The following is a 57,671-nucleotide window of genomic DNA, read 5'->3' on the forward strand; positions in this document are numbered from 1 at the left end:
GAGAGATTACATATTGGTAAAACCACCTCGCCGCTCTGCATAACTGTCCCGTAGGGACTATACGAGACTTAGCACAAAGCGTTTTTCGTAGCTTTTCTGGTTTCAGTACAGCACTTTGATTCTTTTAGGATAAGAGGTTCTGAAAAGCCGGATCAATATTTTCAAACTTAAACGCAAAACCTTTTTCTAATAGTCGTTTCGGAATCACATTTCTGCTTTTTAAAACCAGTTCTGTTTCTGTCCGAATGATAAAAGATCCGATTTTCAGAAAGAATTGATTGAGTGGGATTCCAAAAGGTATACCAACTGCTTTTCGAAGTTTTTGCATAAAGTCACTATTTGAAATAGGGTTTGGCGAAACGATATTTACTTTTCCTGCCATCTCTTTTTTTATTATAAACTCGATTGCACGTGCAAAATCATCTTCGTGAATCCAGCTGACCCATTGATTTCCTTTTCCTTGTTTTCCTCCAAAACCTATTTTAGCCAAAGTCTTTAACGGAAGGAGAGCACCGCCGTTTTTTCCCAAAACGATTGATGTTCGTAATGCCGTTTTCAGGGTATTTGGAGTTTCTGTTTTAAAAAAAGCTTTTTCCCACGAGAGAGCCACATTTATAGAGAAGTCATTTCCGATTTCCCCCTCGACTTCGTCCATTTGTTTGTCTAAAGAAAAACGGTAAATGGTGGAAGTTGACGAATTGAGCCAATGTTTTGGTGGGTTTTTACAATTCAAAACGGCTTTGTTTAAAATTTTTGTGCTTTCAAGACGAGACAATAAAATTGCTTTTTTATTTTTTGAAGTATAGCGACAATCAACAGATTTACCTGCCAGATTAATTAATACCGTGGCATTTTCCAGTTCACTTTCCCAGCCTGAAAAAGTTTTGGCATTCCAGTTTACATATTTTATTCCATCGATGATTTGTGACTTCCCTCGAGTCAGAATAACAATTTCTTCAAATTTGTTTTTGAAATGATGTATTAAAACCTGTCCCAGAAATCCTGTTCCGGCTGCGATGATGAGTTTGCTCATTATTGTTTTTTTTGGCACGAATTGCCCGAATGGTAATCCGTGCAATCTGTGACGATTTTTTTAAATCAGTTTAAAATGAAGAATAAAGCAATAATTCGATAGAGAATCCAGGTGTAAGATAAGTAAATTGGAAGTTTCAAAATTTTGATTCTTCTGAAATGTTCCAAATATAGGATCAAAACGGTGACTCCGAACCAGCCTAAAACGATAGTTTCAGTAAGTGGTATAAATTTGCTTAGAAGCAGGACAGGACTTAAAATTAAGGAACCCATTAATGAAACGGTCATTAGATTTCCGGCATAATTCATAATGGTTTGTCTGTCAAATTGGAATAAAAACAAACTTTGGAAAACAATTTGGCCCAATGTAATAATGATTTCTCTTGAAATACTGGTTTTCGGTAAACCCGGAATCAGATTAGCATAACCAAAAAGGATAGAGCTTGTTATCGTTAAGGCAAATCCGATAAACAGAAATCGATATTTATAATTAAAATCCGGAGTACATTGTAATTTGTTCTCTTCGACTGCATTTCCAGGGATAATTACTTTTCGATTGTAGGAAACAAAAGAATACATTTTTTTGAGGATAAAGTGAATCGGTTTTAGAGTTGAAATTTTTTCAATAAGCGGAAATGAAAAACCGACAACTTTAATTAAACTGTCAATTCCATAAGTTACGGTTTTTGTTTTGTTATCAATCAAAGCGATTTCGTTTGGAGCGCGTTTTAAATCAACAAAATTTTGTTCTTCCTCAGATAGCTGACAGTATGATTTTCTTCCGTTTTGATCTAACATGCCACTTTTTACAAAGCCAGTGGTATACAAACTGCATAGCGGACAATCTTCATCGTAAAGTAGGGTTTGGTTTTCCAGCGTTTTCATAGTTATCGTTTGTTTTAAACTTTCAGAAAAAAATGAAAGTTTTGATTAAATTTTTTTATTTCATGATTTTAAGGACAAGACGTCCCAACCAGTTTTCATTAAATTCGGTCATTTTATCCATCATATTATCTGCTTTTAATACAAAATCATACAATTTAGAAGTTTGATCTACAAAGTGTTTTTCTTCAGCAGTATCATTTGCTCCAATTGTAGAAACTTCTTTCAATATTTTAAGAGCAGGTTTAATTTCTCTTTTACTTCTTTCTCTGGCAATTTTTACGGCCAGTTCGTCTAGATCCTTTTCAGCAGTAAAAAATTCCCTTCTTTCTCCGGCTTTGAATTCTTTGTAGACAATTCCCCAATCCATTAAAGCTCTTAGGTTCATGCTGGCGTTTCCGCGTGAAATTTGTAATTCCTCCATGATATCCTCCATAGAAACAGCTTCGTTCGAAACCATTAACAGCGCATGAATCTGTGCCATGGTTTTATTAATACCCCACTGAGAACCTAATGCTCCCCAGGTTTGTACGAACTTATTTTTTGCTTCTTTGAATTCCATGAAACAAATGTAAGTAAAAGTTTTTAAACTTTCAAAAATAAATGAAAGTTTGTTTGATGAGGTTTTTCTAAGAATTATCTTATGTCTTGTTTTTTGTGTCTTATGACAGATAATTCTCATTTTATAACATTTTTTCGATTCGATCTTCATATCTAAAATAGCTTTGATATAGAAATTTAATGAAAGAAAATTATCTGAGTAACTATTTAATTATTAAATAGTTGTGATTAAAAAAAGTGGAGCAGAACCCACTTTAAAAAACGGACTGTTTCGCACAGTTAAAAGCGAAGGCGGATCTGAAAAGCCTCATGAGTAGGACAAAAACTATTATTATGCAAGCAATACCTCAAAAAGTAAAAAATGTAAATGTGTATCCTTATGTAGAATGGCATGGAGGAGGAGTTGGACCAGTTATTCTTCCTGTTGTTGAAAAAGCTACCGGTACCTTTGCAGTTGGGACACTTATTAAATCAGTGTTTTATAATCTTGATTTGAACACACTGTCCGAAAAACAAAAATTAGGTGTACACCAAAGATATATAGCAACTGGAGAATATGAAGACGGTACTCCTTTTACTACTCCGTGGATGTATTGTACAAATGCGGGTACACAGCCTGAGTTTGGAAGAACTATTACGCTTGGTAAACCAGAATCTGAAACAATTAATGCCGAAACTTTGCCTCCGTATATCACACTGGGAGAACTTACTGATATTACAGTTTCTCAGTTATTTCCGGCACCGGCAATAGGACAGAGAGTATTAATTGAAAATGGAACCGGAAATGTTATCGCTACCAGAACAGGAACACCTCATGAAATGGGAAGCGAAGTAAATACCGGAAATCGTTTAGGCAAATTAACGGCTGGAGCGAAGAATATTATTATCACCGGAAAAAATAATGAAGGCAGAACAGTGACTTTAGGTAATTTGACTTGCTTGAGTCCAAATGAACCAGCACTTTTCCTGCATCAGTTTGGTTATAGTAATTAAGGAATCAGAAAGTTTCTTCGGTAGAAATTTCTTCCTGAAAAAGGATAAATCCTCAAACAAAACAAATAATAACTAAAAAACAACAACTATGGGAATAATCATGCCTTATGGTGTCGCAGTTAGAGAAGCTCTTGCCTCTAATGACCTGGCTAAGATGGAAGCTGTTGCCAAGCAAGCAAAGCAAACAATAAGAGATCATGGAGATCTGACTGTAGCTTTATTAGACTTATTGGACGCAATAGATTCTCTAAAGAACAAGAAGTAAGCTGACTTGTACAGAAAAACAAGGGGGTATCTGAAAAACCTAAAGAGTAGGAGTAATCAAAAGATAAAATATTATGGCAACAGTACTTTACGGAGTAGGAATCAGGGAGGCGATTGCCTCAAATGATTTAGAAAAAATGGTTGCGGTAGCTGAACAAGCTAAGAAAACCATAAGAGAACAAAAAGATTTGCATGTAGCATTAGTAGAATTGCTTGATGCAATTGATGCCTTGAAAAAGAAAAGGTAATCTAAAAAAGACGGTTTATCAAGTTTTACTTTTTAAACCGTCTTTTAAATAATTGTCAAACCACAAACAAAACTAATACCGATTGTATATTCAATATAGTCCAATTGCATGGTACTATTTTCATATTACATCGGTATTATATCAGAAAGCATTGAACTAAAATATAAGTAAAATTGATATAAGATGGATACTATTAAGACTTCAACAAGATACAGAGTAAGGGATGATTATGCAACGGCTACTCCAGTGCATGTCGTATGGGAAATTACGCTGGCTTGCAATTTGAAATGCTCACATTGCGGATCGAGAGCCGGAAAAGTAAGACCGGGTGAATTAACTACAGAACAATGTTTTGGGGTTATTGATAGTCTTAAACGTCTTGGTACCAGAGAAATTTCGATTATTGGGGGGGAAGCTTTTTTAAGAAAAGACTGGATTGAGATTATCGAAAGAATACATCAAAGCGGGATCGAATGCTCTATGCAGTCCGGTGCCTATAATTTAAACGAAGAAAGAATCATTGCTGCAAAAAAAGCGGGAATAAATAATATAGGTGTTTCTATCGATGGAATGCCGGATACTCACAATAAAATAAGAGGAAGAAGAGATTCTTTTGAACATGCCGTTAATTGTCTGGGATTACTTAAAAAGCACAATATAACTTCTAGCGTAAATACAGTAATTACAAAAAGAAGTAAAAATGAGATGAATGAGCTTTTGGATGTTTTGATTGAAAATAATGTAAAAAACTGGCAGATACAACTTGCCGTTGCTATGGGGAATGCCGTAGACAATGCGGATGAACTGATCGTTCAGCCTTATGAATTAATTGATTTTTACGATGAGCTTATTGTGATCTACAGAAAAGCCTTAGCTCATAATATCCTAATACAGGCGGGGAATAACATTGGTTATTTTGGACCGTATGAACACATTTGGAGACAGGGCAATGAGAAATATTATACCGGATGTTCGGCAGGGCATACCGGAATAGGGATTGAAGCAGATGGTAAAATTAAAGGCTGTCCTTCCTTACCAACGAGTGCCTATACAGGAGGAAATGTAAAAGATATGGCACTGGAGGATATTTGGAAATACAGTGAAGAGATGGTTTTTTCCAGATATAGAAATAAAGAAGAATTATGGGGCGGTTGTAAAGGCTGTTATTATGAATCTTCTTGTCTGGCGGGCTGTACCTGGACAAGTCATGTATTGTTCGGTAAGAGAGGGAATAATCCTTTTTGCCATCATCGTGCTTTAGAATTAAAAAAGAAAGGTCTTAAGGAACGAGTAAGAAAAATACAGGAAGCACCAGGCGACTCTTTCGATATGGGACTTTTTGAAATTATCGTCGAAGATGAAAACGGAGTAATAGTAGAAATACAATCACCTCATACTGAAACTCCTGTTCCTGTTGTTGATGTGACAGCAAGAGTTCCAAGAATACCTAAAGCCTTAAAGTTATGTAATGGCTGCGATAATTATGTCTATGAAGAAGAAGAGGTTTGCAGTTTTTGTAACAGCAACGTGAAAGAGGTAAATGATGAATATGCCGCTAAAATGGAGAAAGCAAAACGCTCACTGGAAAAACTAGAATTCTTAATGATGAAATAGTATGGAGCAATTAAGAAGTATTCAATCAGAAATTGATCAGTATTTGCATCATATTGAAGAAGGTTTAAGTCTGTCGGAAATTACAATTAAGTACGGACTCAACTCTTATCGATACGGATCTTCCAGTTTCTTAGAGGCTCTTTTTGACCCGGTTCCAATGACACCACAAACGGTATTTTATGATTTGGGTTCCGGTTATGGAAATATCATTTTATATGGTGCCGTAAAACATCCGGATGTTCAGTTTAAAGGAATCGAAATTCTTGAAGAGCGAAATAAAGTTTGTGTTGCTTTAATAGAAAAAGAAGGACTTGCGAATGCCAGGGCAATTTCGGGAGATATTTTAAAAGCAGATATCTCAGATGGAAATGTTTTTTATCTGTACAATCCTCTTTACGATTTTCAATATGCTGAATTATTAGAGAAACTCTATCACATCTCTCTCCGTAAAAACATTATTGTAATTGCCGAGTCCAGCTGCATCTTTTTCGATGAAGCCGATTGGTTAGAGCAATATCACTTTAAAGATATTGATGTGCTTCGGAAAATTAAATATTACCGCTCTAAATCTGTTCATTAAAAACCACCAACAAACAATAGAAATCAAAATCATTAATTAACCTAAAATCAAAACAGTTATGGCAAGTTTAAGTTCAATTATTCTTCCGGTTCTTGAAGGAATGGAAGAATCACATTTAAAAGATCAGTTATTAAAATTCCTTCCAAATCAGGAGGAAGCATTTTCAAAAATTGAGAAAAGTTTCAATCAGCTGACTTCTAAAGTTCAGGACAAAGAACGTTTACAGCGTTTCTTTCACAGCTGGAGCCAAACCAATAACAGTGCAATGACAGTATCCGGAATCAGCAATCGTATGACCATGCTGGTTCATAAAAATCAACCTATTGCAGATGAAAAAGCACTATTGCAATCGATCACCAGCTTAAACCGTATCGTTGATGAAGATCTGGCAGTGGTAGGCAGAATTTTGCATTCGCAGCTGTTTTATACTATGGCCACTACAATCTGTACAGATGATGACTGGCTTTCCCGACGTTACCTGAATCAAAGCGCCTGTGATTTTAAAGCATGGAAAGATCAAAACTCATTACGAAATAAAGACATCATGATTGCTTTACTGACGACTTTGATACATGAAATTTATACGCATGGAGAAGTAGAACTGATCTTGCCAAAATTCCAGTCCTGGTTGATTAATGATTACGGTTACACAGAAGAAGAGTGCGACAAAACATTAGCATGGATCAGTGTTCACTGTGGACCAACAGAGAAAAATCACTTCTTTTTTGCTGTTAGTTCAATTTTTCACTACGCCAAGGCAATGAATATCGATCTTGAATCGTATGATCTTGAAACAATTGTCAAGGACTATTTAGCAAAAAAATCGGCCGTGATGGTGGATCTTTTGGAAGTAGAAGAATTGAGTTTTTAAATCGGCGTATCTAATAATCTATTACAAAAAAATAAACTTCAATCTTATATGTCAAAAATTAAACTACAGCAAAACCAAGCTGATCAACAGGAAAAATGGAATCAGTTGTTTTTTGAATACTTTCAGAATATCAACATATTAGGCAGAGATGCTTTTGCTAATTCGTCTGTCGTCCTGTCTCCGGAGTATAACAAACCGATGGATCGCCTGTGTGCTGTTTTAAACAAAGCTTGTACAGCAATTGTTTTGAATTACTTTGAAGACAGCAGAATCCGGAACTATTATCAACTGGAGAATGACCTTGAAGCTTTATTGAAAAAGTGTAGTAGCCAAAGCTATAATCAGGGTTTTTATCGCCCTGATTTTTTATATGATAGTAATGACCAGCCCAAAATCTGTGAAATAGGAGCACGTTATCCGTTAAATGGATGGATGATCAGTTATTATTTACACCTGATAAACAATCAGACCAATGAATATAAAGATCAAATAGCTGCAGGAGGTACAGATTTAAAAAATCTTATCGACGATCTGTCTCATCAGTTTGCTCCCCATAAAAAAGTAGCTCTTATTCATGATGATGAAAAAGGCAGCGATATTTTTAATGCACAAAGAGAGTTGGCCAAATTAAATATTGAATTAATTTCTGCAAAACCTCAGGAGCTCGTGATTGTAAAGGATTCAATAGAAGCCAACGGAGTACCGGTTTCACAATTTATACTCGAAATGGATCGGGAAGAATTAAAAAAAATTAGCCCCGATGTATTGGACAAGTTAATTGAAGAGAATTGCTATTTCAATGACATTCGAACTTTAATCCTTATTCATGATAAAAGAGTTTTGGCTGTCATGTATGATGCCGCGATTATGCTGGACTACCTGAGTAAGGAAGAGTACCATTTTTTGAAAGAGTACCTTATCCCAAGCTTCGTTATTACCGATCCTGTTGAATGCGATGAATTTACAAATACAGAACAAAATCTGATTTTAAAACTAAACAGCGGCGGAAGGGGAATTGGAGCCTATGTGAAAAGTGATTGCACTGATGAAAATTGGAATACTATAGTGAGAGAAAACTGGAAGAGCTATCTGATTCAGCATTTTGTAGATCAAAAAGAGTTTGACGATGCTGAAAACAACCGTCAGATTTATTTAGTGGGAATGCTGCTGTGCAAAGATGATAAAAGTTATGGATCCGGTATGTTTCGGGGATCAGATGAATCTGTTGTGAATGTGCATCAGGGAAGAGCTTTGATTTATCCAATAGCACAGTAGTCAAAATATGAAACATACCGTTGTGATACCTCTTTATAATAAGGAAGCTTACATCTATGATACCATTCGTTCTCTGGCTTTTCAGGAAAAAAAAGTGTCAGAGCTTATTATTGTCGATGATTGTAGTTCAGATCTGAGTTTGGTATATCTAAAAGACGCGCTCTCTTTTTTTTCCCCTCAATTTTTGCAGACGGATGTTCAGATCATCGAGCTGGAAGAGAATAAAGGTCCAAGTAACGCCAGAAATATTGGAATTGAGTTGGCAACCGGAGATTTGATCAGTTTTCTGGATGCAGACGATTGTTATTTACCAACTTGTTTACAAGATAGTAGTTCTATGATGGAGGAGGAGAATCTCGATGTGCTGATACTTGGTATTCTGCTCATCCCGTCAAATCATTACTTACCGAAAACTAAATCATTTGAAAAAGAAATGATTCCCTTTTCAGAGGAACTATTTTTAATTCCGGATCCATTGCACACGATTAGTTCTCCCGATTTTATTATGGGTTTTGGCAGTAATGTTGTGATCCGAAAAAAACATCTTGAAGATATTTTTTATGAGACTGATGTTTCAATAAGCGAAGGCATTGACTTATGGTATCGGGTACTAAAAACATTACCTCAGCCTTCCAGAGTTGGATTACTGAATAAAGCCTGCATCGAAGTACGGGAAGTAGAAGGAAGTTTGTCCAGAATCAGCCCCACAGATTGGAAAGCAATTGAAATCCCGATCATCATAAAGCGGTATAGAAAAAGCTCCAATCGATACGATCAGCAGTTAATGGGAATGTATTCGCAGCGATGGCTGGAACACGCCATGGAGCGATTGCCGTCCTGGCAGCAAAAAGGCTTGTTTATTTTCAATCATTTCAAATTATTGGTCAAGAACAGTTATTATTTAAAAAGAAGAAACTCTTAAAAACGACTCCTTATGTATCCCGTTTGTATCCCTCCAAAAATAGACCATTCTGAATTACAGGATTACTTTGAATTGGCCAAACAAAATCCGTTGTATATTGAATTTTACAAAGGAAATGATTTTGCTGCCGGAGCACCTGTACTGAGTAAAAAAGAGTTAATGCCAATTTTAGAGACAAAGTTTAAACTTGAGGAAGAAAAAACAGGCGTTTATCTCGTACGCTCAGGCGGGAGCACTCAAAAGCCGTTGGTTTTTCCGGTTGATATTCAGGAGAATCATAATCAGCGTCTTGCATTGGCAGGCGAACTCACCCGAAATAATTTTTTTACTTCCAAAACAATTGCCCTGAACATTTTTGGTTATTCCGATATGTATCGTACGGCAGCTATTATGGATGATATTCTTGAAAAATGTCAGGCAACAACTTTGGCATTAAGTGCCCATGCAAGTTATGCCGATATGGAGCAGGCAGCCCGTCATTTCAAACCTGATTTTATATTCGGAACTCCTTCAAAACTAATCTGCTTTGCTCATTTTTTACAAAAGAACAACAGAAAAATAGAAATTGGGAAGTTGTTTTATGCGGGAGAGTTTTTACGACCTAATACACAAAAATTTTTACAGCAGGTACTAGGTTTTCAGGAAGTGTATTCCATGTATGGTTCCGCCGAAACCGGAATTTGGGCCTGGTCACATTGTACTAAAACGCCATCCTTGTTTTCCGTTATAAAAGGTATTATTGTTGAAATTATAAATCCCGATGAGGAAGGATACGGTACAATAGCGGTTACTAATACATTCCGTAAAAGGTTTCCGGTTTTTCGATATGCCATCGGAGATATAGGCCGATGGGTAGAACTGGATGGAAAATCTTTTTTGGAATTAAAATCCAGAGAGGCAAAATCTTTTATAGTTTGTGAACAGCATTACGACTTAGACAAATTTCTGTCGCTTACAAATGAGGCAACCGCTTTTCAGATTCAATTGTCAACAAATAAAAATTTTAAGGATGTTGTAAAGATGCTAATCGTACAAAATGTTTCTGAAGATAAAAGAGAGGCTTTTGTTGAGGAAAAAGATGCGGCATTGAAAAAACTGTTGAACTATGAAGACGGTTTTATGGATGTTGAGGTTTTGCTGGTTACGGCGGCAGATCTGTACATAGATCCCAATACGACTAAGACACCAGTATTACTGGATCGTAGATAATGCTTTTGTGCAAGTTTGTAATTTTTATTCCCTCTTTAAAAGAATTCTGTTCCATTGATTATTCGCTTTATGGATAAAAAAACCAGTCTCATGACATTTTTTTATCTAGGGTTTCTTATGCATTGTAATTTTAATCGGGAAAATTAAAAATGCTGGTTTCGTAAAGTTATTCTAAAGGAAATCAGAATGATAAGATTATCCATTGAGAATCAAAATAATACCAAACAATCCGAATTAGTAACCCCAAAAGCAAACTACCATGAAAGATTTAACCTCTTCCTCGAAAAATTGCGTGGATCCGATACCAGATTCAAGATATCCGGTTTTGGAGACTTTTACAGGGCCTCAGCCCAGACTTCCACAATTTTGGAAATGTACTTGTGTACTTCACCCTTTTAGTCCCCTGCAGAGTAATAGTACTACTGCTGACAAAGAGAGCCCTTTTTTTGAAATTTGTACCGCGACGGTTTATTATGCCGAAGGACTTGGATTAAACGCTTTGTTGGTAGGTGCTTCCGGCAGAAGATGGTGGTACAGAATAACGCCAACTCAAACAGAAGTATCGACCGACGGAATCCGCTATACACCGATCAATGTAGGTTGGCGAATTCCAACTACAAACTGGTTTGGAAATGAAAGCAGTAGAGCAAAATGTTCCGGAACCAGTTATCTGAACTGGATGAAAGCACAAAAAGTAGATTGGTGGAAAATTCCGGTAGGTAACAGCAGTCCTGCACCTGCTACCTGGATGTGGTTTGATCATAAAACCAATTTTCCGGTGCGTCTTATGTTTGGACAAGGACCTGTTGCACGCCCGGGTTTAGGAGATGTTAATCAGCTGGCCTTATTTCAAATGTTCTCGTTTACTTATTTCTCTACTTTTGAGAAATTATCAAGCAATCCTTTAAACACACCTTTGGTACTTCCGGTTGTAGAAGGTTTTTCATTTGGAAACCCTGATAACTATGAGCTGTTTACATGGAATACTAATTTTGGGATGACTGTTTTCATGACACCGGTCAATGAAGCATTCAATCCTCTTCCTACAAGGGTTTTATACAATTGGAGAGACAATTCGCAATACAGCGTTTCATCAGACAGGAGTCAGAGTACCCTGATGAAATATACCTACAATCCCACAAATCCATTTACTGCGCAACAAGCGCTTCTTACCGGACCAACTCCTACCGGAATGATTCCGCCGCCTAATAGTGGTGCAGGATTTTTAATTAATTATGTAGGAGACAGAATAACAAATGCGATTGGTTTTGGAAATTTTCCATTCCCGCAACAACCGCCAAACTGGGTTCAGATTCCGGCGGTACAAGGAAAAATTCATGCCACTATTGTGAGGAATCCTGCGCTTTGTCCGGGTAATACAGCCACGGTTGTTGGTGTATTTTTTCCGCCTTCAGGAAATAATTATCCAGATTCTACTTATTTATGGACCTGGTATAGCCCTTTCGATCGAACCGGAAGACGCAGCCGACCAATAACCTTTATGCAATCGCAGTCAGGTGTAGGTTTAGGAACGAGTCTTGCTTTGGCAGATTATTTTGATTATGAAGAATTTACAACGCCAATTCCGGCTTGCAATTTCGCGGTTCCACCAGTTGATTTTACCGTTCAGGCAAAACCGAATCCAAGTACTCCTGATAATCCTAATCCTTCTTATCCATGGTTGGATACAGGTGTTCGATTGAATCCTAGTAGAGTTGCTACCATAAAATATAAAGATGGGCTATGGACGGCGAATCCAAATATCAATAACGGTCATTTGTACAATTCTGCCGGAAACCCAACTTTTATCAGTGCTAAACCCGGTTACGCACTTCCAGGGGCAAACGAGGGAGCATTGGTAGGTAAAATAGGAGATACTGTTTTCTTAATCGGATTGGGAGCAAACACGCCAGCGGGATTAGTTGGAAAATTAGAATTATGCATCAATGACGATTTAAAAGGTATTTACGGAGCAGGTCTGACAGATAATATAGGACAGGTAAACGTGCAGATAAGTGTTAGTTCTCCAAGAAAGGAAAAACTGGAACCCGTAATAGAAAGCGGGACAGAACCCACTCTGGAAAACGAGCCGGTATCTGAATAAGGAGAAACTTGATCCAATGATAAAAAGTGGAGCAGAACCCACTATAAAAAACGAGGCGGTATCTGAAAAGCCCCACGAGTAAGAAAAATTTAAATTAAAAGATTATGGCAGATTTATTAGCAGGTGCCTATTTAGCAAAAGGCACAATCGGGAATGTAGGAACACCAGGTGCTCCAATTGCATCATTTAGTTTAGTTGTTGTACCATCACAACATTCTGTTTCAGGTACAGTAGTCATTACACAGGCCATCCCTGGTCCTGATAGTCACATCGTTGTTCATGTTAAAGGAAGAATATATGCAACCGGATTCGGTAAAATTACTCAGGTAGTTAGCCTAAGCGGACAATATGTTCAATCTGTTCCTCCTCCTGCAATTGGTTCTTTCTTGGCTAATTTTGAGGCACACTTAGCAATCGATAGTTCATGGAACGGAACAGGAGGATTCTCTTATTGGAATCACCACATAGAGAATGTGCCGGTAAAGTCTGCAAAGACCCCGAAAAAAGAACTGGCATAGAAACTAAATTCTCCCCAAACAATTCAATACAAGAATACTGAATTAAGAAAAAATCTTATTTCATTAAAATCTAAAGACCGCCTGCTTCGGGCGGTTTTTTGTTAAAAGAGGTTCTGATAATTAAAAACTTCAGACGATTCAAAAAAACAAACAAAAGAAACACCCATTAACTACACCAAATCATGAAAAAAATAAATATAAAAACAGCAGCTACCGTTATCGCGGTTTTTGCCATCCTAATCCTTGGATGCAAAAAAAATGATATACTGGCAAAGGTTGATTCCGATTACGAATACCTGCCACAAGATGTACAGGATTCATGCAGTGTTTCAGAAGATGAATTCAAGACCTGGTTTAAAACAAAGAAAATTACCGAAAATGGACTTGTTGAACCTGCAAACAGTGTTGATTTTCCACATAGAAATAATTGCGATTTTTATAAATGGTCTGAACAAATGTTTTTATGGATCACCTCTCCAGTTTCCGACGGAGACTATAAAAGTGGTGGCACTGTAATAGAATCTCCCGTTTTCTATAATGTTTCTGCAGAAGATCCCGTTACCAAAAAACGTGTTTTAACACCACATAAACCAAATACTTTATTGAGTGCTGTGAGTAATATTAGCCAAACAGGACCAAACAGACTTCCAATTATAATTGATAAAAAAGGAAGAGCATTTGAAGTAGAACCTCAAAGTAAAAATGAAGCTGTTAAAGATGCGTCAAATAAATCTGTGATAGTAGGCGGGGTTATTGCTAATGCCAATGGGGTGCATTCTTTTATAGATACAAAAGGAAAAGCTATTTCTAAGCCTAAAGCGATAATAGATACTAAAGGTCATCGTGAAAACATTGTGCAGGAGTTTATAACAAAAGATAATAAAACTTTGTTCCTGGATTCAAAGGGAGATGTAATTGATACAGAACAAGGACAGGCAGGTTCTAACGGAGCGTTAGTTGCGGTAAATAAATCACTGGTGTATTACATCACAATGGTAAACGATGTTTATGCTTATTTTCTGACGGGTGTACAAAACAAGAAATTAAATGGTAATCAGTTCCCTACTACAGCCAGTGCAAGAGATAGTATTCTTGCCTATGCAAAGAGCAGCGGTTTTGCCGCTCCACCGGATCCGGATGCTTTGGCAATAGAATTAAAGACATCATGGGTGGAAGTAAAGGATTTACCAAATCCGGAGAGTTATGTTACAATCAAAGCTAAGATTCCTGTATACGACAAATCAGACCCTAAGTTGTGGAAGCTAACAAATAAAACAACAACAGCAACACTGGCGTTGGTTGGAATGCACATTGTAGGAAGTGTTGCAGGACATCCCGAAATGATCTGGGCAACTTTTGAACACCAAAAAAATGCACCAAACGAAGCGTATTCTTATAGAGATGTTAATGGTAAAATCAAGCAAGTAAAAGCTGATGGAGGAAAAGATTGGCTCTTTAATGTTAATGCCGACGATACCACAAAAAATACGCAGAAGATGACTGTTGAAAACAATACAATTAAAATTACTGACCCAGCGATAGACAAGCCTAATATAAAAAGAGTTATGGCCTGGGGAGTTGCTTCTGATACTGTTCCAAATCAAGAGAATAGAACTCCTGCAGATTCGAATAGTGAAGTTATTGCTATTAACAACAGTATACGTAAAATGTTGGTTGGTAATGATATTAGAAAGAATTATTTACTAATCGGTGCGACCTGGACTTTTGGTGGTGCAGGGCCCAATGGTAATTCATATCCTTACGGTGGAAATAACGGAGATGCAATTGGAACAGGGCGATTAGCGAATAGTACTATGGAGACCTTTTTTCAGTCTCCAAGCTCCAATTCTGTTCCGGATGGAAATTACAAATCAGTTACGTCCTGCTTTTTTTGTCACAGTGGCGGAAATAGTGTAAAACCAGATAGTCTGAGTCATGTGTTTACTCATATAATACCATTGTCTACAAAGACGAGAGATTTACTTAAAAGAAAAATAAATTAATTCAACAAAAGCCGGGACTAAATTTTAGTTACCGGCTTTTAATTTTGTAAAAGGAATGATGAAGATAAGTAAATTTATCTTTGGTATTTGTAGTCAGATCGAATCAAAAAAAACAAAGCATTTCTACCCCGGTTTTAAATATATCCAATAAGCTTAAAGTAATCCTGCTCTTTTCAATAAACTTCCGGTTTGGGTTTCTGACTACCGAACAGTTCGCAAAAAAAATATATAAGTTTTAGAGACTTTTACAATTACAGCGTTAAGAAAAATCTTATGACTGATTTATTTGTTTTCGTGTCATCATATAGGGATCTCGTGACATTTTCCGATATTAAATTGAATGGCTCGTTTAGTTTTGAACAGATAAAGATATAAAAGCCATAGATTTAGTATGCTGACCCCAAACAGTATAAAACATCCCTTTTTGAAAATTAGTTCGACATTATTTTTTTAGTTGGTTTTTAAATGTTTTTCTGTTTTACAGTTCTTTTTCTCGGCTTGTCTTTATTTAAATATGATAAAGTATTATTTAAAGCGTACAAACTATGAAAGAATTTGAGATTGAAAAAAACATTAATTTATCGGATGAAATTTTTTTAAGGCAGATTGATGCTATCATGCAAGAAAAAAAACGGACCCATCTTTTGGTGTCTCTCAATTAGCCGATCAGTTAAAGATCAGTAAAGCACAGCTTAATCGTAAAGTGCAAAATCAAATGAGTTTCCCGCCAGGGAAACTCATTTTGTATTATAGAATGCAGCTGGCCAAAGATATTTTAGAAACTAATAAATATTCTATTGAAGAAACAGCTCTTTATTGCGGTTTTAGCGGAGTGACTTCTTTCAGTCGTAAATTCAAACAAGAGTTTGGAATTTCCCCCTCAGCATATCGTAATGATAGTCTGATTACAGGATTTAAACCGGAAGATTGGAAAATTCCTTTAAGCAATGCGTGTTTCAACAAACTGATTCAGTTAAAAGAAGAATACAAATGGCTGGCGAAATTGCTGATCATCGTTATCGATAATCTTGATAACGAGGCATTCTGTATAGAGATGCTGTCAGCGAAACTTTTTATGAGTCAGTCAAATCTTAACCGTAAGGTGAAATCATTATTTGGATTTCCGGCTATACATCTGTTACGAGATATACGCCTTCAATTTGCTGCTGAGGTATTAGTGGTACAAAAGAAATCAGTTACTGAGGCAGCCTCTCTTGCCGGCTTTTTTGATATCGCTCATTTTTCCCGTGTTTTCAAACAGAATTTTAATTATCCCCCAAGTAAGTATAATACAGATAACAGTTTATTTCCATTTGTTAATTTATTAAGAAAAGTGCTATGATTCAAATTGATAAAAAGTAGCTTATTCTGTACAAATAAAAGCAAGAACAAACAGATAATTTTGACTTATTAGAATTAAGGATTGTACAATCCGAATCTAAAAAACTCATTGAGGGATACTGCAGATCGCGAAAATGAGAAAATCAATAGTAAGGCAAAAATGTAATTCGTCTCAACAATGTAAATGAGATTTTTATCTCAAAGAAAAAAGAAAAATACAGCTTGATTGATACGGATTTTGTGTTTACGTTATTGATAAAAGTATATCATTTATAGGAGTAAAATCCACAATTTTTCTGAGGCAGGCAATGAAAAAGAAATGCCTCATCAAGTAATGTTTAATTTAAAAAAGGAAAATCATGGCAGATGTATTAATTAAAAACGAAGCAGGAACCGGGCCTTTAGCAACAGGAAGAACAAATGACCCAATAAACGCTGATCACTTACATGTAACTGATATCGACCCTGTAGTTCGAATTGTATTAGGAAATGAGTACGTAGTAGGTTTAGACAATGGTACTAATATGGTAGGTCGTATGTGTACAGCATTAGCAGGAACTAATGCAACATTTACAAAATAAGTAAAGGTCCCGTTTGCGGGTCATTAGGTTTGCTTCTAAAAAATAGGGTATCACTTTTACGAACCATGAAATTTTACTATTAGAGTTTCAAAAAGTACAAACTATTTTACAGAAGCATTAATAAGGAGTGGAGCAGATTCCACTTTAAAAAACGAACTGTTTGCATTCAGAAAATAATGTAAGGCGTTACCCGAAAAGCCTCATGAGTAGGGCCAAACAAACAAATTTATTATGGCAACTTTTAACACGACAGTTAGTATTAGTCCTGAAGACGTAAAAATTTTAAAAGCAGAAGGATATTCTTTATACGGATTCAAATCTGTAGCAGCGTCAGGGGATGGTTCTCCAACCGTATGGTTTCATTTACCGGCTGAAAAATTATTGACTTCAACCAAAATTACCTGGCAAGAACAGTTTCAGGCCTACAATTCAACAAGTACGGTTGCACCTCAGGTTGTAATTGAAGCGAGTAATACCATCGATACAGATTTGGGTGAAAAGATAACAATTGAAAAAGGATCCGGTAATATCGAAGCAACTTCAGACGGTTATCCGGGAACAGTATCTTTTTTGAACGAAGATACACAGCGTTTTACAGTGGGGATTAATCAGTTAGTAAACGGGAAATCAAACATTTTGTGTGCTTTTCCAATTTTAGGAGCAGGGTCTGCAAGAGTGATCACACCTATTACTAAAATTGCTCTTATTTTTTCTACAGAGAAGATAGAAACAGCAACCGTAATTACAAAAGCAATGTCTGCCGGAGCTTTTATTGACCTTACTGGTACAGACTCACGTGTGGTTAATTATAACATAGATGAAGGCTGGAGTGCAAAAGGAGGTAATTGGCTGAAAAACTTTAATGCTTATACAGATTTGAAAAAGCTGTTAATTGAAAATACCAGCGCCAGAGAAAAAGCGTTAAGCGAAAGAAGTAAGTAACAATATAGGGTAGTGTTGTTTGAATTACTCTTCATCTGCATTTGGATGAGGAGTAATTCTTTTGTTTCAATTTAAACTTAAAGAAAATAGAATGGCCAATAGACTAATAATTAACTTCTCTCAGGAAACCGTTGAGGTATTAAATAAAGGAAACTATAGTTTATGCTGTTTTCTGGCCTCAAGGTCCAGAAATGCTTCACAGTTCAGGCCTCTGTGTTGGAGTGTGACTAAAAATTTTCTGAGATCGGTCCTTATAGAATGGGAATACAATCTGAGTGGTTATATATCGACAAGTGAGATTACAGAAAATCAAACAATATATATTCCGCAGCCACAATCTGAGAGACCCGCATCTAGTTCAACTTCAAGAAGAAGTATAGGAGGAACAAATTACAAAATAGAGTTAAAACAACGATTGCTGATTCAGGATTTTGGAGGACTTTCAGTAGATACCAATAATGATAATCTAACCGTATTAATTCAGAACGAATCCGGTACAGAGTATGCGACTGGAATTTGTGTTCACAATACTAACGATAATCGGTACTATGGCAGCTGTACTTTTAGAATTTTCGGAAGGCAAAATATTGAGGTTACTCCTGACAATAAAGCCTTCTTAATGTTTAGTGACAACAATCCTCAAAACAATACGGTAATGCTTATTTCGGAAAGTCCGGGAATATTGGTTGATTTTGATTTGATGAATGATTCCAGAATAGTCACATTTGATGTAGATCAGGGCTGGAGTTCCAATGACGAAGTATGGGGAACAAAATATCCTGCGGGTACAAACCTGCAAACCTTGTTAGTTTCTTAAAGCAGTAAAAAAAATCATTTGCAGGTATCGTTTCAAACTTTGACTATTACGACAAGTTTAGAAAAGTATACCCCACATTCTATAATGTTTCGATAAAGCAGTCTTAATTTTTTGTAGAAGAAAATATCCCTGCCAAATATGAAGTATTCCGGTGTAATCTGCTGATTATTACATGTAATGAGCCAGTTGTTACACTGTGAAAGTTAATTCTATAACATAGCTTTATTTTTGAAAAAAAAAGTTATGAAACAACGCTACTTACTATTTTTATTTTCAGTTTTATTCCCAATCTTCTTAGTTTCTCAGCCCAGTCATAATAAAAAAGTAGTTGGATATTATGCACAATGGGCTATTTATGGCAGAGATTTCAATGTCTCTAAGATAGATGGAAGTAAATTGACACATTTAAATTATTCTTTTTACGGTACAAGTTATGATCCCGCCCATCCGGAGAATACAAAATTACAATGTTTGGATACCTATGCTGATTTTGAGCATATGGAAGGAGGAATTCCGTGGGATGCTCCCGTAAAAGGAAACTTTTATGGCTTAATGAAGTTAAAAGAAAAGTACCCTCATTTAAAAGTACTAATATCTGTTGGTGGCTGGACAAAAGGTCAGGATCTTTCTCCAATTGCTGCAAGTCCTGTGGCAAGAGCTGCTTTGGCTGCCGATATGGTAAAATTCATCACTACTTATCCGTTTATTGACGGATTTGATATCGACTGGGAATATCCTCTTTCAGGTGGTACAGATGGTACTGAGATTCTTAATGGTGCCCCGGTTCCTCCTCAAAAATACCATCCTGACGACAACAAAAATTTAGTTTATTTATTAAAGGCAATGCGTCAGGCGATGCCCAATAAATTAATTACAATCGCGGCTGGGAACAATGTTCGAAATGTATCCAAACAATATCTTGGACCAAATAACAGAGCTCAATACGGAATGACAGAAGATATTTCGACCTATTGCGATTATATCACTTATTTTGGTTATGATTTTGGAGGAAACTGGTATGATAAAACCTGCTACAATGCTCCATTGTATGCAAGTGGAAACACCAACGATCCGCTTTATGGTGCAGCGCAGTCGGAATCATTAGACGAATTAACGAGTCAATATTTGAATGTAGTTGGTTTTCCCTCTGGTAAATTAATCATGGGATTACCTTTTTACGGAAAAAAGTTTGATCATGTTGCTAATGACGGAACTAATCCTAATTTGCCCGGATTATTCGTTGCCGCACCAAGAGATGTCGTTTCCGCCTGTAAAAATGCACAGCCTCCCCTAGGAACCTGGGATACAGGTGCTCCATGTGAAAATTCAGGAAGTATTGAAATTTGCGATTTGGTAGGGAATGCGGCAACCAATCCGCATCCTTATCTTGATCCTAATACCATGATGGTTACGCCTACTGCAGCAGCTGCAGGCTGGGTGAGATATTTTGATAACACCACCAAAGTTCCTTATTTATACAACTCGAAACTAAAACAGTTTATCTCTTACGAAGATAAGCAGTCGATCGATCTTAAAGCCAAATATATAGCGTCTAAAAACCTTGCAGGAGGTATGGTTTGGGAATTGTCTCAGGATACCAGAGGAGCTGTTCCTAATGCATTACTGAGTCAGATAAATGATTCGTTTAATGTTGCTGTTGAAGGAACTCTGACCCTTAGTGGAGCTGTAAAAATGGGTGCAAATTTGGTTTCGGATATCACCGTTCAGCTAAAAGATGAGAATGACGCTGTTATTCAAACCGTTAAATCTTCCGATGGAAATTTTACTTTTAACAAAGTAGTTTCAGGAGCCAATTATTCAGTTACCGCTTTAAAAGTTTCCTATACTTTTACGCCGGTAAAATTAACAAAGGTTAATGCAAACCAAACAGGTATCGTGATACAAGGTACACAACCTCTTTATGCCATTACAGGAACCGTGCTAAATGGTACTACAGCAGTTTCCGGAGTAACCGTTACCGCAGCTTCAGCAACAGCTAATGTTACTGCGGTTTCAGATTCAAAAGGAGCTTATAGCATAAGCGGTTTAACAGCAGGAGCAGACTACACCATTACTGCTGCCAAAACCGGAATGACATTTTCACCCGCTTCTACTTTATACAGTGTGTTAAGTGAAAATAAAGTTTTAGATTTTAATCAAAATGCCACTCCAACTAATAAAATAAGCGGAACGGTTAAAAATGGTGCTATGCCAATCGCTGGTGCAAAAATTGAACTAAATCTTCCATGGACAGATAGTACACATCCTTATGCTACTTTTGTTGCTACAACAGATACCTCTGGGAAATATAGTTTTGACAATGCAATATTTTCGGGCTATACAACCATTTCAAGTTTAAAAATGAATGCCTGGGATAACAACTCTGTTGTTTATTATCCTACAGATTTGGCCAATTTACCAATTCCGGTTTTATCAAAAGAATATAACTTTAACTCAAGCGGTGTTACTCCGGAAGTGACAATCACGAGTCCGTCTGCGGCAAACCTTGCAATAGTTCCGGGAACAGCTATCCAGCTTAAAGCAAATGCCAGTATGACTTTTGAGGATGGAAAGACTACATTATCATCGGTTGTATTTAATGTAAATGGTATAAATATTACAGGAACGCCAACAACAGGTACCGAGTATGCGGCAACGTGGACTCCGGCAACAGCAGATTTTAATAAAAACTATACGCTAAAAGCTACGGCTACAGCCTCTAATAATGCTACAGCCGAAAATAGTTTTCCATTTTATTTGCAATGTTCAGGTACAGCATGTCCAAATGTATTACCCGAAATTGTGTGGACTGCCCCAGTGTCAACCACAATTAATCAGGCATCAGGTTTTCAACCCGTTTCAATAAGTGTTAATGTTACAGATAGAGATGGCACAATTTCAAGTGTTGCAGTAAATGTAAACGGAACTTATTTTCCTATGATAAAAGGTTCCGGAGACACTTACAGCTATACTTTTACTCCTAATAGCTATAAAGAATATCCAATAATTGTAAAAGCAACTGATAATAAAGGCGGTGAGAGTTTATTGAATCAATCGATCACTATTGTTAACTCAAAGTTTAATCCGTTGCCGGCTAAAGTTATTGTTGGCTATGCACATGGATGGGAAAGTGGGAGTGCACCATTTTTGTATTTTAAAGAAATTGCAGACAAGAAATACAATGTTGTTGTTTATTCATTTATAGAGACGGTGAATAGAGATGGTTATACTCCAGTGTTAGTAGTAAATGAACCTCGATTTTTTACAAAAGGAGTCTTTGATCCGCAATTGTTAAAAAATGATATCAAGACCTTAAGAGATAAAGGTATTCCGGTAATTGTGTCAATTGGTGGACAGAATGGCCATGTTGTATTAAGCACCGTTGACCAGAAAAATATTTTTGTAAATGGAATAAAAGCGATTGTTGATCAATATAATTTTGATGGAGTTGATATTGATTTTGAAGGCAGCTCTATGAATTTTGGAGCGGGAGCGTTAAAAGATTTTTCTTATTCGGCGATTTCGGCCTACCCAAAACTTAAGAATGTAATTGATGCTTTCAAGGAATTAAAGACCTATTATGGAACAGGTTTTATTTTAACTGCTGCTCCGGAAACCTATTATGTACAAGTTGGATATTCGGTATATGGGGATGGAGCCGGATCTTTTTTACCGGTAATTCATAATTTGCGTAATGAGCTGGATCTTTTGATGGTGCAGTTGTATAACACCGGATCTGTAAATGCTTTAGATAACATAGCATATTCTCAAGCCTCTTCGGATTTTTTAGTAGCCATGTCAGATATGTTGATGAAAGGATTCAATGTAGCCTCTACAGGATTTTATTTCCCACCCTTGCCGGCTTCTAAAATAGTTATTGCAATTCCGGCCTGTCCGGGAGCGGCACCGGCAGGAGGATATCTAACACCTGACAAAGGGATTAATGCTTTTAATTACTTACGATTTGGCACTACATATTCCGGAAGAAAATATACAATGAAATCTTCTTTGCAACCACAAATGAGAGGAGTGATGACCTGGTCTATCAATTGGGATGCCGCTTGTGGAAGTGGTTATGAGTTTTCTAACGCATATGACAACTACTTTAGTAAATCTCTGTCAGTTGATCAATTTGGCGAAAAAGAGGAGACCAATTTTATAGCTTATTTTAAAGATAATGCATTGTCTGTAGTTGTCCATAATGAAGCAATTGATATTGATCATGTTGAGGTATATAATGCTCTTGGGCAATCTGTAGTAAAGTACAAAAACACCCAAAACAATAGAAATTTATGGCTAGAAGATGGAAGTTTCCTGACGAAGCAGTTATTTATTGTAGTCATAACCGATAATCTGGGACGAAGAAAATCGTATAAGCTGGTTAATTTTTAAGACTAAATAATATCCAATTTCCTGAAAAATGAAGTTGACTAATAAAGTTAAATTCGTTAGGTCATCTAATTCTTTATGCCGATCACAAATGAACTGTTTGGAGATCCTAATAAATACAAATAAATAATGATGAAATTTTATAAAATACCACTTCTTTTATTGTTTTTTTTGTTTAACCTAAATAACGCATATTCTCAAGTAAGTTATGAGTTTTGTATGACAGGTAAGTATGGAAACACGATTGTTTTGGATTTTAAAGTTCATAATAACACGAATGCTTCCATACCGGACTATAGTTTTGTTTTCAATTGGAAAGGAGTCTCTAATGTTATCATGTGGTCCGGAATGGATGTCATTCAAAACGGAGATAACGGTATAGTTGAGCTTAAAAAAACGACTTGGGGAGATGTTCTGCCGGTAGGAACTACAACTTATAGTGTCACGATGGATTATGTGCCGGGAATGTTTCCGCCGGGTCAAGGTACATTAAATGGTACTCCCATAAAAGGAATTACGTGTTATACGCCTCCAGCGACCGAGAATTTTAAGTGCGAAAAAAATTTTAGCAGTATCTGCGCCATAAAACCTGCGGGACCTAATGGTAATGAAATAAAAATCGGTGAAGGTTCTGTCTGGGCGTGGGGTCAACGGGTAGATGTTTATATTCCCGAAAACAGAAAAGGTTGGGCTATTGGTATGGCTGTTTCTCACAGTTTGTTTACAAACCTGATGGGATTTGAGGCCATGAGTGTCAATGAGTATTTTGCAACAACGATTCAGGAAATAAACGCAGGCTGCGAAGGGAGTAAACTTATTGCTCCAGGTTGGGTTACAAAAAAATACCCTAATCAGGATTTAATTAACGGTGGAGTCAATTGTTATGATACCACGGGGAAGGTTGCAGCAGGATACTTTCAGCAAGAGATGGGAGGAAGCTGGATGGAGATGTTTATGAACTATCCTTGTTTTATCCCTCAGGTTCCTAAGAATAATTTTATAAGCGATCCGGCCATAGGAGCAAGTTTTGAGTTTCAATCTATTATAAAAACGTATCATGATTATAGAAATATTGCTTTTTGGCAATATGTTAAATGCTGGAATCCTATAGGTTTCATAAAAGACTCGAAAGATCCTTATGCAGCCGTTAAAATTTTAGCTTTGGCTTATAATCAGGGAATGAACAGTGGCGCTTTTGAACCTGTTTTTGTTAAAAATCGCGCGAACGCTGTCGCTGCAACAAATTTGATGGATTATATTTCTCCGGCTTCACCTTCCGGACTGGACCGGCTTTATGCAGAACAAATTAACAGGCTGACAAAAGTATTAGACGATAGGGTAGCAGATATCAGTTGGACTGATGCTGCTATTTGGGGCGTAACCGATAAATCGGCTCATACATTTAGAGGATTTTATGACTCACAAATTGAATGGAGTGACGTAGACGAGTATATAAAAAAAATTACGCCTTTTTATGCTGCTTTCGGAGTAACAGAAGCAAATTTCAGAGCCGCAGTCAAACCTGTTTTTGATCGTATCAATGGAGGTAATTCTATATCTTTCAGATACCAGATGCACGATGTAATAGAGGCAATAGTGGTTTTTTTGCCAGCCTTTGATCCTAAAAAAGGATTGTCTGAAACATATGGTAACGAATCAAACGGATGTTATGCTCCGACAGCCAGAATGGAAGGATTTAACGGAGGCTGCGGAAAAGATTTAGGATTAACAGTTTATTTCTCAGGGACACCTCCTTATAAATTTACATACAAGAGAACAGATGTATCTCCGGAAATTGTTTATCCCGAAATAACCACTTCACAAAATCCGTATTCGATAAATTCGGCATCTCTATCAGAAGGAACATATGCTATTGTTGCAATCAGTGATGCTAATTCTGCCGGAGAAGTTGTGTGCGAACCTATAGAAATAAAAAATGTTGGAGTTGCAATCTCAGCAAAATTAGTTAAAGACGGAGGAGGAACATGTACGGGAACAGGAGCAGGGGTCAAGGTTGAAATAAGCGGCACGGGATCCGGTCCTTTTATAATAGAATATGAAATAAACGGAGTGGTCCAATCTCCCGTAACAATAAATAATACAGGCTTGTATCCTTTAATAGTTGCTTCGGCCAAGGAAGGAACTTATCGATTGACTAAAATTTCTACAGGCGGATGTACTTCGGTGCTTGACGATACAATTGTTATTGATAAAGAAATTCCGGCATCAGCCAGTGCTAAATTAACGAGATATGGAGGAGTTTCTTGTTCTGGGTTAGGTTCAGGGATTCAAGTAAACATAACAAGTACAAAATCAGGACCATTTACAATAGAATATGAAATTAACGGAACCGTTCAATCTCCTGTAACGATAAGCAGTACAGGTTTACACACCTTAATAATGGCTCCGGCAAATGTTGGAACGTATCGATTAACAAAAATTTCAGTTGAAGGTTGTGATTTTTTACTCGATGATACTTTAATTATTTATGGTGGAGTGCCTCCTAAAGCCAGCGCCGAGCTAATTAAATACGGAGGGAATGCTTGTTTAGGAGAGAATTCAGGAGTACAGGTAGAAATTATGAGCCCCGATTCTGGCCCTTTTGTAATAGAGTACGAAATTAACGGAATACCGCAATCTCCTGTAACTATAAATGATGCGGGTTTACATACTTTAGTAACAGCTCCGTCTAAGGCCGGAATCTATCGAATTACAAAAATTTCAACCGGAGGATGCAGCTTTTCATTAGATAATACTCTTGTGATTGATAATGAAGAACCATTTACTGCAAACACTAAATTAGTCAAGTATGGGGGAGATTTTTGTTTAGGAGAGAATTCAGGAATTCAGGCAGAAATTACGAGTAAAGATCAGGGACCATTTACAATAGATTATGAATTAAATGGGATAGCTCAATCTCCCATAACAATAAACAATACAGGTTTGCATACCTTAATAGAGTCTCCGGCTAAGGAAGGAACTTATCGATTGACTAAAATTTCAACAAGAAGTTGCAGTCTTTTAATGGACGATGTTCTAATTATTGAGGAGAATACAATACCGGCAGAGGTTGTAATTGAAGGGAATTTAATGATTTGTAAAGGGGACAGTACTGTTTTGAAGGTGAGCATTCCTTCAAATCATACAATTAAGTCCTATCAATGGGAAGTCGATGGCAATGCTATCTCCGGAGCAAGTACGAATACTTATGTTGCAACTCAGGAAGGAAATTATACCGTTAATGTTGTTACCAGTAAGGAATGTTATTTACTTTCGTCTGTGGCAAAAGTGGTTTTTTTAAACAAAGAAGATTGTGAGTTACAAAAACCTGAATTAACCGAATTGGATTATCCTAAGTTTTTTACACCTAATAGTGATGGATATAATGATACCTGGCATGTAAATAATCTGGAGAATTTCAATAAATTAGAGATCGATATTTTTGACAGATATGGTAAGTTCATCATTCATTTGACTAAAGATACTCCGGGATGGGATGGCACTTATAGAAACAGTCCTGTTTTTGCTTCAGATTATTGGTTTGTTCTAACGTATGAAGAGATAAATAACCCGGGGATTACAAAACAGATTAGAAGTCATTTTTCTTTAAAAAGGTAGTTTGAAATTTTTTTTGGAAGCAAAAAAAGGGCTCTCATCGTTTATCCTCTTTTGAATAATTAGAAACTCCATTTATATTAATTTCATTTCCTAAAAAACGAGGCTCGCGATTTCTTATAACGTCAAAAAAAGACTTAAAAATAGAACCGTATTCTCTAAAAGTCACATATTGATATCCCAGATATTCTCCTTTGTTGGCAGAAAATCCAATTGATTTTACTCCAAGTTTTTGTCCAATGTAAATGGCCCTGTTTAAGTGATATTCCTGAGAAATTAAAGTTGCTTTTTTAATTTTAAAAATATATGAGGCCCTGTACATAGTGGAGTAAGTGTCAAAGCCGGCGTAATCAATAAATATTTTAGTAGTGTCAACTCCGTGATTGAAACAATAGGTTTTCATAACAGTAAGTTCATCATATTCATCTCTGCCATTGTCGCCTGAAAGCAGAATTTTATCTATTTTATGTGTTTTATACAATGGAATTCCGGCATCCAGTCTGTCTTTTAAATATTTACTTGGCTGATCACCGTTGATTCCGGCTCCAAAAATAATTCCCACTTCATTTTTTGGAAGATTATTTACAGTGTGATAAATCAAATTACTAGTTGAGGATTTGACATACCAATTAATAGAAATGATTGCAATAACCCCAATGATGAAAAGGTAAATTAGTTTTTTGAGAAGTTTTTTCAATTTGAATTTCGAAGATAAAGGTTAAAAGTAATGGTGAAGATAAGTAAAATTATTTATGGTATTGTAGTGAGATCGAATCAAAAAAACCGAAGTATTTCTACCTCGGTTTTAAATATATCTAATACGTTAAGAAGTCTGAAAATCTTAAAGTAATCCTGCTCTTTTCAATAGAGCTTCCGGTTTTGGTTCCTGACCTCTGAAACGTTTGTATAAAGTCATCGGATGCTCAGTTCCTCCTTTTGAGAGAACATTGTCTCTGAATTTTGCAGCGACTTCGTAATTGAAGATCCCGTTTTCCTGAAAATATTCAAAAGCATCAGCATCCAGTACTTCTGCCCATTTATAACTGTAATATCCTGAAGAATAACCGCCCTGGAAAATATGAGAAAAGGCAGTACTCATTGCATTCTCTTTTACGTCTGGGTATAATTGAGTGTTCGCAAATTGCTCTGTTTCAAAAGTTTTTAGATCCGTAATACCTGTTGGATCCTGTCCGTGCCAGGCCATATCCAAAAGTCCAAAACTCAATTGACGCAAAGTGGCAAGACCTTCCTGAAAACTGGCACTTTCTTTAATTTTTTGAACATATTCGATCGGAATAATTTCATTCGTTTCGTAGTGATTGGCAAATAAAGCCAAAGCTTCAGGCTCGTAACACCAGTTTTCCATAATCTGACTTGGTAATTCTACAAAATCCCAAAATACAGAAGTTCCGGACAAGCTAGGGTAAGTGGTGTTGGCAAGCATCCCGTGTAAACCGTGACCAAATTCGTGAAACAAAGTAGTAACTTCATTAAACGTCAATAACGAAGGTTTGGTTTCTGTTGGTTTTGTAAAGTTGCAAACGTTCGAAATATGAGGTCTTTCGTTTGTGCCATCTTTTATATATTGCGATTTGAAAGAGGTCATCCAGGCTCCGTTTCGTTTTCCTCTTCTAGGGAAAAAATCCGCATAGAAAATAGCAACTAAATTGTTCTCTGCATCTTTTACCTCGTATGTCATCACTTCTTCGTGATATTTGTCGATATCAAAAACTTCCGTAAAAGTTAATCCATAAAGTTTTTTGGCAACTGTAAAAGCTCCGTCTAAAACTTTTTCCAATTGAAAATAAGGTTTCAGTTTTTCGTCATCTAAGTTGAAAAGCTGCTGTTTTAATTTTTCAGAATAATAAGCACCATCCCATTTTTCCAATTGTTCAATTCCGTCCAAATCTTTGGCAAAAGCGGTTAATTCAGCAAACTCTTTTTGGGCTGCAGGTTTTGCTTTGGCCAGCAAATCATTAAGGAAAGAAAAAACTTTTTCCGGACTCTCGGCCATTCTTTCCTCTAAAACAAAATGAGAATGAGTTTTGTACCCTAATAAATTGGCTCTTTTAAAACGTAATTTGGCAATTGCCAGTACGTTCTCCTGATTGTCAAATTCGTTATTTTGAAAAGCTTTTGCGCCAAAGGCAATTGCCATTTTTTTGCGTAATTCACGATTATCGGCGTACGTTACAAACGGAATATAACTTGGATAATCCAAAGTGAAAATCCAGCCCTCTTTTTCCTGACTTTTAGCTAATAATCTCGCGGCTTCGATAGTGCCTTCCGGTAAACCTGCTAAATCTTTTTCATCAGTTAAATGCAACTCAAAAGCATTGGTTTCGGCCAAAACATTTTCGCCAAACTGCAGGCTTAATTTCGACAATTCTTTATCGATTTCACGTAAGTCTTCTTTTTTATCCTCAGGTAAATTGGCTCCGTTTCTAGAGAAGCTTTTGTATTTTTTATCCAAAAGCGTAGTTTGCTCCGGATTTAAATTCAGCTTTTCCTTTTGTTCGTAAACGGCTTTGATCTTGGCAAATAATGCTGCATTTAAGGTAATGTCATTTCCGAACTCCGAAAGTAAAGGAGAAACTTCCTGTGCAATTTTTTGCATCTCATCAGTGGTTTCTGCCGAATTCAGATTGAAGAAAATACTGGAAAGACGATCCAGAACATCGCCTGTAAAATCCATTGCTACAACCGTATTTTCAAAAGTGGGTTCGTCCGGATTGTTTACGATGGCATCAATTTCGGCTTTAGCCAAAGCAATTGCTTCGTTGAAAGCAGGAACATAATCTTCGATTTTGATCTGCGAAAAAGGTGCTGTATTGTGTTTGGTATTGAAATGTTGTGTTAAGATGCTCATAGTATTTTTGTGTTACGCAAAGTTTCGCTAAGAAAACACAGAGCTTCGCAAAGTTTTTTAATTATTCTTTGCGAAGCTTTGTGTTTGTTTTTGTGAATCTCTGTGGAATTAATTTTTACTTCTTTAATCCTTCAGCCGCTTTATTAACTGCCGCTTTTAATTCTTCTTTATACGAAATAATAGTATCAAGTACTTTTTTATCGTGACTTCCAATGATTTGTGCGGCTAAGATTCCGGCATTTTTAGCACCGTTTAATGCTACTGTTGCAACAGGAACTCCTCCTGGCATTTGAAGGATCGATAGTACCGAATCCCAACCATCAATAGAATTGCTTGATTTTACCGGAACTCCAATTACCGGAAGTGGCGACATTGAGGCAACCATTCCTGGCAAGTGTGCAGCTCCTCCGGCTCCGGCAATAATTACCGAAATTCCGCGAGTGTGTGCATTTTTACTGAAATCGAATAGTTTTTCCGGCGTTCGGTGTGCCGAAACGATGTCTACTTCAACTTCAACATTAAATTGTTTTAATATGTCGATAGCATCCTGCATGACCGGCATGTCAGAGATACTTCCCATTATGATGGCTACTTTACTCATGTTTTTTTGTTTCAGGTTTTTCTGTTTCAGGTTTCAGACTGTTGACTGTGAATGAAAACTGCAACTATTCACTAATCACTCTAATCGTATTCTTAACGTCTTCGGCAATTCTTCTCGCCTCAGACATGTCTTCATTTACGATGGTAACATGCCCCATTTTTCGGAAAGGGCGTGTTTGTTTTTTACCGTAAATATGTGGGGTAACACCGTTCCATCCCATAATGGTTTCGATATTTTCATAAACAACATCTCCCGAAAATCCTTCGGCACCTACTAAATTAACCATAATTCCGGCAACTTTACTGTCGGTATTTCCCAAAGGAAGATCCAAAATTGCACGCAAATGATTTTCGAATTGCGAAGTATAACTGGCTTCAATCGAGTAATGTCCTGAATTGTGCGGACGCGGAGCTACTTCATTTACTAAAATATCATCGTCATTAGTCTGAAACATTTCAACTGCCAAAAGACCAACATGATTAAATTTTTCTGAAACATTTAAGGCAATCGCTCTCGCTTTTTCGGCTACTTTCTCATCAATTCTGGCAGGACAGATTACATATTCTACCTGGTTGGCTTCCGGATGAAATTCCATTTCAACAACCGGATACGTTTTTATTTCTCCTGATGGATTTCTACAGACAATAACAGCCAATTCGTTTTTAAACGGAATCATAGTTTCTGCAATGCATTCTACATTTGGTAAACTGTCCAGATCTGAAACCTGACGAATTACTTTTACGCCGTTTCCGTCGTAACCAAACTCAGTGCATTTCCAGACAAATGGTAGTTTTATATCTTGAATTTTAGCTTTTAGACCTTCTAAATTTTCAAAGCGCTCAAATGGTGCTGTTGGGATATGGTGATCGGAGTAAAATTGTTTTTGAATTCCTTTGTTTTGAATTCCTTTTAAGGTTTTAGGCGAAGGATAGATTTTCAAGCCTTCATTCTCTAATTGTGTCAGGGCTTCAAGGTTAACCAGTTCGATTTCAAAAGTCAGAATATCTACTTGTTTTCCAAAATTATAAACCGTTTCATAATCCATTAAATCCCCCTGAAAGAATTTATTGCAAGCAAATTTACTTGGAGCTTCGTCGCTTGGGTCTAGAACATAAGTTTGGATGTCAAATTTTCGGGTGTCAAACAAAAGCATTTTACCTAATTGTCCGCCGCCTAATATTCCTAATTTAAAATCAGAAGAAAAATAATTCATTGTAGTTGTGTTTTTGCAAAGATACTTTTTAATCTTTTTTTAGCCAAAAAATCGTTTTGCACTATTTTTTTCGCCACGAATTCACGAATTTTTACTTTTTCTAACTTGGAAATATAATTCGTGGTAAAAATACTATTTCTCTATTTTCTTTAAAACTTCTTTGGCAACGGCTTTGTAAGCAGCAGAATGATCGCCATAATCCTTATTCAGAATAACTTGCAGTTCAGGGTGTATCCAGTCATAATGGTTGCCTAATAGGTATAAAGTTCTGATTGAATAGGCCTTGGTCGCTACTTTTACATCATTGATAAGCCAGTCAAATGACGCTTCAATACAATCCTGCAGATTAGTTTCGGAAAGAGAAATGCCGTTTTCGAATTTGCTATAGTGAGCTTTTACGAGTAACTGAACAACTTTTGCGATAGGACGGATGGCACTTTCGTCTTTTAAAACTTTCAAATTCGAACAGAAAAAATCAAGATACGGTTGCAGCCAGATCAATTCTTCGTAAGAAACAAATTCCATAATCCAGCAGGCTTTATGATTGTTTTTGTCTGATGGAGAAAAACAAATTGAAACAAGTTCTTTAAATAAGGATGGGTTTTCTAAAACTTCGTTTGCAACATTAAGGCGGTTTTCCCGATAAGCTTTTACGTAGTCTAATTTCGTTTGTAATTCAGAAGACATTTTGATGAGTTTAGGACAGGTCTAAAATAAGTAATTTAACGTTATGGTTTTAAAATCTGCTGATTTAATAAAATCAGACCTGTTTTTAAGAAAAGATTTCTAAATAGTAAGTGATATTTAACATTCTTAAAAAAATAGGTATGCAGTTTGTTTTGATACCCGCAGTTTATTTCTAATTCTGTATCTTTGCGCATTATTTTAAATGTAAAAATAATGATACAACTTCACGATAAACAATTTGTTCCGTTTATTTCGGCTAAAGAAATTGATTTCGCTTTAAGTAAAATAGTAGCACAGGTAGAAGATGATTTTGGAGACGATACCCCAATTTTTATTGGTGTATTAAATGGGGCTTTCATGGTAGTTGCCGATTTTTTGAAGAGATACAAAGGCCTTTGTGAGGTTTCATTTATCAAAATGGCTTCTTATGAAGGAATTGAAAGTACCAATACGGTAAAAGAGTTAATAGGAATCAATCAGGATTTATCAGGAAGAACGGTTATTCTTATTGAAGATATTATTGATACGGGAAATACAATTGAAGAGTTGAAAAAACTGTTTAAAGCGCAAAATGTAAAGCATTTTAAAATTGCTACATTGTTTTTTAAGCCGGAAGCTTATAAAAAAGATATCAAAATAGATTATATCGGAATCAGAATTCCGAATAAATTTATTGTAGGTTATGGACTGGATTATGATGGTTTGGGAAGAAATTTGCCCGAAGTTTATAAATTGGCAGAATAAATTTAAACACGCACACAACTATATATTCATTTAAAACTTCTTGTAAAATAGAAGTCACAACACTTACTCATATTATGATTAACATTGTTTTATTTGGAAAGCCAGGGGCAGGTAAAGGAACTCAGGCAGAATTTTTAAAAGAAAAGTACAAATTAACACACCTTTCGACAGGAGATATTTTTCGTTTTAACTTAAAAAATGACACAGATTTAGGAAAACAAGCGAGAGTTTTTATGGACAACGGAGAGTTAGTTCCGTGCGAAGTAACTACCGCAATGTTAATTGATGAGGTAAAAAAACATCCTGATACAGCAGGGTTTTTGTTCGATGGTTATCCTAGAACTTTAGATCAGGCAGAAGCTTTAGATCAATTTTTACCAACGATTGGATCAAGTGTAACGGCGACTGTTGCATTAGAAGCAGATGATGAAATTCTAGTGGCTCGTTTGTTAGAAAGAGGAAAAACAAGTGGAAGAGCTGACGATCAGGACGAAGAGAAAATCAGAGTAAGATACCAGGAGTACAATGAAAAAACAGCTCCGCTAATTGGATATTATAAAGAACAAAATAAGTTTCATGCCGTGAACGGTATCGGAACTATCGAAGAAATTACAGAGCGATTAACGTCAGTTATAGATAATTTGTAGAAGCTTTTTTCGGCTGTCGTTTCATCCCGACTGCGATCGGGACTTTTAAGAACTATTTTTCTTGTCATAAAACGTGCATCTTTAGGTTGCTGTTTTCTGGGAAGAAAAATTAGTTTTTTAAGACAGGATTCTTTTGAATGATTGGGAGACGAAGTTTTAAGATGACAGAATTATCTTGATGAAGACAATTTTATAACGAATAAACCAAAAATTGGAAATACTAATAATATTTTTTCTAATACTATTGAATGGTGTTTTTTCCATGTCAGAAATTGCATTGATTTCGGCCCGGAAAAACAGACTTGAAACTGCCGCAAAAAAAGGAAACAATAGTGCTAAAATAGCACTTGATCTGGCCAATTCTCCAAACAAGTTTTTATCCACCGTGCAAATCGGAATCACTTTAATCGGTATTTTGACCGGTATTTACAGTGGTGATAAGATAACAATGGATGTTGAAGTTTTTGTTAGCGGATTTACATTTTTAAAACCCTATGCACATTCTGTTGCAGTAGGGATTGTTGTCGTGGTTTTGACATTTTTCTCTTTGGTTTTAGGAGAATTATTGCCAAAGCGAATTGGTTTAAATTATCCGGAGTCGATTGCCAAAATGGTAGCGCTGCCTATGAAAACCATCTCGATAATTACAGCGCCCTTTATTTGGCTGCTTACTTCTTCGACAGATTTTTTACTGAATGTATTTCAGATTAAACCAACTGCCGACGGTAAGGTAACAGAAGAAGAAATTAAAGCAATTATCAAAGAAGGAACTGAGGGTGGAGAAGTACAGGAAATCGAACAAGATATTGTAGAACGTGTTTTTCACATTGGGGATCGAAAAGTAAATTCGTTGATGACACACCGTAAGTCAGTTGATATGCTGCCTTTCAATGCCGATAAAACGAAGATTAAGGAATTGGTTTTACAGGATTTGCATACTGTTTATCCGGTGTACAGAGACAATTATGATGATATTGTGGGGGTTGTAACCCTAAAGAATATCTTTGCAAACATAGAAAGTGAACATTTTGATTTGGCGGGAATCATGATTGATGCGCCTTACCTGATGGAGCAGACAACGGCATACAAGGGATTGGAGAATTTCAAAAAAACAGGAATTCATTATGCTTTAGTTTCTGATGAGTATGGTGTTTTTCAGGGAATTATTACCCTAAATGACATTCTGGAAGCTTTAGTAGGAGATGCATCTGATTTTTATAAAGATGAATTCCAGTTAATTGAAAGAGAAGACGGTTCGTGGCTCGTTGACGGACATTATTCGTTACACGATTTTTTAACTTATTTTGAGTTAGACGAATTGACAAACGATTATGAAGTAAACACGGTAAGCGGAATGATTATGACAGAGCTTTCACATATTCCAAAAGAAGGCGAAAAATTAATCTGGCAAAAATTTGTGCTGGAAGTAATCGATATGGATGGCGTAAAGATTGATAAAGTGTTGGTAAAAGCACTTAAAGAGTAGAAAGAATTTGTTTTAAGTTTCAAGTTTCAAGTTTCAGGTTGCGCAACGCATAACCTGAAACTTGAAACCTGAAACCTGAAACTACACATAAACAAGTAAAAATGACAGAAGGAAATTTTGTAGATTATGTTAAGATTTATGTTTCTTCCGGTAAAGGAGGGAAAGGATCTACGCATTTACATAGAGAGAAATTTATTGAAAAAGGAGGCCCTGACGGAGGTGATGGTGGTCGTGGAGGACACGTGTATTTGGTGGGGAATAAAGGACTTTGGACATTATTTCATCTAAAATTTGCACGACATATTAAAGCGGGTCACGGTGGAGATGGAGGAGGAGACCGTAGTACAGGTGCTGACGGAGAAGATAAATTTATTGAAGTGCCTTTAGGAACTGTTGTAAAAGACAAAGAAACAGGAGAAACCTTATTCGAAATTACCGAAGATGGTGAAAAAAGAATTCTTTCAAAAGGAGGAAAAGGAGGTTTAGGAAACTGGCACTTTAGAAGTTCAACCAATCAAACACCTCGTTATGCTCAACCGGGTTTACCGGGAGTAGAAATGGATGTGATTTTAGAGCTTAAAGTATTAGCCGATGTTGGTTTAGTAGGTTTTCCAAATGCAGGAAAATCAACCCTGTTGTCTGTTTTAACTTCTGCAAAACCAAAAATTGCCGATTATCCTTTTACAACCTTAAAGCCAAACTTAGGAATTGTGGCTTACAGAGATTATCAATCTTTTGTAATTGCCGATATTCCCGGAATTATTGAAGGAGCTGCAGAAGGGAAAGGTTTAGGTCATTACTTTTTGCGTCATATCGAACGTAATTCAACATTATTGTTTCTAGTTCCGGTTGATACACCGGATATTAAAGCAGAGTACGATATTTTGGTCAATGAATTAACCAAGTACAATCCTGAAATGTTAGACAAAGAGCGTCTTTTAGTAATCTCTAAATGTGATATGCTGGATGACGAACTGAAAGCTGAATTGAAGATCGAATTAGACGTCGCTTTCAAAGACGTTCCATATATGTTTATCTCATCAGTTGCCCAGCAAGGGATAACGGATTTAAAAGATAAGCTTTGGAAAATGCTTAACGACTAAAAAAAATACAATTTGTAAAAAGGTGTTCTGGAAACAGAGCACCTTTTTTGTTTTGTGTACTATTCATATAACAAGAAAATAACAGATTTTCACAGACCAAATTAAACACATCATTGGTGTTAAATTCGTAATGAAATGCTAAAAAATCACTGAGATATCTAATTTCGGCAGGAATTGCGGTAATATAATTATGAAAATGAATTATATTCGCATCACTTAAACAAAATAACATGAAAAAAATAGTTTTATTCTTGACCATGTGTCTGATGGCTTTTCCTGTAAGAGCTGATGAGGGAATGTGGTTTTTGATGTTTATCGAAAGATTGAACCATAGAGATATGGAAAAAATGGGCTTGCAATTAACAGCCGAAGAAATTTACAGTATCAACCATCATAGTTTAAAAGATGCTATTGTACAATTTAATGGAGGATGTACAGCAGAAATTGTTTCTAAAGAAGGATTGGTTTTAACCAATCACCATTGTGGTTATGACGCAATTGCAGAACTATCTTCAGCAGAGCAAAACTACTTAAAAGACGGTTTTTGGGCAAAACAAAGAAGTGCCGAAATGAAACCTAAATCATTGTATGTACGTTTCTTCGTGCGTATGGACGATGTTTCTAAAAGAATTTTGTCAAAAGTAAATGATAAGATGACCGAGGCTGAAAGAAGTAAAGCGATTCAGCAAGAAATTGCTTTGATCGAAAAGGAAAACAACGAAGGTGGAAAATACACCGTTTCAGTTCGTCCTTTCTTTCAGGGAAATGAATATTACTATTTCGTTTACCAGGATTACACAGACGTACGTTTAGTGGGAACACCTCCTGAAAGTGTTGGTAAATTTGGTGGAGATACGGACAATTGGGAGTGGCCTCGTCAAACAGGAGATTTCTCTATGTTCAGAGTGTACGCAGATAAAGACGGAAATCCGGCAGCTTACTCTAAAGACAATGTGCCTTTGAAACCTAAACACTACTTACCGGTAAGTATAAAAGGAGTTAAAGAGAATGATTTCGCTATGATTTTAGGATATCCGGGAAGAACAAACCGTTGGATGCCGGCTGGAGGAATTGAGCAAAACGTTAAGTTTGCTTATCCTGCTTGGGTTGAAGGTGCTAAAACCGGAATGGATCAAATGAAAAAGTACATGGACAAAGATGCAACAGTTCGTTTGCAATACGCGTCTAAATATGCTTCTACAGCAAACTACTGGAAAAACCGTCAGGGGATGATCGATGCTTTAACAAAAGCGGGAACGGCAGAGGTTAAAGCGGGACAAGAAGATAAATTTTACGAGTGGGCTACTAAACCGGCTAATAAAGAGAAGTATGAGAATGTAATTCCAACGATCAATGATTATTACAGATCTACAAATGTAAAATCAACGCACGACAATTACCTGACACAGCTTTTACGTACGTCAGCTTACGCAACCGGACCTGCTAACCTAGGAAACGCATTGATCGCTTATTACAACGAAACTGATGCTAAGAAAGCTGAGATGCTGCCTAAGATCAACGCAATGATCGAAAATATCTACGGTGAATTTTATGCGCCTCTTGAAAAAGATGTATTAACAGCACAATTGAATTTGTACGCTTCTAAAGCTGCTGAATATGGTTTAGCGACGCAAATTGCTAAAATGAAATCAGAGAACAATGGTGACTTTACTGCCGACGTAGCAAAAGCAACTGAAATCAGTTATTTTACTTCTAAAGACAAAGTATTAGCATTTATGGCTAATCCTAAACCATTAGCAATTGTACACGATCCACTGTATATTATTTCTAATGATTTGTTGACAAAATACCGTGTTAAAACAGACGATCAGTTGAAGGCTGATGACGGTTTCGCAAATGCTTACCGTAAATTGGTAGAAGGTTTAAGAGAATCTAAATTGAACGCTATTCAATATCCAGACGCTAACTCAACATTGAGACTAACTTACGGAAAAGTAAGAGCTTTACCTGCTGATCCGCGTAACGATGCTAAAATTAATAATTATACAACCATGGAAAGTATGGTTAAAAAGTATAAAGCAGGAGATCAGGAATTTGATTTACCAAAACGTTTGTTAGAGTTAAACAAAGCAAAAGACTTTGGACAGTATGCTGATAAAGCTGGTTATATGCCGGTAAACTTCTTGACAGATAACGATATTACTGGTGGAAACTCAGGTTCTCCGGTATTAAACGGAAAAGGAGAATTAATTGGAGTTGCTTTTGACGGAAACATCGAAGCAATGGCAGGAGATGTTATTTTCGATTCTAAATTACAAAGAACAATTAACGTAGATATTCGTTACGTACTTTGGATTATCGACAAATACGCCGGAGCTAAAAACATTATTGACGAAATGACGATTATTAAATAATTCTGATTTTTGATATTGAACAAACACCCGACATGTTTTTAAAACTTGTCGGGTTTGTTGTTTTTAATACGATCCGATTTATTCCGTTTTAGAAATCAAACTTTTACTAAAGGTTGGAAACGATTAAAAAATATTATCCCTGCAAACTATTAATTTAGTACTAAAAGCAAAAAGGACATTTTATAATTCCTTATTTTTGAAAAATAATTAACCGATTTAAGCGTTGAATTCTATTTTCGTTTTTCGAATAAGCAGTTCAACAAATAAACGATTCAAAGTATTCAATGAAAACACATTTCATCGCCATAGGCGGAAGCGCCATGCACAATTTAGCACTTGCATTGCACAATAAAGGATATCAGGTTACAGGAAGTGATGATGCTATTTTTGAACCTTCAAAATCAAGATTGGAAAAGAAAGGGATCTTACCAGCTGAACTGGGCTGGTTTCCTGAAAAAATCACTGCCGATATTGATGCCATAATCCTCGGAATGCATGCGAAAGCGGATAATCCGGAGTTGCTAAAAGCGCAGGAGTTAGGTTTGAAAATTTATTCGTATCCGGAATTTTTGTATGAGCAGTCTAAGAATAAAACCCGAGTGGTAATTGGAGGTTCTCATGGAAAAACAACAATAACTTCGATGATTTTGCATGTCATGCATTATCATAATATCGAAGTAGATTATATGGTTGGAGCACAGTTGGAGGGTTTTGATACGATGGTACATCTTACCGAAGAAAATGATTTCATGGTTTTGGAAGGGGACGAGTATTTATCTTCTCCGATAGACAGACGCCCTAAATTTCATTTGTACCAACCCAATATTGCTTTGATTTCCGGAATTGCCTGGGATCATATCAACGTATTTCCAACCTATGAGAATTATGTAGAGCAATTCGAAATCTTTATTGGGAAAATTACAAATGGAGGGATTTTGGTATACAACGAGAATGACCCGGAAGTAAAACGTGTTGCCGAAGCCGCTACGAATCCAATTCGTAAATTAGCTTATTCTACTCCAAAGTACAGCGTTAATGATGGTGTAACTTTATTAGAAACTCCGGAAGGCGATATGCCAATTGAAGTTTTTGGGGCGCACAATTTGAATAATCTGGCAGGAGCCAAATGGATTTGTCAAAATATGGGCGTTGACGAAGCTGACTTTTACGAAGCAATTGCCAGTTTCAAAGGAGCTTCAAAGCGATTAGAGAAAATTGCTGAAGGAAAAGGAAAAGTAGCGTATAAAGATTTTGCACACTCCCCAAGTAAAGTTGCTGCAACTACAAAAGCAGTAAAAGAGCAATATCCGAACAGAACTTTAGTGGCTTGCTTAGAATTACATACGTACAGCAGTTTGAATGCAGAGTTTCTAAAAGAGTATGAAGGGGCTCTTGAATATGCTGATATTGCAGTAGTGTTCTATTCCCCTGATGCCGTAAAAATCAAACAACTAGAAGAAGTAACCTACGGGCAAATTGCAAGTTCTTTTAACCGTGAAGACTTAATTATTTATACCAATCCTGATGAATTTAAAGAATACCTTTTTAATTTAAATCTTGAAAACTCAGCTTTATTATTAATGAGTTCCGGAAATTACGGAGGATTGAATTTTGATGATGTGAAAGGGTTGATCGAGTAGTTCGTCAATTAGATAATTTAGTAAAGTGCCAATTGTTATACAGTTGGCATTTTTTTTTGATGGGGGTTTGAAACTTATTTTTGATATTTAAAATGCCCAACAATTTTATATTCAAACAAACAATCTTCCAGAAGCTGACCGCGGCCCACGTTATGTACGATTAAATTTCGTTTTCCATCTCTGGATTTTTTGTTGGTTACAATTCCGATGTGAGGCAATTTATTATTAATTATCCATGTTACAATTTCTCCGGTCTTATAATCTTTGGCATTTTGAGAAAGAGGTAATTTTGTGCCTTTTCGCTCAAAGAATACTTCAAGATTGGGAACCCTTCGATGATCGATATTGGTGTCAGTTTTGATCATTCCCCATTTTTTTAAGTTTGGATAATCAGGGAAATTTTCAAGCATATCTTCATGAACTTCTTTTTGTAAATCAATACCTAATTTTCTATAAGATCGAATAATGACGTCCGTGCAAACTCCTTTGTTTTTTGGGATATCTCCATTAGGATAATCAATTTTAAAGTAAGATGGATCGTAATCTATAGAAGGATCAATGATCGAGATTGCTGCATCGGATAATTTTTCTGGAAAAGTTTTTGTAATACCCGATGACAAGCTTTCCGCAACAGCTGTTTTGCCCTCTTTTTGATTGCAGGAGAGGAGAAGAAGCAAGAGGGAAAAAGTACCTATTATTTTCATGCCCTTAAGGTAAGCCATTTTGATGGGACATTTATAGTAATGAAATAATTAATTTGAGATTAGTATTGTTTTATTTGAAAGATTTTTCTTAATTTTATAGATTAACCCTCTAAGAGTATTGTAAAATGAGAGCAAGCTTAAAAGTTGTAAAAACAACAAATGAAACCGCGGATTTTGTAGCAACTTATTTTCCCATACCGGATTGGTCAGAAGAAGATCGTCCTCGCGAAAAATTGATGTTAAAGGGCAAAGAAGCTTTAAGTAATGCTGAGTTGATTGCGATATTAATAGGGTCAGGCAGTCGTAATGAATCTGCAGTAGATTTAAGTAAACGGATTTTGGCTAGTGCCGGAAGCTTGAATTCTTTAGGAAAAAAATCTACTGCTCAATTAATGGAATTTAAAGGAATAGGGGAGGCAAAAGCTATTACAATTATTGCAGCATTAGAACTTGGAAGAAGAAGAAGGGCAGAGGATGTGTCACAATTGAAGATAATAACTTCCAGTAAAATTGTCTTCGAAATCATGCAGCCTATTATTGGTGAACTTTCTCACGAAGAGTTCTGGGTGCTTTTTCTGAATAATTCCAATAAAGTAATTTCTAAATCCCAAGTGAGTAAAGGTGGAATTACCGGAGCCGTTGTGGATGTACGTATTGTTTTTAAATTGGCACTCGAAATTGGTGCTACAGGATTGATTTTGTGTCACAATCATCCGTCAGGAAATTTGCTGCCCAGTGATGCCGATAAAAAGTTGACGAAAAAGATCAAATTAGCAGGGGATAGTTTAGATGTTAAAGTTTTGGATCATTTGATTATAACTGAAGCAAAATATTATAGTTTTGTAGATCAAGGAATTTTATAAATTATGAATACCACTATTACCGATGTCTTTTTTGATTTAGATCATACACTTTGGGATTTTGACAAAAACTCTGAAATGGCTTTTGATCGAATTTTTAAAAGTAAATATCCCGAAATTAAAACAGAAGATTTTATCGAGAAATATGCTCCAATCAATCAGGAGTGCTGGAAATTATACCAGAATGATAAAATAACACATCTGGAACTCCGTTACAATAGATTGAAGTTTTCATTTGATGCTTTAAATTACACCATGTCAGATGAGAGTATCAATGAGATTGCCAATGATTATATTGAATTTTTAACCGACAACAATCATCTTTTCGAAGGAGCAATTGAAGTGCTGGAGTATTTAAAACCAAAATACAAGCTGCATATCATTACTAACGGTTTTGCAAATGTTCAGGATAAAAAAATTAATAATGCGGCACTTTCGGGTTATTTCGAAACCATTACAAATTCTGAGTTGGCTGGTGTGAAGAAACCAAATAGTATTATCTTTGATTATGCACTTAGTGCTGCCAGAGCTTCAAAAGAAAACAGTGTCATGATAGGAGATTGCCTGGATGCCGATGTCAACGGTGCCTTAAATGCAGGACTTGATGCTATTTTCTTTAATGAAAAAAGAATCGAAGCTCCACAAAATATTAAACAAGTAAACCATTTATTAGAACTAAAAAAATATTTATAATTATGAGAATAAAATTTTTGTTAATTGCATTCCTTACATCAGTTATAGGATTTTCACAATCGGTTAATGATTACAAAGCGGTTATTGTTCCGTTAAAATATGATTTCCTTAAAACAGAAAATCAATATAGAACGTCAACAATGACTAAAGCTAATTTAAACAAAGCCGGTTTTCAGGCTTTTTATGCCAACGAGATACTTCCGGAAGGTTTTGGAGATCGTTGCGATCTTTTGTATGCCGATGTTAAAAGAGAGAATGGTTTTTTAATTACCAAACTTTTTGTAGAGTTTAAAGATTGTTACGGTAAAGTGATTTTTACATCTGCAATAGGAAAAAGTAAAGAGAAGGAATATGAAACGGCTTACAGAGAGTGTCTTGATCTTGCGTTTGTTTCAATAAACGGTTTACGCTATAAATATAATGGAAAAAGTGCTAATACTGTAAAATCTTCAATTCCGGCTACTCCGTTGACAACCGCAGTTGTAGCTGCTAAAGTTGTAGAGACGACTCCGGTGGTTGATCTTAAAGATCCAAATTTATTGTATGCACAACCTACGGAGAATGGTTACCAGTTAATTGATAAGACTCCAAAGGTGGTAATGAAATTGTTGAAAACATCTCGTCCCGATTCATTTATTGCTATAAAAGATGGAGTACAGGGATCTTTAAATGCAAAAGACAATCAGTGGTTTTTTGAATATTATAAAAATGATCAGTTAGTTTCTGAAAAAGTTTCAGTTAAATTCTAAAAATAGAATACGGTTTTAATAACCGTATTTATCTTTCCAACGGTTCTTTAAAAATTCGCGGTTGCTATTCTCTCTTGAATTGCGCCCCGGATTATAAAGAACCGTTTCTTTTATGGCATCCGGTAGAAATTCCTGTTCAGCAAAATTATTAGCATAATCGTGCGAGTATTTATAATCATCACCATAACCCAGTTCTTTCATAAGTTTGGTTGGAGCATTTCGTAAATGAATCGGAACAGGTAAATCTCCCGTTTGTTTTACTAATTGTTGAGCATTGCCAATCGCCATATACGAGGCATTGCTTTTAGGAGAAGTAGCCAGATAAATAGCGCATTGACTTAGTATGATTCTACTTTCCGGATATCCAATGGTAGTTACGGCCTGAAAGGTATTATTGGCCATAATAAATGCGGTCGGATTCGCGTTTCCAATATCTTCACTGGAAAGTATGAGCATTCTGCGGGCAATAAATTTTACATCTTCACCACCTTCAATCATTCTGGCCAGCCAATAAACAGCTCCATTAGGATCACTTCCACGAATAGACTTTATAAAAGCAGAAACGATATCGTAATGCTGTTCTCCACTTTTGTCATACAAAACTGTGTTTTGTTGTACCAATTCAAAAACACGATCGTTGGTGATAATAATTTCATCACCCGCAGAAGCGTTGATAACAAGCTCAAATATATTGAGAAGTTTTCGTCCGTCACCTCCCGAAAGTCGCAGTAAAGCTTCTGTTTCTTTTAAAGTGATATTTTTTGAAGCCAGATACGTATCCGTTTTTAGCGCCCGGTGCAATAAAGCTTCTAAATCGGCTTTTGTGAAAGCGTTTAGGATATAGACTTGGCAACGTGACAATAATGCAGGAATTACTTCAAAACTTGGGTTCTCGGTCGTTGCACCAACCAATGTAATCCAGCCTTTTTCGACAGCAGCCAAAAGCGAATCTTGCTGTGACTTGCTGAAACGATGAATCTCATCAATAAACAGAATAGGATTTTTAGCAGTAAATAATCCACCGCTTTGTTTGGCTTTTTCGATCACATCACGAATATCTTTTACACCTGAATTAATGGCGCTCAGGATATAAAACGGACGCTTGGATTCCTGTGCGATGATTTGCGCCAAGGTGGTTTTTCCTGTTCCGGGAGGCCCCCAAAAGATCAACGACGGAATTATTCCTTTCGAAATTTGCTGCGTTAAAGATCCGTTTGGGCCAACCAAATGACTCTGACTGATATAATCTTCTAAGTGTTGTGGGCGAATACGCTCGGCTAAAGGTGCTTCCATTTTGTAAAATTACAGTTTTCGGGTTTAATTTTATAGTTTTTAGAAGCTATTCCTGCTATTCGCTGTATCTTTCGCGTCCGCCGCAGCGGACACAAAAGGATGCCGCTTCCATCAGGGCTAGAACAGGGTTTAAGAATATTTAAATAAGCTGACAAATTATCAGTAAATTGTAATTGGATAGTTTTTTGATGTCATCATTATAAATTTACCTTAAAAATTATGAACGACAACCACTTTAAATTTACGACTGCAGTTATTGGTCTTCCGGTATTTTTTGTTCTTTTTTTGTGGATCGTGTACTGGGTTCAGATACGCTTTGATTTCGACTTTTATCAATATGGAGTCTACCCAAGAGATTTGTCAGGCTTGCAGGGTGTTTTGTTCAGTCCTTTCATTCATGAAAATTTAAGCCATTTATACAATAACTCTATCCCTCTTTTGGTATTATTGGCGGCTTTGCAATTTTTCTATCCCAAACAATCCTTTGCAGTGATTGGTTATGGAATTTTATTCTCAGGGCTAATTACCTGGATTATTGGTCGCGAAAATTTTCATATTGGTGCCAGTGGATTGATTTACGTCTTAGTCAGTTTTATTTTTTTTAAAGGAATCCAAACCGGCTATTATCGTTTAGTGGCACTCTCATTATCTGTCATCTTATTGTACGGTGGAATGATTTGGTATGTCTTTCCGGAGGTTGATAAAACTATTTCCTGGGAAGGACATTTGGCAGGTTTCATCACCGGATTTGTTATGTCTTTACTTTATAAAACCCCTGAGTATGTAAAACCTATTGTTTATGAATGGCAGAAACCGGATTTTAATCCCGATGAAGATGCTTTTATGAAGCATTTTGATGAGAATGGAAATTTCGTAAATACGGAGATTGTTGAGGAAGAACCGGAGGAATTAATGACTTATTTTAATTCAGATGTTTCGGTTAATTATATTGTGACTAAGCCTGAGACAAAGGAGGATAGGTAATATTAGGCTCAGATGTTTATTTTACCCGTAGCTTAAAGGTGCAAGTAACAGCACTACAATTAAGCTACAGGTTTTAAGAAAGAATCGTAAGAGTTATTTTGAAGACAATAGTATGTTACTTATCTCGTAATTCTCAATTCTTTGTGTTAGCTTCTTTGGCGAACAGCCTCATATAGAAATGCACCACAAGCAACAGAAACATTTAAAGATCCAATGGATCCGAACATAGGTAATTTTGCTTTTTCATCAACAATTTTCAGAACAGAAGGATTTATACCTCTGTCTTCAGATCCCATGATGATGGCTACCGGTTCATTTAAAGTTACGTCGTATATATTTTGGTCTGTTTTTTCGGTAGCAGCTACTGTTTTGATACCTGACCCCTGAAGGTAAAAAATAGCATCTTTGATATGTTCAACTTTGCAAATAGGAACATTAAAAACTGCTCCGGCTGAAGTTTTAACTGTATCTCCGTTCACTGGGGCAGAACCAGCTTTCTGAACAATGATTCCATTTACACCGGTACATTCAGCAGTTCTGATAATAGCACCAAAATTTCTGGCATCTGAAATCTGATCCAGTATTAAAAATAAAGGTTTTGATCCCGATTCGATTGTTGATTCAACCAAATGTTCCAGTTCAATAAAACCAATAGGGGAGATGGTCGCTACTGCTCCCTGATGATTGTTTGGAGTTAAGCGATTGAGTTTTTCTACAGGAACATACGAGAAATTAATGTTAGCGCGTTTCATCACCTTCATTAAATCCTTCATTAATTCTCCGGAAATTTCTTTTTGAATAAATACTTTATCAACTTCTTTTCCTGCCTGAATGGCTTCTATAATGGCTCTAATTCCAAATATTTGATGTTCTTTTTCCATGGGACAAATATAGGTATATTGTTGGTATAAAAAAAAACCACTCTGAGTGAACAGAGTGGTTTAGTATATTTATAAAAGTTTAAGGATTAATTATCCCACCATACTTTTGTTGTTAATGTAACATAAGGAACTGGAATTCCTGGGCCAGCAGTTAAAGAGGCTCCGTTAACATTAATTTCTTTTTGAGGATATGGCAGCCTTCTTGGAGTAACTCCGTTAGTACGGTTAGTTGCAGGGGAAGTTAAAACAGGGAATCCAGTTCTTCTCCAGTCTACAAAAGACTCATAAGATGCTTGGTACATCGTGATCCATTTTTGGGTCATGATCCTTTGCAATGTATTGTTGTAAGCAACTAATGGGTTAGCAGTGTAAGTTGCTACGTCTGTTGCTCCTATTGCAGCAAAATCATTTATTATAGCTTTATCATAAGCTATTTTTGAGTTTACTAAATCATTAGCTCTGAAATAAATTTCAGCTTTGATGAATTCAACTTCTGCAGCAGTAATAAAAGTAACAGGAGAGTTAATTGAAGCATAAGCCGGTCCTACACGAGAGAATAAATTTTCTCCTGCATCATCTAAATCCTGCCCTGGAAGGTTACCAAAGTATTGTCCTTGTAAACTCGCAAGGTTGTTTTTAATAGGTGAGAAGTATAGGGTTAGTCTCGGATCATTTAGTGCCTTCATGTTGTTCACAATTGTACTACATACCGCCTGATCTTTTCTACCTGATAAAACATCAAATTGGTAGATTGGATTTGCATTATTTGCTGTAGTTCCAAATACTACTTTAGCATTGTCTGCATTTAAACTAATTAGTTTTGGACCAGTTTGTAAGAATGTCAACGCTTGTGTTGGATTTCTTTTACTAAGATGATTCAATAATCTTAGTTTTAAAGAGTTTGCAAAAGCTTCCCATTTAGCAGTATCACCTTTGTACAATAAATCAGCAGTTCCTGGTTGAGAACCAGTATTGCTTTTTATGTTTGCAATTGCCTGATCTAACGTGGTAAGTAAAGAAGTGTATATAGCTTCTTGTTTGTCATAAGCAGGAGTAATATTTGATGCTCCTTTTAAACTTTCTGTATAAGGAATATCTCCAAAAAGATCTGTTGCTACACTGAAAGTGTAAACTTGAAGAACTTGTGAGGCCCCTAGGTAAATTTTGTCACCTGAGATTTTAGTTTGATCTTCAATAGCTCTTAAATCTATTAATATATCGTAGATACTTGCCCATAAACCATCAGTATCTCCTGAGGTGATGTTGTATTGCCCATAGTTTAAAGGCTGCCCTCTATGTCCGGAATAATGCTGTACAATACTTGCAGGCATTCTTGTTCCATCTCCGCCAAGAGTATAAGCTAAGTTAACTTCTGCAGCTGATAATAATGTTGCAAATGGAACTTCCGTTGGGTTGTTTGGGTCATTGTTTATGTCTAACTCATTATCACAAGATACAAATACCGCAGCCAATGTAATTAAGCCGATATGAAATATTCGCTTAAAATATTTGTTGTCAATTTTTTTCATTTTCATTAATTTTAGTATTAGAATTGCGCTTTTAGGTTGAAACCAAAAGTTCTTGTAGTTGGGAATGCAAATCTGGAAACACCTTGTGCATTACCAGTTCCAAATGAGCTTGATTCAGGATCGATATGAGGAACATCTGTCCAGATAAATAAATTACGACCATATACTCCCACATCCAGAGAACGAATATATTTATCTTTTAACTTGAAAGTGTATCCAAGAGTAACTTCTCTTAGTTTAACCCAATTGTTTTCATAAACATATTGTTCATTAGGATAAGCGCCTAATCCATACCAGTTTGCATCACGTTTTACCACAACATCATTAGGGGCTCCTGTAGTAGCATTTACTCCCGGGAAAATATAGTCATCATTACGTGTTAATGTTTGCTTGCTAACACCATAAAAATCTAATAATTCACCCGTTCCACTGTATAAGTAACCACCTTGTCTTATGTCGGCAAGTGCTGTAAAATAAATATTTTTGTAGGTAACAGAAGTACTTAGACCTCCAGTCCAATCAGCTTCAGTATGGCCAAGAATTTGACCGTCTAATACAGAAGGGATTCCATCGTCATCTACTAATACTTTTCCGTTTGCATCTCTGGCGTAACCAGTTCCAATTATAGTTCCTAATCTTTCCCCTTTTACAGCAAAAATTGCAGGGTTTCCACTGAATCCACCAAGGTAAATTCTGTCCACACCTGGAAAAGTTTCATCAACATGTGATCTAATTCTGCTGAAGTTGAAGGATACATCCCATCTGAAATCTTTTGTTTGAATAGGTGTTGTTCTTAACATAAGCTCAAAACCTTTCGAGGTAGTTTGTCCACTATTGATGATTGTTGCATTTGCACCTGCTGCTGGAGAAATGTCTAGCGGGATAATACCATCAGTATTTACGTTTCTAAAGTATGATGCGTCAATACCTATTCTGTCTTTGAATAATTTTAATTCAACACCCACTTCATATTCTGTTGTGAATTCAGGGGTTAAGTTAGGGTTACTAATTGTATTTTGGATTGTATATCCGGCAAGGTTATTAAATGGAAATTCTACACCCGGTGTGAAGCCATCCCCAAATATTGCTTTTCTGTAAGCAGGTTGTGTTAAATATGGATCAGCATCTCTACCTGTCTTTGAAACACCTACACGTAGTTTACCGTAAGTAAGTACGTCAGATTCGATTTTGAATGCATCAGTGAAGATAACAGAAGCACTTACTCCAGGATAGAAGAAACTTCTATTATCTTTAGGTAAGGTTGAGCTCCATTCGTTTCTGGCAACTACATTTAAGAAAAGATAGTCGTTATAGCTAAGAGATAGGTCACCAAATACTCCAAATAAGGTTCTCCTTGAGTTGTATAAATAAGCAGGAGAGAATGTCTTGATATTGTTTGTATTTTTAATCCCTGGAAGTATTAGTTCAGTTCCAATAGTTTGTGATTGTTCAAAAGTTCTATTGTTGTAATCTTGTCCAGCTGTTAAAGTGGCTTTGAATTTCTCAGTAATATCTTTCTTGAATGTAGCGGCTAATGTAGAAGTTGTTTCTTGACGAGTAACATTATCGTACGTCAAGTTTCCTAATGGATTACCTCCAGTGTTAATATCTTTAAACAGAATTCTTTTGTCAGCTAAATAGTCATTCCCAAGACGATAAGATATCTTGAAATCTTTAGCTACGTCAAAGGCGAAGTTTAAACCTGTAATGTATCTTTGGCTATTTGTACGTGCTGAGTTTTTGTTAACAGTCCAGTACGGGTTGTCAAAAGCTCCTCCACGGAAGTTAATTTGTGTTCCGTTCGGTCTTTCATATCCGTAGCCTTTTAAATCCCATGAAACGGGAGCATGGAATAAGGAGAAAAACGGATTAGATCCGTCTTGTCCCGCATAAGCAAGGTCTCCTTCAGAAGCGTTGTAACTTAAGTTAACACCTGCTGTAAATTTACTGCTAAATTTATAGTTACTGTTAAAACGACCATTGAATTTTTGGTATCCTTGATTAGGAACAATTGAAGTTTGTTTTGATTGCCCGATAGATACGAACATATCGTAGGCATCAGTAGAATTTGAAAGAGAAATGTTATTGTTGTAGGTTACTCCCGTTTGAAGAAATTGTTTTCTTGGATCAAATACTTTTAATTGAATTTGTTGTGGACCTAATCCTTGAGCGGCACCTGCAGCTGGACTTGTGACAGTTTGTCCCGTAATTCTAGGTCCAAAAGATCTCGAGCCACCTTCTTGGTATACACCATTTGCTCCTTGAGCGTATTCGGTTTGGAAATCAGGTAAAACCAGAGCATCATCCATTCCTACAGAGCTGTTGAATTCGATTACAGGTTTTCCTGCTTTATCAGAACCGGTTTTTGTGGTAATTAAGATAACACCATTTGAACCGCGATTTCCATACAATACGGCTCCGGCAGCACCTTTAAGTACTGTTACAGTTGCAATATCATTTGGGTTGATGTCACCTGCTCTGTTAGGGCTGTTAAATCCTGTTACAGTATTGTCGTTACCGTCGTTGGCATTACTCATTGGGATTCCGTCAATAACATAAAGAGGCTCATTGTTTCCTGTTATTGATTTGTTTCCTCCTCTGATTACTAATCTACTTGCCTGTCCTGGAGCACCTCCCGAAGCAGTTACCTGTAAACCAGAAACTTTTCCGCTAAGACCATTTACAAGGTTTTGATTGTTTCCTTTATTAAGGTCGTTTCCAGATACCTTTGTTGTGGCGTAACCAATAGCTTTATCTGCTTTTTTTATACCTAATGCTGTTACTACAACACTTTCGAGTTCCACCGAATTATCGGCCAACTTTATGTTAACAGAAGTTGAAGATGCGGCTACTTCCTGGGATTTCATCCCGATATAGCTGAATACTAAAACTTGATTTGAAGAAGCTTTGATAGTGAATTTACCATCAAAGTCGGTTTGTGTTCCTGATTTTGTTCCTTTAACTAGTACACTTACACCCGGTAAAGGCATTCCTGTATTGTCGGAAACTGTTCCAGAAACAGCTCTTTCTTGCGCAAAAGTAAGTTGCGCTACTAGTACTAATAAAAGTACTAGGAGTCCATTGAACTTTAGTTTCATTTTTATATGTTTTGAATTAGTCTGGTAAAAATCTTAATTATTTGTTAATCTACCTAATATAAAAAGCTTTTTTTTTGGTCATTTTGCAGTTTTGTTGTGAGATGTGTTTTTTTAATGTTAAAAAGAAAGGGTTAATATTGTCTTATTTCTTTTTTGTTTAACATGTGTTAATGCTTGATTTTGCTGGTTTTTTTGCGATTTTGATCAATTTTAAAAGACCTTTTTTTGATTGTACTTTTGTCCTCGGCATCTTTAAAAAAAAGAGGGCATCCATATCAGGATGACCTCTTTTTTTTTTTAGTTTCAGATTTAGGGTGCAAGGGTGTATTTTGTTACAATAGTCTGAAGAAGCAAAAGAATTGAATCTTTGTTTTTTTTTATATTGGAAAGTAAGTTTTGAAAATTAATTTGTAGAAAGGTCTCTTGTCAAATAAGCTTCCATGCTTAGATGGGCTGGTTCTTTGAGTTTTGTTTTCTTATTGTTTCAGCAAGTTATTCATGAAAAAAGGGCGCTCATCATTCGATAAGCGCCCTTTTTAGGAGTTGTTTTGTAGGTAAAGAATACTATTATCTAGTTCCTCCGGCCCACCAAACTTTTTCTTTGTATACATAAGAACCGTCTCCGTATAAATCCTTAATGTTTGAATTCGAAGCTACATCAGATTGACCGTAAGCAAATCTTTGTGGGAACAATTCAGGTTTTGGATTTACCATAGGAATTAGGTCTCCATTACCCATTGCTTGTAAACGTCTAATGTCGTTGTAAGATTCAATACCTTCATTTTCGAAGAAAGAAATGTGTTTTTCTACCATGATCTTTTTCAACAATGCATTGCCTGTTAAAGCTCCAATAGAAGCAATGTAAGTATCTGCTTGCGCTGGCGTAAACGCTACAGCTGTTTTTTTAGCGTAAGCTGCTTTAATAGCTGCATTCATTGTAGTTTGTGCTTCAGCTAAACCTAATCTTGCTTGTGCTTCAGCTTTCAGGAATAATAATTCGTGGTAGCTTAATAAGTAGATTGCGTTTGCTTCACTCATAAGAGCTGAGATAGAATATCTACCTTGCGCTTCAATATCTTCTTTTGAATTGTCAAAAGGAAGTACTGCACCAGCCTTTTTTGTAAAGAAAGAAGCTGTACGGGCGTCTGCTGGTCCGTTAGCAACCATAGTGTCGTAGAAACTCTTAGCAACACAAATAGCGCCTCTGTTTAATTCGAATCTTGCGAAAGGATTTGGAACACCACCGTTTACAAGCTTTAATTCGTCGCTAGCATCTGCGAAAGAAGCATTTACATAGTTAATTACACCTTGGTAATCCGCTTTTCTAAGAGATAATCTCATAGTGTATCTTGCTAATAATCCGTTTGCAGCTTTGATCCATTTAGCAGAATTTCCATTATAAATTGGATCCTGAACACCTAAAGTTGCATAAGTTGATGTTTTGTTCAAATTAGCAATACCTTCAGTAAGGTTTTTAAAGATGTCTTGATAGATAGCCTCCTGTTTGTCAACTTTAGGTTGATAGATTACACCTGGTTTTGTGGCTTCAGTATAAGGAATATCTCCAAAAAGATCTGTAAGAACAGCTAAATTGTAAGCTTTTAAGATTTGTGCTACACCTAGTGTTTGGAAGTTTCCTTTTTCTTTACCAGTTGTACAATTGTCAATAATAATTCCTAAATTCAATAGTTGTCTGTAACTATTGTTCCAACCGTTATTGTAAGTTGATGACAATTGTGGATCATTTCTTCTGATCTGAGCATTGTACATTTGATTGTGATTTCCTGCACTTAACTCAGAGTAAATACCTCCATAAAATGAAGCGTCAGCACCAGTTACTGTGAAGGCAGAATTCACCATAACATCCGTAATGATTAAGCGGCTAGCCATCTCTATCGGATTGTTCACGTTCTTATTTATTTCGTCCATCTTGTCCTCAGAACAAGCTTGGAATAAGAACAAAGCCATTAAAGCTGTTATTGTTATTTTTATATTTTTCATTTGATTTTTTTTTATTAAAATGTAAAGTTCAATCCAAAACCAATACTCTTAGTTTGTGGCATTGACCATTGTTCGAATCCACCAGAAAAGGCATTGTTTCCTTGTGTTGCTTCTGGATCAAGGTTTGGCATTTTAGACCATAACAAGATGTTTCTTGCAAAAACAGAAGCTTTTATATCTACCGTGTTGTCTAATAATTTAGGGAATTGATATCCTAAGGTAACCTCTCTTAATTTTACAAAACTTGCATCAAATACTGCAGATTCTGCAATACCATTTAAAGCTGCTTGTAATTGTTGAGCTCCGTTTGGATCTGCAGCACCACCTCTAACGATGTCGTTTGGAGTTCCGTCAGCTTTAACGCCTGGGTAAACAAACTGAGAAGTTCTGTCTGCTGTTCTTGCGTCTACACCGTAAAAGTTCATTAAGTTGTTAGATCCACTGTACATTTTTCCACCATTTTTCCAATCTACAACTGCTCCTAAAGATACTCTTTTGTAAGTGAATTGTGTAGACCCTCCTAAAGTGAATTTAGGTGCAACTTCTCCTAATACTTTTAATTTACCGTCTGCTTGTGGAAGACCCTGAGCGTTTACAACGATGTTGTTGTTAGCATCTCTTAAGTATCCTGTACCGTAGATAACTGGGAAACGGTCTCCAACGCTTGCTCTAAGCTGAGGTGTTGTAAATCCTCCAAGGAAGATGTTGTCTACACCGGTTTTTAGTTCAGCTACCTCAGTGTCAATTTGAGAGTAGTTAACATTGAAAGTCCAGTTGAAATCTGTCGTACGTATTGGATTGACAAATAAAGAAAATTCGTGTACAGTATTAAGCATTTTTCCACCATTTGTCACGTAAGAATTGGCTCCTGATGAACCAGTTAAAGGGACATTGAAGATTTGATTTGTTGTGTTTTGCTTGGAGTAAGTGTAGTCAATTCCAGCTCTGTTATTGAAGAACTTTAAATCAACCCCAAGTTCATACGATTTTGTATTTTGTGGTTTTAAATTTGGATCGTATTGTACGTTGCTAGGGATAAATGAGCTAACTCCTCCTAATGGATATTGTACTGGGTTTCCAGACCAAAATCCACCGTTATAGCTTGGTGTTACGTAAGAGTTACCTACGTAATCTGCTGCCAATCCTACTTCGGCTATAGATCCTCTAAGTTTTGCATAAGAAAGAACAGAACTTCCTTTCAATCCTTCTAGTTCGGTTACTACAAAACCTAAGGAAGCTGATGGGTAAATAAAATCTCTGTTATTTCTTGGCATACTTGATGCGATATCTTTACGAATAGTACCGCCTAAGAAAATCATATTTTTATATGAGAATTCGGCATTACTAAAGAAACCAACGGTACGCCTTTGTCTGCGGAATTCTGAAGCTGTTACAATTCTTGCGTTAGTGATAGTTGGGAAACCTCCAAAGTTGAAAGCTGTTCCATTATCATCATATTCTTTAGTGTTTTGGTGATTGTACTCATTTCCAACCAAAATATTGAAATTAAGGTCGTTAGTGATGTTTAGGTTGTAGTTTATGGTCAATAAAGAGTTGATAACATCATTAGTTGTTCCGTAAAGGTGTGCACTACTAGTTTGTCCTGAAAGATCAAGTTTGCTTCCAAACTCAAAAATATCTCTGTAATTGGTTGTCCATGAATCTACACCTGCCTGGTATTTAACAGTAAGTTTTTGACTTCCGTCTGCACTGATAACCGGAGAGTACTGGACGTATGCATTACCGTAAACACGGTTTGTTTTTTCGCTGAACTCATTGTTTTTAGCAGCCCAGTAAGGATTGTTGAATACACCAGGTCTATAGTAAATCTGATCGTATGGGTTTGTAGGGTTGGCATAGCCAATTCCTTTTAAGTCGTAGCTTCTTGGGCCTCCAAATACACCAACAATTGCACCGTCATTTGCAGCTGTACTTTTGTTGATTTTAGTTTGAACGTAGTTAAAAGAGAAACCTGTTTTCCATTCGTTGTTTAACTTTGTGTCTACAAGTGCTTTTACAGTATATCTGCTCATGCCAGTTTCAGGGATGATACCGTCTTGCTTGGAGTTTCCTACCCCAAAAGAATAATTCGTTTTTTCTGTTGCCTGAGCAATGTTTAAAGTGTTGTTAATCGTGAATCCTGTCTTGAAGAAGTCATCGATGTTGTCGTAAGCACGAGGTGCAACCCATGGGTCTAATCCTGCTTTTGCTCTTTGAGGAACGTAGTATTGACCAGGTCTTAAAACACCGCCGTTTAATGCGTTAGCAACATTTCCTCCGTAAGTTGCGTCATTTGGTAATTCTGAGATTTTTGGTCCCCAGTTCATAGAAGAATTTGGGTCAAATTTTCCATTTGTACCTTGTGCATACTCATTTTGAGTACTTGGCTTTTTTGAAATTGTTTCAAAACTTGTAGAAGTGTTGAAAGTAATAACTGGTTTGCCACTCTGTGCTAAATTTTTACCACTTTTTGTTGTAATTAAAATTACACCGTTAGAAGCTCTTAATCCGTATAAAGCAGATGCAGCTTGTCCTTTAAGAACGTTGATAGATTCGATTTCGTTAGGATCTATATCGACAGCTCTGTTAGCAACATCCGCTCCCGTTACACCGTTTCCGGTCGAGAAATCAGCTTGAGATGCTACTGGCATACCATCAATAACATACAAAGGGGTGTTGTTTCCTGTGAAAGAACGGGCACCACGAATTATGATTTGAGAAGAAGCTCCAGGAGCACCACTAGAAGGAGTAATAGATACACCCGCTAATTTACCTTGTAAAGCTCCGGCAAGACTGTTGTTGTTTGCTCTTGTGATGTCTGCAGCTTTTACCTCCTGAGTTGCATATCCAAGTGCACGTGAACTTTTCTTAACACCTAAAGCTGTAACTACTACGCTTTCCAGTTCTACTGAATCGTCTTTTAATTTTGTGTTAACAGTGGTAGAACTAGCTGATACTTCTTGAGCTTTCATCCCAATGTAGCTAAAAACTAATACTTGATTTGGTGCTGCTTTGATAGAGTATTTTCCATCAAAATCTGTTTGCGTTGCTGTCTTAGTTCCTTTTACTAATACACTAACACCTGGTAAAGGTATTCCTGTATTGTCAGAAACTGTTCCAGAAACAGCTCTTTCTTGCGCGAAAGTAAGTTGCGCAACTAGTACTAAGAAAAGTACTAGGAATCCATTGAACTTTAGTTTCATTTTTAAATATTTTGAATTAGTCCGACAAAAATCTTAATAATTAGTTAATATACCTAATCAAAAAAGTTTTTTTTTCAGTGAAACGGCATTTTTGCTGATGGGAGTTATTTTTTTATCGTTAAAATGCATTCAAAAATGATGAATTGTTATTTTTTTACTTAAAAAGCAATGGATAGTTTAGTTTGTGCCTGCTGAATTAAATGTTAAATTTTATTGGAAGGACGACGAATTTCAGTTTTTTCTGCGTTTTCAACAAAAAAACCACCCCGGAAGGAGGTGGTTTTGTGTTAAATTATGTTATTTTTTGGTGATTCCTATTTATCCCAAAAAATCTTTGTGCTTAGTTTGTCTCCTCCAATCGAAGTTGATGCAGCATTATAATTTGTTGCATTTAATGTTTGTTCTCTAATAGGGTATGCCATTCTGGACGGAACCTTACCTTCGGCAGCTGCGTCTGCACTTGCTGGTGCTGTCAGAACAGGGAAGTCTAGTCTTCTTGTTGATGTCCAGCCTTCAAATCCTCTGTTGAACAGTGCATACCATGCTTGTTCTCCTACTTTTTGCTGCCAGGTTCCTGTAGCTGTTGCATAAGCTACAGCTGGTTGGGCAAGGTAGGTATTTGCATCTGCCAATGAAACGCCCCAGTCTTCCATAGAAGCCAGAATTGCTGCATTGTAATGTGAAGCAATTGTTCCTCCAACCGCAACTCCTCTTCCGGAAGCTTCTGCTAATAAGAATTCTACTTCGGCATAATCCAATAAAGTACCGCTAAAGTCCGGAGCTTTAATTTTGTCACTTGCATGAGTGTATCTTGATTGAGAGTTTTTTATTCCAACAATTCCGCCTCTATAACCTGTTACAGTGATTAAGTCACCTGCAGCATTTGTGTCTTTATAAGTTGGTCTGAAGTAAGGTGTTTTTCTTGGGTCATTTAGTGCGACCAGTTTGTCTACAAATGGTTTTGCTACAACAAAGTCATTTCTTCCTGAGAATACCATATCTACATAAAGAGGGTTGGTGTTTGGAAGATCTAACATATAAGGAAGTTTTGCGTTATCAGCATTTGATGTGAATCCGCCTGCTGCGCCGGAGATGATTGCTGCGTCTGCAATTGCTGATTCAAGACCAGATGATTTTAAGTTGATTCCTAATTTTAGTTTGATGCTATTGGCAAACTTAATCCAGGCAGTTAGGTTGTCTTTGTAGATAACTTCAGCAGAACCAAAGGCTGGTTTTGAAGTGTCTAATCCGGCAATGTCTTTATTTAAACGTACGATTAAGTCTTTGTAGATATCCACGGCTTTATCATACTTAGGTAGATAATCTCCCGATCCTTTTAGGGCTTCTGAGTAAGGAACATCGCCAAAAGTGTCTACTAAAATTTGGTATGTATAAACAGTTAATATGTCAATAAGGATCAATTGATTCTTTTTGACTATAGTTTTTTGTGCAAATTCAGGATCTGTAGGTGAGATTACATCTTTTTCCAGAAAGCCCTTCGCTTGAGATAAATCAGCAAGTGGTCCCGCATAAAGTCTGTCCCAGTGATT

Annotated in this window: 44 protein-coding genes and 1 pseudogene (1 of these 45 running past the window's edge); 29 read left to right on the top strand and 16 right to left on the bottom strand. The window is 36.4% G+C overall.

Features of this window, described 5'->3' with window-relative positions; genetic code table 11:
* Window positions 1–124: 124 nt before the first annotated feature.
* The 3 genes from B0A80_RS13920 to B0A80_RS13930 form a co-directional block, all read right to left on the bottom strand.
* Window positions 125–1,033: a TIGR01777 family oxidoreductase gene (locus B0A80_RS13920; protein ID WP_089077701.1), complete on the bottom strand. Its 909-nt coding sequence runs from the start codon at window positions 1,031–1,033 to the stop codon at window positions 125–127.
* A 65-nt stretch (window positions 1,034–1,098) separates the two neighbouring features.
* Window positions 1,099–1,917: a thiol-disulfide oxidoreductase DCC family protein gene (locus B0A80_RS13925; protein WP_089077657.1), complete on the bottom strand. Its 819-nt coding sequence runs from the start codon at window positions 1,915–1,917 to the stop codon at window positions 1,099–1,101.
* Window positions 1,918–1,972: 55 nt separating this feature from the next.
* Window positions 1,973–2,476: a GbsR/MarR family transcriptional regulator gene (locus B0A80_RS13930; RefSeq protein WP_070907965.1), complete on the bottom strand. Its 504-nt coding sequence runs from the start codon at window positions 2,474–2,476 to the stop codon at window positions 1,973–1,975.
* 332 nt (window positions 2,477–2,808) lie between these two features.
* On the opposite strand from B0A80_RS13930, the gene B0A80_RS13935 reads away from it, so the two are divergent.
* The 19 genes and pseudogenes from B0A80_RS13935 (at window position 2,809) to B0A80_RS14020 (ending at window position 26,764) form a co-directional block, all read left to right on the top strand.
* On the top strand, window positions 2,809–3,468 hold the full coding sequence (locus B0A80_RS13935) for a hypothetical protein (RefSeq protein WP_089077658.1): 660 nt from the start codon (window positions 2,809–2,811) through the stop codon (window positions 3,466–3,468).
* Between the two features lie 88 nt (window positions 3,469–3,556).
* The gene (locus B0A80_RS13940) at window positions 3,557–3,733 is read left to right on the top strand and encodes a DUF1843 domain-containing protein (protein WP_017495081.1); all 177 of its coding nucleotides are present in this window, start codon (window positions 3,557–3,559) and stop codon (window positions 3,731–3,733) included.
* A 73-nt stretch (window positions 3,734–3,806) separates the two neighbouring features.
* Entirely contained in the window at window positions 3,807–3,980 is a 174-nt protein-coding gene (locus B0A80_RS13945) for a DUF1843 domain-containing protein (RefSeq protein WP_017495080.1), read from the top strand.
* A gap of 183 nt (window positions 3,981–4,163) precedes the next feature.
* Window positions 4,164–5,594 (top strand): radical SAM/SPASM domain-containing protein, encoded by a 1,431-nt coding sequence (locus B0A80_RS13950; RefSeq protein WP_089077659.1) that lies wholly within the window; start codon window positions 4,164–4,166, stop codon window positions 5,592–5,594.
* A gap of 1 nt (window position 5,595) precedes the next feature.
* The gene (locus B0A80_RS13955) at window positions 5,596–6,174 is read left to right on the top strand and encodes a class I SAM-dependent methyltransferase (RefSeq protein WP_089077660.1); all 579 of its coding nucleotides are present in this window, start codon (window positions 5,596–5,598) and stop codon (window positions 6,172–6,174) included.
* 58 nt (window positions 6,175–6,232) lie between these two features.
* Entirely contained in the window at window positions 6,233–7,045 is an 813-nt protein-coding gene (locus tag B0A80_RS13960; protein ID WP_089077661.1) for a hypothetical protein, read from the top strand.
* 48 nt (window positions 7,046–7,093) lie between these two features.
* Window positions 7,094–8,320, top strand: a complete 1,227-nt coding sequence (locus B0A80_RS13965) for a hypothetical protein (protein ID WP_089077662.1) — start codon at window positions 7,094–7,096, stop codon at window positions 8,318–8,320.
* A 7-nt stretch (window positions 8,321–8,327) separates the two neighbouring features.
* Window positions 8,328–9,242, top strand: a complete 915-nt coding sequence (locus tag B0A80_RS13970) for a glycosyltransferase family 2 protein (RefSeq protein WP_070907920.1) — start codon at window positions 8,328–8,330, stop codon at window positions 9,240–9,242.
* Between the two features lie 12 nt (window positions 9,243–9,254).
* Window positions 9,255–10,451 (top strand): phenylacetate--CoA ligase family protein, encoded by a 1,197-nt coding sequence (locus tag B0A80_RS13975; RefSeq protein WP_089077663.1) that lies wholly within the window; start codon window positions 9,255–9,257, stop codon window positions 10,449–10,451.
* 259 nt (window positions 10,452–10,710) lie between these two features.
* Complete coding sequence (locus tag B0A80_RS13980) at window positions 10,711–12,555, top strand: hypothetical protein (protein WP_089077664.1); 1,845 nt, start codon at window positions 10,711–10,713, stop codon at window positions 12,553–12,555.
* Window positions 12,556–12,659: 104 nt separating this feature from the next.
* Entirely contained in the window at window positions 12,660–13,073 is a 414-nt protein-coding gene (locus B0A80_RS13985; RefSeq protein WP_017495072.1) for a DUF1842 domain-containing protein, read from the top strand.
* Window positions 13,074–13,255: 182 nt separating this feature from the next.
* Window positions 13,256–15,076, top strand: a complete 1,821-nt coding sequence (locus B0A80_RS13990) for a hypothetical protein (protein ID WP_089077665.1) — start codon at window positions 13,256–13,258, stop codon at window positions 15,074–15,076.
* Between the two features lie 670 nt (window positions 15,077–15,746).
* A pseudogene (locus B0A80_RS21085) lies at window positions 15,747–15,959 on the top strand (helix-turn-helix domain-containing protein); the annotation flags it as partial.
* Between the two features lie 171 nt (window positions 15,960–16,130).
* Window positions 16,131–16,418: a helix-turn-helix transcriptional regulator gene (locus B0A80_RS21090; RefSeq protein WP_262487853.1), complete on the top strand. Its 288-nt coding sequence runs from the start codon at window positions 16,131–16,133 to the stop codon at window positions 16,416–16,418.
* Between the two features lie 358 nt (window positions 16,419–16,776).
* On the top strand, window positions 16,777–16,998 hold the full coding sequence (locus B0A80_RS14000; protein WP_017495067.1) for a hypothetical protein: 222 nt from the start codon (window positions 16,777–16,779) through the stop codon (window positions 16,996–16,998).
* A gap of 231 nt (window positions 16,999–17,229) precedes the next feature.
* The gene (locus tag B0A80_RS14005; RefSeq protein ID WP_070907915.1) at window positions 17,230–17,940 is read left to right on the top strand and encodes a hypothetical protein; all 711 of its coding nucleotides are present in this window, start codon (window positions 17,230–17,232) and stop codon (window positions 17,938–17,940) included.
* 91 nt (window positions 17,941–18,031) lie between these two features.
* Window positions 18,032–18,757: a hypothetical protein gene (locus B0A80_RS14010; protein WP_089077667.1), complete on the top strand. Its 726-nt coding sequence runs from the start codon at window positions 18,032–18,034 to the stop codon at window positions 18,755–18,757.
* Window positions 18,758–19,000: 243 nt separating this feature from the next.
* Complete coding sequence (locus tag B0A80_RS14015) at window positions 19,001–23,149, top strand: glycosyl hydrolase family 18 protein (RefSeq protein ID WP_089077668.1); 4,149 nt, start codon at window positions 19,001–19,003, stop codon at window positions 23,147–23,149.
* Between the two features lie 216 nt (window positions 23,150–23,365).
* A complete protein-coding gene (locus B0A80_RS14020) occupies window positions 23,366–26,764 on the top strand; it encodes a T9SS type B sorting domain-containing protein (RefSeq protein ID WP_165769259.1) in 3,399 nt (1,132 codons plus the stop codon).
* A gap of 34 nt (window positions 26,765–26,798) precedes the next feature.
* Here the strand turns inward: B0A80_RS14020 and B0A80_RS14025 are convergent, their stop codons facing one another.
* From B0A80_RS14025 to B0A80_RS14045, 5 genes are all read right to left on the bottom strand, one after another.
* Window positions 26,799–27,458 (bottom strand): SanA/YdcF family protein, encoded by a 660-nt coding sequence (locus B0A80_RS14025; protein ID WP_089077670.1) that lies wholly within the window; start codon window positions 27,456–27,458, stop codon window positions 26,799–26,801.
* A 144-nt stretch (window positions 27,459–27,602) separates the two neighbouring features.
* Window positions 27,603–29,630, bottom strand: a complete 2,028-nt coding sequence (locus tag B0A80_RS14030; protein WP_070907910.1) for a M3 family metallopeptidase — start codon at window positions 29,628–29,630, stop codon at window positions 27,603–27,605.
* 115 nt (window positions 29,631–29,745) lie between these two features.
* On the bottom strand, window positions 29,746–30,231 hold the full coding sequence (gene purE / locus B0A80_RS14035) for a 5-(carboxyamino)imidazole ribonucleotide mutase (protein ID WP_012022518.1): 486 nt from the start codon (window positions 30,229–30,231) through the stop codon (window positions 29,746–29,748).
* A 64-nt stretch (window positions 30,232–30,295) separates the two neighbouring features.
* Window positions 30,296–31,444, bottom strand: a complete 1,149-nt coding sequence (locus tag B0A80_RS14040; protein ID WP_089077671.1) for a 5-(carboxyamino)imidazole ribonucleotide synthase — start codon at window positions 31,442–31,444, stop codon at window positions 30,296–30,298.
* Window positions 31,445–31,576: 132 nt separating this feature from the next.
* Window positions 31,577–32,131, bottom strand: a complete 555-nt coding sequence (locus B0A80_RS14045; protein ID WP_089077672.1) for a hypothetical protein — start codon at window positions 32,129–32,131, stop codon at window positions 31,577–31,579.
* A gap of 213 nt (window positions 32,132–32,344) precedes the next feature.
* Here B0A80_RS14045 and B0A80_RS14050 point away from each other — a divergent pair, with 213 nt between their 5' ends.
* The 6 genes from B0A80_RS14050 to B0A80_RS14080 all read left to right on the top strand — a co-directional run bounded on the left by B0A80_RS14050 (window position 32,345) and on the right by B0A80_RS14080 (window position 40,126).
* Window positions 32,345–32,875 carry a phosphoribosyltransferase gene (locus tag B0A80_RS14050; RefSeq protein ID WP_070907907.1) on the top strand — a complete coding sequence of 177 codons (531 nt, stop codon included), beginning with the start codon at window positions 32,345–32,347 and terminating at the stop codon, window positions 32,873–32,875.
* 74 nt (window positions 32,876–32,949) lie between these two features.
* Window positions 32,950–33,522 carry an adenylate kinase gene (locus B0A80_RS14055; RefSeq protein ID WP_017495043.1) on the top strand — a complete coding sequence of 191 codons (573 nt, stop codon included), beginning with the start codon at window positions 32,950–32,952 and terminating at the stop codon, window positions 33,520–33,522.
* A 211-nt stretch (window positions 33,523–33,733) separates the two neighbouring features.
* Window positions 33,734–35,008: a hemolysin family protein gene (locus B0A80_RS14060; protein WP_089077673.1), complete on the top strand. Its 1,275-nt coding sequence runs from the start codon at window positions 33,734–33,736 to the stop codon at window positions 35,006–35,008.
* A 101-nt stretch (window positions 35,009–35,109) separates the two neighbouring features.
* On the top strand, window positions 35,110–36,111 hold the full coding sequence (gene obgE, locus B0A80_RS14065) for a GTPase ObgE (protein ID WP_070907906.1): 1,002 nt from the start codon (window positions 35,110–35,112) through the stop codon (window positions 36,109–36,111).
* A 230-nt stretch (window positions 36,112–36,341) separates the two neighbouring features.
* Window positions 36,342–38,486, top strand: a complete 2,145-nt coding sequence (locus B0A80_RS14075) for a S46 family peptidase (RefSeq protein ID WP_089077675.1) — start codon at window positions 36,342–36,344, stop codon at window positions 38,484–38,486.
* Window positions 38,487–38,770: 284 nt separating this feature from the next.
* Window positions 38,771–40,126: a UDP-N-acetylmuramate--L-alanine ligase gene (locus B0A80_RS14080; RefSeq protein WP_070907903.1), complete on the top strand. Its 1,356-nt coding sequence runs from the start codon at window positions 38,771–38,773 to the stop codon at window positions 40,124–40,126.
* A gap of 74 nt (window positions 40,127–40,200) precedes the next feature.
* Here the strand turns inward: B0A80_RS14080 and B0A80_RS14085 are convergent, their stop codons facing one another.
* Window positions 40,201–40,848 carry a DUF1287 domain-containing protein gene (locus B0A80_RS14085; protein ID WP_089077676.1) on the bottom strand — a complete coding sequence of 216 codons (648 nt, stop codon included), beginning with the start codon at window positions 40,846–40,848 and terminating at the stop codon, window positions 40,201–40,203.
* Window positions 40,849–40,955: 107 nt separating this feature from the next.
* Between B0A80_RS14085 and radC the strand changes: the two genes are divergently transcribed.
* From radC to B0A80_RS14100, 3 genes are read left to right on the top strand one after another with little or no spacing between them, the layout of a single operon-like run.
* Complete coding sequence (radC, locus tag B0A80_RS14090) at window positions 40,956–41,693, top strand: RadC family protein (RefSeq protein WP_070907901.1); 738 nt, start codon at window positions 40,956–40,958, stop codon at window positions 41,691–41,693.
* Between the two features lie 3 nt (window positions 41,694–41,696).
* Window positions 41,697–42,383 carry a YjjG family noncanonical pyrimidine nucleotidase gene (locus B0A80_RS14095; RefSeq protein WP_089077677.1) on the top strand — a complete coding sequence of 229 codons (687 nt, stop codon included), beginning with the start codon at window positions 41,697–41,699 and terminating at the stop codon, window positions 42,381–42,383.
* A gap of 2 nt (window positions 42,384–42,385) precedes the next feature.
* Window positions 42,386–43,132, top strand: coding sequence for a hypothetical protein (locus B0A80_RS14100; protein WP_089077678.1), 747 nt, complete (start codon window positions 42,386–42,388; stop codon window positions 43,130–43,132).
* Window positions 43,133–43,147: 15 nt separating this feature from the next.
* Here B0A80_RS14100 and B0A80_RS14105 read toward each other — a convergent pair whose 3' ends face one another.
* On the bottom strand, window positions 43,148–44,425 hold the full coding sequence (locus tag B0A80_RS14105) for a replication-associated recombination protein A (RefSeq protein ID WP_017495034.1): 1,278 nt from the start codon (window positions 44,423–44,425) through the stop codon (window positions 43,148–43,150).
* 219 nt (window positions 44,426–44,644) lie between these two features.
* On the opposite strand from B0A80_RS14105, the gene B0A80_RS14110 reads away from it, so the two are divergent.
* Window positions 44,645–45,409, top strand: a complete 765-nt coding sequence (locus B0A80_RS14110; RefSeq protein WP_089077679.1) for a rhomboid family intramembrane serine protease — start codon at window positions 44,645–44,647, stop codon at window positions 45,407–45,409.
* Between the two features lie 146 nt (window positions 45,410–45,555).
* Here the strand turns inward: B0A80_RS14110 and rlmB are convergent, their stop codons facing one another.
* The 6 genes from rlmB to B0A80_RS14140 form a co-directional block, all read right to left on the bottom strand.
* Complete coding sequence (gene rlmB, locus B0A80_RS14115; protein WP_017495032.1) at window positions 45,556–46,290, bottom strand: 23S rRNA (guanosine(2251)-2'-O)-methyltransferase RlmB; 735 nt, start codon at window positions 46,288–46,290, stop codon at window positions 45,556–45,558.
* A gap of 86 nt (window positions 46,291–46,376) precedes the next feature.
* Entirely contained in the window at window positions 46,377–47,819 is a 1,443-nt protein-coding gene (locus B0A80_RS14120; RefSeq protein ID WP_089077702.1) for a SusD/RagB family nutrient-binding outer membrane lipoprotein, read from the bottom strand.
* Between the two features lie 17 nt (window positions 47,820–47,836).
* On the bottom strand, window positions 47,837–50,917 hold the full coding sequence (locus B0A80_RS14125; protein ID WP_089077680.1) for a SusC/RagA family TonB-linked outer membrane protein: 3,081 nt from the start codon (window positions 50,915–50,917) through the stop codon (window positions 47,837–47,839).
* A 567-nt stretch (window positions 50,918–51,484) separates the two neighbouring features.
* Complete coding sequence (locus B0A80_RS14130; protein ID WP_089077681.1) at window positions 51,485–52,918, bottom strand: SusD/RagB family nutrient-binding outer membrane lipoprotein; 1,434 nt, start codon at window positions 52,916–52,918, stop codon at window positions 51,485–51,487.
* A gap of 14 nt (window positions 52,919–52,932) precedes the next feature.
* A complete protein-coding gene (locus tag B0A80_RS14135; RefSeq protein ID WP_089077682.1) occupies window positions 52,933–56,121 on the bottom strand; it encodes a SusC/RagA family TonB-linked outer membrane protein in 3,189 nt (1,062 codons plus the stop codon).
* A 314-nt stretch (window positions 56,122–56,435) separates the two neighbouring features.
* Window positions 56,436–57,671, bottom strand: the 3' portion of a protein-coding gene (locus tag B0A80_RS14140) for a SusD/RagB family nutrient-binding outer membrane lipoprotein (protein ID WP_070907891.1). The gene runs 267 nt beyond the window's last position; 1,236 of the gene's 1,503 nt are visible here — the last part of the coding sequence; its start codon lies beyond the right edge, outside the window; its stop codon occupies window positions 56,436–56,438.

The organism is Flavobacterium tructae (genome assembly GCF_002217475.1).
Lineage (GTDB): Bacteria > Bacteroidota > Bacteroidia > Flavobacteriales > Flavobacteriaceae > Flavobacterium > Flavobacterium tructae.

Excerpts from the sequence above, each read along its gene's own strand:
- purE (WP_012022518.1), bottom strand. The coding sequence starts at position 30,231 with ATGAGTAAAGTAGCCATCATAATGGGAAGTATCTCTGACATGCCGGTC.
- B0A80_RS14010 (WP_089077667.1), top strand. The coding sequence starts at position 18,032 with ATGGCCAATAGACTAATAATTAACTTCTCTCAGGAAACCGTTGAGGTA.
- B0A80_RS13925 (WP_089077657.1), bottom strand. The coding sequence starts at position 1,917 with ATGAAAACGCTGGAAAACCAAACCCTACTTTACGATGAAGATTGTCCG.
- B0A80_RS14000 (WP_017495067.1), top strand. The coding sequence starts at position 16,777 with ATGGCAGATGTATTAATTAAAAACGAAGCAGGAACCGGGCCTTTAGCA.
- B0A80_RS13960 (WP_089077661.1), top strand. The coding sequence starts at position 6,233 with ATGGCAAGTTTAAGTTCAATTATTCTTCCGGTTCTTGAAGGAATGGAA.
- B0A80_RS13935 (WP_089077658.1), top strand. The coding sequence starts at position 2,809 with ATGCAAGCAATACCTCAAAAAGTAAAAAATGTAAATGTGTATCCTTAT.
- B0A80_RS13980 (WP_089077664.1), top strand. The coding sequence starts at position 10,711 with ATGAAAGATTTAACCTCTTCCTCGAAAAATTGCGTGGATCCGATACCA.
- B0A80_RS14135 (WP_089077682.1), bottom strand. The coding sequence starts at position 56,121 with ATGAAACTAAAGTTCAATGGATTCCTAGTACTTTTCTTAGTACTAGTT.
- rlmB (WP_017495032.1), bottom strand. The coding sequence starts at position 46,290 with ATGGAAAAAGAACATCAAATATTTGGAATTAGAGCCATTATAGAAGCC.
- B0A80_RS13990 (WP_089077665.1), top strand. The coding sequence starts at position 13,256 with ATGAAAAAAATAAATATAAAAACAGCAGCTACCGTTATCGCGGTTTTT.
- B0A80_RS13985 (WP_017495072.1), top strand. The coding sequence starts at position 12,660 with ATGGCAGATTTATTAGCAGGTGCCTATTTAGCAAAAGGCACAATCGGG.
- B0A80_RS14130 (WP_089077681.1), bottom strand. The coding sequence starts at position 52,918 with ATGAAAAATATAAAAATAACAATAACAGCTTTAATGGCTTTGTTCTTA.
- B0A80_RS13945 (WP_017495080.1), top strand. The coding sequence starts at position 3,807 with ATGGCAACAGTACTTTACGGAGTAGGAATCAGGGAGGCGATTGCCTCA.
- B0A80_RS13965 (WP_089077662.1), top strand. The coding sequence starts at position 7,094 with ATGTCAAAAATTAAACTACAGCAAAACCAAGCTGATCAACAGGAAAAA.
- B0A80_RS14015 (WP_089077668.1), top strand. The coding sequence starts at position 19,001 with ATGAAACAACGCTACTTACTATTTTTATTTTCAGTTTTATTCCCAATC.
- B0A80_RS14100 (WP_089077678.1), top strand. The coding sequence starts at position 42,386 with ATGAGAATAAAATTTTTGTTAATTGCATTCCTTACATCAGTTATAGGA.
- B0A80_RS14120 (WP_089077702.1), bottom strand. The coding sequence starts at position 47,819 with ATGAAAAAAATTGACAACAAATATTTTAAGCGAATATTTCATATCGGC.
- B0A80_RS14030 (WP_070907910.1), bottom strand. The coding sequence starts at position 29,630 with ATGAGCATCTTAACACAACATTTCAATACCAAACACAATACAGCACCT.
- B0A80_RS14085 (WP_089077676.1), bottom strand. The coding sequence starts at position 40,848 with ATGGCTTACCTTAAGGGCATGAAAATAATAGGTACTTTTTCCCTCTTG.
- radC (WP_070907901.1), top strand. The coding sequence starts at position 40,956 with ATGAGAGCAAGCTTAAAAGTTGTAAAAACAACAAATGAAACCGCGGAT.
- B0A80_RS14105 (WP_017495034.1), bottom strand. The coding sequence starts at position 44,425 with ATGGAAGCACCTTTAGCCGAGCGTATTCGCCCACAACACTTAGAAGAT.
- B0A80_RS14040 (WP_089077671.1), bottom strand. The coding sequence starts at position 31,444 with ATGAATTATTTTTCTTCTGATTTTAAATTAGGAATATTAGGCGGCGGA.
- B0A80_RS13970 (WP_070907920.1), top strand. The coding sequence starts at position 8,328 with ATGAAACATACCGTTGTGATACCTCTTTATAATAAGGAAGCTTACATC.
- B0A80_RS14080 (WP_070907903.1), top strand. The coding sequence starts at position 38,771 with ATGAAAACACATTTCATCGCCATAGGCGGAAGCGCCATGCACAATTTA.
- B0A80_RS14110 (WP_089077679.1), top strand. The coding sequence starts at position 44,645 with ATGAACGACAACCACTTTAAATTTACGACTGCAGTTATTGGTCTTCCG.
- B0A80_RS14020 (WP_165769259.1), top strand. The coding sequence starts at position 23,366 with ATGACAGGTAAGTATGGAAACACGATTGTTTTGGATTTTAAAGTTCAT.
- B0A80_RS13975 (WP_089077663.1), top strand. The coding sequence starts at position 9,255 with ATGTATCCCGTTTGTATCCCTCCAAAAATAGACCATTCTGAATTACAG.
- B0A80_RS13940 (WP_017495081.1), top strand. The coding sequence starts at position 3,557 with ATGGGAATAATCATGCCTTATGGTGTCGCAGTTAGAGAAGCTCTTGCC.
- B0A80_RS14055 (WP_017495043.1), top strand. The coding sequence starts at position 32,950 with ATGATTAACATTGTTTTATTTGGAAAGCCAGGGGCAGGTAAAGGAACT.
- B0A80_RS14045 (WP_089077672.1), bottom strand. The coding sequence starts at position 32,131 with ATGTCTTCTGAATTACAAACGAAATTAGACTACGTAAAAGCTTATCGG.
- B0A80_RS14125 (WP_089077680.1), bottom strand. The coding sequence starts at position 50,917 with ATGAAACTAAAGTTCAATGGACTCCTAGTACTTTTATTAGTACTAGTA.
- B0A80_RS13930 (WP_070907965.1), bottom strand. The coding sequence starts at position 2,476 with ATGGAATTCAAAGAAGCAAAAAATAAGTTCGTACAAACCTGGGGAGCA.
- B0A80_RS14075 (WP_089077675.1), top strand. The coding sequence starts at position 36,342 with ATGAAAAAAATAGTTTTATTCTTGACCATGTGTCTGATGGCTTTTCCT.
- B0A80_RS13950 (WP_089077659.1), top strand. The coding sequence starts at position 4,164 with ATGGATACTATTAAGACTTCAACAAGATACAGAGTAAGGGATGATTAT.
- B0A80_RS14050 (WP_070907907.1), top strand. The coding sequence starts at position 32,345 with ATGATACAACTTCACGATAAACAATTTGTTCCGTTTATTTCGGCTAAA.
- B0A80_RS14005 (WP_070907915.1), top strand. The coding sequence starts at position 17,230 with ATGGCAACTTTTAACACGACAGTTAGTATTAGTCCTGAAGACGTAAAA.
- B0A80_RS13955 (WP_089077660.1), top strand. The coding sequence starts at position 5,596 with ATGGAGCAATTAAGAAGTATTCAATCAGAAATTGATCAGTATTTGCAT.
- obgE (WP_070907906.1), top strand. The coding sequence starts at position 35,110 with ATGACAGAAGGAAATTTTGTAGATTATGTTAAGATTTATGTTTCTTCC.
- B0A80_RS21090 (WP_262487853.1), top strand. The coding sequence starts at position 16,131 with ATGCTGTCAGCGAAACTTTTTATGAGTCAGTCAAATCTTAACCGTAAG.
- B0A80_RS13920 (WP_089077701.1), bottom strand. The coding sequence starts at position 1,033 with ATGAGCAAACTCATCATCGCAGCCGGAACAGGATTTCTGGGACAGGTT.
- B0A80_RS14095 (WP_089077677.1), top strand. The coding sequence starts at position 41,697 with ATGAATACCACTATTACCGATGTCTTTTTTGATTTAGATCATACACTT.